The organism is bacterium (assembly GCA_004299235.1).
Classification (GTDB): domain Bacteria; phylum Chloroflexota; class Dormibacteria; order Dormibacterales; family Dormibacteraceae; genus SCQL01.
In genome coordinates this window covers 54065-110499 of sequence record SCQL01000033.1, presented here as the reverse complement: position 1 = coordinate 110499, position 56435 = coordinate 54065, and the positions used below count along the sequence as shown (strand labels likewise).

Annotated in this window: 58 protein-coding genes (3 of these 58 only partly in view); 38 read left to right on the top strand and 20 right to left on the bottom strand. The window is 69.5% G+C overall.

Translation table 11 applies throughout. The features are described 5' to 3' along the window. Positions 1-300: the final stretch of a hypothetical protein gene (locus EPN29_12985; protein TAN31614.1), read on the top strand. Its footprint begins 1134 nt before the window's first position; 300 of the gene's 1434 nt are visible here — the last part of the coding sequence; the start codon falls outside the window, past its left edge; it ends in the stop codon at positions 298-300. Then, on the top strand, positions 1-1637 hold the 3' portion of the coding sequence (locus EPN29_12980) for an energy-coupling factor ABC transporter ATP-binding protein (protein TAN31565.1). Its footprint begins 40 nt before the window's first position; 1637 of the gene's 1677 nt are visible here — the last part of the coding sequence; its start codon lies off the left edge, out of view; the stop codon is at positions 1635-1637. Before EPN29_12985 ends, EPN29_12980 begins: the two co-directional genes overlap by 340 nt. Beyond that, a complete protein-coding gene (locus EPN29_12975) occupies positions 1634-2395 on the top strand; it encodes an ECF transporter S component (GenBank protein TAN31564.1) in 762 nt (253 codons plus the stop codon). The genes EPN29_12980 and EPN29_12975 overlap by 4 nt, the downstream gene beginning before the upstream one ends. Before the next feature lie 52 nt (positions 2396-2447). On the opposite strand, the gene EPN29_12970 is transcribed toward EPN29_12975, so the two are convergent. Beyond that, complete coding sequence (locus EPN29_12970) at positions 2448-3824, bottom strand: NAD(P)/FAD-dependent oxidoreductase (GenBank protein TAN31563.1); 1377 nt, start codon at positions 3822-3824, stop codon at positions 2448-2450. Next, positions 3799-4821, bottom strand: a complete 1023-nt coding sequence (locus tag EPN29_12965) for an ATP-binding cassette domain-containing protein (GenBank protein TAN31562.1) — start codon at positions 4819-4821, stop codon at positions 3799-3801. The genes EPN29_12970 and EPN29_12965 overlap by 26 nt, the downstream gene beginning before the upstream one ends. On the opposite strand from EPN29_12965, the gene EPN29_12960 reads away from it, so the two are divergent. The 3 genes from EPN29_12960 to EPN29_12950 are packed head-to-tail and all read left to right on the top strand — an operon-like array spanning position 4806 to position 7165. After that, the gene (locus tag EPN29_12960; protein ID TAN31561.1) at positions 4806-5483 is read left to right on the top strand and encodes an ABC transporter permease; all 678 of its coding nucleotides are present in this window, start codon (positions 4806-4808) and stop codon (positions 5481-5483) included. The genes EPN29_12965 and EPN29_12960 overlap by 16 nt on opposite strands. Then, complete coding sequence (locus EPN29_12955; GenBank protein TAN31560.1) at positions 5480-6181, top strand: ABC transporter permease; 702 nt, start codon at positions 5480-5482, stop codon at positions 6179-6181. The genes EPN29_12960 and EPN29_12955 overlap by 4 nt, the downstream gene beginning before the upstream one ends. A gap of 57 nt (positions 6182-6238) precedes the next feature. Continuing rightward, positions 6239-7165 (top strand): ABC transporter substrate-binding protein, encoded by a 927-nt coding sequence (locus EPN29_12950; GenBank protein ID TAN31559.1) that lies wholly within the window; start codon positions 6239-6241, stop codon positions 7163-7165. 63 nt (positions 7166-7228) lie between these two features. Here EPN29_12950 and EPN29_12945 read toward each other — a convergent pair whose 3' ends face one another. Beyond that, positions 7229-8035 (bottom strand): lipoate--protein ligase family protein, encoded by an 807-nt coding sequence (locus EPN29_12945; protein ID TAN31558.1) that lies wholly within the window; start codon positions 8033-8035, stop codon positions 7229-7231. On the opposite strand from EPN29_12945, the gene EPN29_12940 reads away from it, so the two are divergent. Beyond that, positions 7829-9184, top strand: coding sequence for an MFS transporter (locus tag EPN29_12940; GenBank protein TAN31557.1), 1356 nt, complete (start codon positions 7829-7831; stop codon positions 9182-9184). The two genes, EPN29_12945 and EPN29_12940, sit on opposite strands and share 207 nt — an antisense overlap. 48 nt (positions 9185-9232) lie before the next feature. Here the strand turns inward: EPN29_12940 and EPN29_12935 are convergent, their stop codons facing one another. Continuing rightward, a complete protein-coding gene (locus EPN29_12935) occupies positions 9233-9745 on the bottom strand; it encodes a GNAT family N-acetyltransferase (protein TAN31556.1) in 513 nt (170 codons plus the stop codon). A gap of 233 nt (positions 9746-9978) precedes the next feature. Between EPN29_12935 and EPN29_12930 the strand changes: the two genes are divergently transcribed. Next, positions 9979-10902 (top strand): inosose dehydratase, encoded by a 924-nt coding sequence (locus tag EPN29_12930; GenBank protein TAN31555.1) that lies wholly within the window; start codon positions 9979-9981, stop codon positions 10900-10902. Between the two features lie 4 nt (positions 10903-10906). Here EPN29_12930 and EPN29_12925 read toward each other — a convergent pair whose 3' ends face one another. Both EPN29_12925 and EPN29_12920 read right to left on the bottom strand, forming a co-directional pair. After that, positions 10907-12433, bottom strand: coding sequence for a hypothetical protein (locus EPN29_12925; protein ID TAN31554.1), 1527 nt, complete (start codon positions 12431-12433; stop codon positions 10907-10909). 39 nt (positions 12434-12472) lie between these two features. Beyond that, on the bottom strand, positions 12473-13930 hold the full coding sequence (locus tag EPN29_12920) for a hypothetical protein (GenBank protein TAN31553.1): 1458 nt from the start codon (positions 13928-13930) through the stop codon (positions 12473-12475). 66 nt (positions 13931-13996) lie between these two features. On the opposite strand from EPN29_12920, the gene EPN29_12915 reads away from it, so the two are divergent. Continuing rightward, positions 13997-14422, top strand: a complete 426-nt coding sequence (locus tag EPN29_12915) for a hypothetical protein (GenBank protein ID TAN31552.1) — start codon at positions 13997-13999, stop codon at positions 14420-14422. Here EPN29_12915 and EPN29_12910 read toward each other — a convergent pair. The 4 genes from EPN29_12910 to EPN29_12895 form a co-directional block, all read right to left on the bottom strand. Then, positions 14419-14844, bottom strand: a complete 426-nt coding sequence (locus EPN29_12910) for an HIT family protein (GenBank protein TAN31551.1) — start codon at positions 14842-14844, stop codon at positions 14419-14421. The two genes, EPN29_12915 and EPN29_12910, sit on opposite strands and share 4 nt — an antisense overlap. Before the next feature lie 15 nt (positions 14845-14859). Further along, positions 14860-17352: a hypothetical protein gene (locus EPN29_12905; protein TAN31550.1), complete on the bottom strand. Its 2493-nt coding sequence runs from the start codon at positions 17350-17352 to the stop codon at positions 14860-14862. A gap of 194 nt (positions 17353-17546) precedes the next feature. Then, positions 17547-18818 (bottom strand): MFS transporter, encoded by a 1272-nt coding sequence (locus tag EPN29_12900; GenBank protein ID TAN31549.1) that lies wholly within the window; start codon positions 18816-18818, stop codon positions 17547-17549. Then, entirely contained in the window at positions 18764-19396 is a 633-nt protein-coding gene (locus tag EPN29_12895; protein TAN31548.1) for a CPBP family intramembrane metalloprotease, read from the bottom strand. The genes EPN29_12900 and EPN29_12895 overlap by 55 nt, the downstream gene beginning before the upstream one ends. Between EPN29_12895 and EPN29_12890 the strand changes: the two genes are divergently transcribed. Next, positions 19377-19997: a hypothetical protein gene (locus tag EPN29_12890; protein ID TAN31547.1), complete on the top strand. Its 621-nt coding sequence runs from the start codon at positions 19377-19379 to the stop codon at positions 19995-19997. The two genes, EPN29_12895 and EPN29_12890, sit on opposite strands and share 20 nt — an antisense overlap. Positions 19998-20008: 11 nt before the next feature. On the opposite strand, the gene EPN29_12885 is transcribed toward EPN29_12890, so the two are convergent. Continuing rightward, positions 20009-21496, bottom strand: coding sequence for a hypothetical protein (locus EPN29_12885; GenBank protein ID TAN31546.1), 1488 nt, complete (start codon positions 21494-21496; stop codon positions 20009-20011). Between the two features lie 109 nt (positions 21497-21605). Between EPN29_12885 and EPN29_12880 the strand changes: the two genes are divergently transcribed. The 6 genes from EPN29_12880 (at position 21606) to EPN29_12855 (ending at position 31008) form a co-directional block, all read left to right on the top strand. Continuing rightward, the gene (locus EPN29_12880; protein TAN31545.1) at positions 21606-22730 is read left to right on the top strand and encodes a DUF2029 domain-containing protein; all 1125 of its coding nucleotides are present in this window, start codon (positions 21606-21608) and stop codon (positions 22728-22730) included. A gap of 30 nt (positions 22731-22760) precedes the next feature. Next, entirely contained in the window at positions 22761-25967 is a 3207-nt protein-coding gene (locus tag EPN29_12875; protein ID TAN31544.1) for an ATP-dependent helicase, read from the top strand. Beyond that, positions 25964-29107, top strand: coding sequence for an ATP-dependent helicase (locus EPN29_12870; GenBank protein ID TAN31543.1), 3144 nt, complete (start codon positions 25964-25966; stop codon positions 29105-29107). Before EPN29_12875 ends, EPN29_12870 begins: the two co-directional genes overlap by 4 nt. Beyond that, the gene (locus EPN29_12865) at positions 29104-29427 is read left to right on the top strand and encodes a hypothetical protein (GenBank protein TAN31542.1); all 324 of its coding nucleotides are present in this window, start codon (positions 29104-29106) and stop codon (positions 29425-29427) included. Before EPN29_12870 ends, EPN29_12865 begins: the two co-directional genes overlap by 4 nt. A gap of 56 nt (positions 29428-29483) precedes the next feature. Then, positions 29484-29930, top strand: a complete 447-nt coding sequence (locus tag EPN29_12860; protein ID TAN31541.1) for a hypothetical protein — start codon at positions 29484-29486, stop codon at positions 29928-29930. Between the two features lie 115 nt (positions 29931-30045). Beyond that, complete coding sequence (locus EPN29_12855) at positions 30046-31008, top strand: carbohydrate kinase family protein (GenBank protein TAN31540.1); 963 nt, start codon at positions 30046-30048, stop codon at positions 31006-31008. Here the strand turns inward: EPN29_12855 and EPN29_12850 are convergent. Both EPN29_12850 and EPN29_12845 read right to left on the bottom strand, forming a co-directional pair. Further along, positions 31001-31804 carry an ABC transporter permease gene (locus tag EPN29_12850; GenBank protein ID TAN31539.1) on the bottom strand — a complete coding sequence of 268 codons (804 nt, stop codon included), beginning with the start codon at positions 31802-31804 and terminating at the stop codon, positions 31001-31003. The two genes, EPN29_12855 and EPN29_12850, sit on opposite strands and share 8 nt — an antisense overlap. Further along, on the bottom strand, positions 31801-32697 hold the full coding sequence (locus EPN29_12845; protein ID TAN31538.1) for an ABC transporter ATP-binding protein: 897 nt from the start codon (positions 32695-32697) through the stop codon (positions 31801-31803). Before EPN29_12845 ends, EPN29_12850 begins: the two co-directional genes overlap by 4 nt. Before the next feature lie 32 nt (positions 32698-32729). Here EPN29_12845 and EPN29_12840 point away from each other — a divergent pair, with 32 nt between their 5' ends. Then, positions 32730-33155 carry an HIT family protein gene (locus EPN29_12840; protein TAN31537.1) on the top strand — a complete coding sequence of 142 codons (426 nt, stop codon included), beginning with the start codon at positions 32730-32732 and terminating at the stop codon, positions 33153-33155. Positions 33156-33163: 8 nt separating this feature from the next. Here EPN29_12840 and EPN29_12835 read toward each other — a convergent pair whose 3' ends face one another. Then, complete coding sequence (locus tag EPN29_12835; GenBank protein ID TAN31536.1) at positions 33164-33700, bottom strand: hypothetical protein; 537 nt, start codon at positions 33698-33700, stop codon at positions 33164-33166. Between the two features lie 31 nt (positions 33701-33731). On the opposite strand from EPN29_12835, the gene EPN29_12830 reads away from it, so the two are divergent. From EPN29_12830 to EPN29_12760, 15 genes are all read left to right on the top strand, one after another. Continuing rightward, entirely contained in the window at positions 33732-34469 is a 738-nt protein-coding gene (locus tag EPN29_12830; GenBank protein TAN31535.1) for a dienelactone hydrolase family protein, read from the top strand. Positions 34470-34567: 98 nt separating this feature from the next. Next, positions 34568-35839 carry a hypothetical protein gene (locus EPN29_12825; protein ID TAN31534.1) on the top strand — a complete coding sequence of 424 codons (1272 nt, stop codon included), beginning with the start codon at positions 34568-34570 and terminating at the stop codon, positions 35837-35839. 92 nt (positions 35840-35931) lie between these two features. Beyond that, positions 35932-37191 carry a beta-ketoacyl-[acyl-carrier-protein] synthase II gene (fabF, locus tag EPN29_12820; GenBank protein TAN31533.1) on the top strand — a complete coding sequence of 420 codons (1260 nt, stop codon included), beginning with the start codon at positions 35932-35934 and terminating at the stop codon, positions 37189-37191. Between the two features lie 15 nt (positions 37192-37206). Further along, positions 37207-37464, top strand: a complete 258-nt coding sequence (locus EPN29_12815; GenBank protein ID TAN31532.1) for an acyl carrier protein — start codon at positions 37207-37209, stop codon at positions 37462-37464. 6 nt (positions 37465-37470) lie between these two features. Next, entirely contained in the window at positions 37471-38508 is a 1038-nt protein-coding gene (locus EPN29_12810) for a ketoacyl-ACP synthase III (protein TAN31531.1), read from the top strand. After that, positions 38499-39449, top strand: a complete 951-nt coding sequence (locus EPN29_12805) for an ACP S-malonyltransferase (protein ID TAN31530.1) — start codon at positions 38499-38501, stop codon at positions 39447-39449. Before EPN29_12810 ends, EPN29_12805 begins: the two co-directional genes overlap by 10 nt. After that, positions 39446-40180, top strand: coding sequence for an SDR family oxidoreductase (locus EPN29_12800; protein ID TAN31529.1), 735 nt, complete (start codon positions 39446-39448; stop codon positions 40178-40180). The genes EPN29_12805 and EPN29_12800 overlap by 4 nt, the downstream gene beginning before the upstream one ends. Further along, a complete protein-coding gene (locus EPN29_12795) occupies positions 40180-41007 on the top strand; it encodes an acetyl-CoA carboxylase carboxyl transferase subunit beta (GenBank protein TAN31613.1) in 828 nt (275 codons plus the stop codon). Before EPN29_12800 ends, EPN29_12795 begins: the two co-directional genes overlap by 1 nt. Further along, positions 41004-41864, top strand: coding sequence for an acetyl-CoA carboxylase carboxyltransferase subunit alpha (locus tag EPN29_12790; protein ID TAN31528.1), 861 nt, complete (start codon positions 41004-41006; stop codon positions 41862-41864). The genes EPN29_12795 and EPN29_12790 overlap by 4 nt, the downstream gene beginning before the upstream one ends. 24 nt (positions 41865-41888) lie before the next feature. After that, positions 41889-42356, top strand: coding sequence for a D-tyrosyl-tRNA(Tyr) deacylase (locus EPN29_12785; GenBank protein ID TAN31527.1), 468 nt, complete (start codon positions 41889-41891; stop codon positions 42354-42356). Beyond that, complete coding sequence (locus EPN29_12780; protein TAN31526.1) at positions 42349-43281, top strand: DMT family transporter; 933 nt, start codon at positions 42349-42351, stop codon at positions 43279-43281. The genes EPN29_12785 and EPN29_12780 overlap by 8 nt, the downstream gene beginning before the upstream one ends. Beyond that, on the top strand, positions 43278-44240 hold the full coding sequence (locus EPN29_12775; GenBank protein ID TAN31525.1) for a threonine/serine dehydratase: 963 nt from the start codon (positions 43278-43280) through the stop codon (positions 44238-44240). Before EPN29_12780 ends, EPN29_12775 begins: the two co-directional genes overlap by 4 nt. After that, positions 44237-44704: a CBS domain-containing protein gene (locus EPN29_12770; protein ID TAN31524.1), complete on the top strand. Its 468-nt coding sequence runs from the start codon at positions 44237-44239 to the stop codon at positions 44702-44704. Before EPN29_12775 ends, EPN29_12770 begins: the two co-directional genes overlap by 4 nt. 58 nt (positions 44705-44762) lie before the next feature. Continuing rightward, positions 44763-45902: an aminotransferase class I/II-fold pyridoxal phosphate-dependent enzyme gene (locus EPN29_12765; GenBank protein TAN31612.1), complete on the top strand. Its 1140-nt coding sequence runs from the start codon at positions 44763-44765 to the stop codon at positions 45900-45902. A gap of 44 nt (positions 45903-45946) precedes the next feature. Beyond that, positions 45947-46360: a hypothetical protein gene (locus EPN29_12760; protein ID TAN31523.1), complete on the top strand. Its 414-nt coding sequence runs from the start codon at positions 45947-45949 to the stop codon at positions 46358-46360. Positions 46361-46373: 13 nt separating this feature from the next. Here EPN29_12760 and EPN29_12755 read toward each other — a convergent pair whose 3' ends face one another. Continuing rightward, positions 46374-46790, bottom strand: coding sequence for a polymer-forming cytoskeletal protein (locus EPN29_12755; protein ID TAN31522.1), 417 nt, complete (start codon positions 46788-46790; stop codon positions 46374-46376). A gap of 173 nt (positions 46791-46963) precedes the next feature. Here EPN29_12755 and EPN29_12750 point away from each other — a divergent pair, with 173 nt between their 5' ends. Beyond that, the gene (locus EPN29_12750; GenBank protein ID TAN31521.1) at positions 46964-47803 is read left to right on the top strand and encodes a methyltransferase domain-containing protein; all 840 of its coding nucleotides are present in this window, start codon (positions 46964-46966) and stop codon (positions 47801-47803) included. Between the two features lie 3 nt (positions 47804-47806). Here EPN29_12750 and EPN29_12745 read toward each other — a convergent pair whose 3' ends face one another. Genes EPN29_12745 through EPN29_12725 form a run of 5 tightly spaced genes read right to left on the bottom strand, consistent with a single transcriptional unit; the run spans position 47807 to position 53776 of the window. Next, positions 47807-49498 carry an MFS transporter gene (locus EPN29_12745; GenBank protein TAN31520.1) on the bottom strand — a complete coding sequence of 564 codons (1692 nt, stop codon included), beginning with the start codon at positions 49496-49498 and terminating at the stop codon, positions 47807-47809. After that, positions 49360-50052: an LppX_LprAFG lipoprotein gene (locus EPN29_12740; GenBank protein TAN31519.1), complete on the bottom strand. Its 693-nt coding sequence runs from the start codon at positions 50050-50052 to the stop codon at positions 49360-49362. The genes EPN29_12745 and EPN29_12740 overlap by 139 nt, the downstream gene beginning before the upstream one ends. Positions 50053-50083: 31 nt before the next feature. After that, positions 50084-51352 carry an NAD(P)/FAD-dependent oxidoreductase gene (locus EPN29_12735; protein TAN31518.1) on the bottom strand — a complete coding sequence of 423 codons (1269 nt, stop codon included), beginning with the start codon at positions 51350-51352 and terminating at the stop codon, positions 50084-50086. Continuing rightward, on the bottom strand, positions 51349-52353 hold the full coding sequence (locus EPN29_12730; GenBank protein TAN31517.1) for an ATP-dependent DNA ligase: 1005 nt from the start codon (positions 52351-52353) through the stop codon (positions 51349-51351). Before EPN29_12730 ends, EPN29_12735 begins: the two co-directional genes overlap by 4 nt. Further along, on the bottom strand, positions 52346-53776 hold the full coding sequence (locus EPN29_12725; protein ID TAN31516.1) for a DNA ligase: 1431 nt from the start codon (positions 53774-53776) through the stop codon (positions 52346-52348). The genes EPN29_12730 and EPN29_12725 overlap by 8 nt, the downstream gene beginning before the upstream one ends. Positions 53777-53892: 116 nt before the next feature. On the opposite strand from EPN29_12725, the gene EPN29_12720 reads away from it, so the two are divergent. The 5 genes from EPN29_12720 to EPN29_12700 all read left to right on the top strand — a co-directional run. Continuing rightward, positions 53893-54162, top strand: a complete 270-nt coding sequence (locus tag EPN29_12720) for a hypothetical protein (GenBank protein ID TAN31515.1) — start codon at positions 53893-53895, stop codon at positions 54160-54162. A gap of 6 nt (positions 54163-54168) precedes the next feature. Then, positions 54169-55068, top strand: a complete 900-nt coding sequence (locus EPN29_12715; protein TAN31514.1) for a hypothetical protein — start codon at positions 54169-54171, stop codon at positions 55066-55068. Further along, positions 55065-55562 (top strand): M23 family metallopeptidase, encoded by a 498-nt coding sequence (locus EPN29_12710; protein TAN31513.1) that lies wholly within the window; start codon positions 55065-55067, stop codon positions 55560-55562. The genes EPN29_12715 and EPN29_12710 overlap by 4 nt, the downstream gene beginning before the upstream one ends. A 130-nt stretch (positions 55563-55692) precedes the next feature. Further along, entirely contained in the window at positions 55693-56040 is a 348-nt protein-coding gene (ssb, locus tag EPN29_12705; protein ID TAN31512.1) for a single-stranded DNA-binding protein, read from the top strand. A gap of 48 nt (positions 56041-56088) precedes the next feature. After that, on the top strand, positions 56089-56435 hold the 5' portion of the coding sequence (locus tag EPN29_12700) for a hypothetical protein (GenBank protein ID TAN31511.1). Its footprint extends 160 nt past the window's final position; the window shows 347 of its 507 coding nt (coding positions 1-347); its start codon is at positions 56089-56091; the stop codon falls past the right edge of the window.

Here is a 56435-nt window from a genome sequence, read left to right as displayed (position 1 = left end):
GTCCCTGTGGTGCTCACCAGCGTCGAGGGATCGATCCAGCTGGCCGAGTCGATGGAGGCTCGAGGTTTTGGCTCCGGGCCGCGGACCGCGGTCAAATCGACGCGCCTGCGGAGATCCGACTGGGTCCTGGTCGCCGCCTCGGCTTTTGCGCTCGCCATCTTCGTGCTCGCCCGCGCCGCCGGCTGGGCCGCCGACTGGTTTGCATACCCGACGCTCGCATTCCCGGCGATCGACATCCGGCCGCTGGCGGCCTGCCTGCTTCTCTTCACTCCGGTGCTGGTGTGGCGGTCGCGCGCTTAAGCCGCCTGTCGTACTGGTACCCGGCCGCGGCAGGTGCGGCGCTGCGCGAGGTGAGCCTGGCGCTCGAAGGCGGGTTGACGGTGGTGGCCGGGTCATCCGGCGGCGGCAAGTCGACATTGCTCCGCGTTCTCAACGGCCTCGTCCCACACTTCCACGGCGGTCGCATCGCGGGCACAGCCGAGGTCGCGGGCATGAACATCATCGAAACCCCCACCCGCCGGCTGGCGCGCACCGTGGGCTTCGTGTTCCAGGATCCGGAGCTGCAGACCGTGTACGACGCCGTCGACCGTGAGGTCGCGTTCGGGCTCGAAAACATCGGGATGCCGCCCCGCGAGATGGCCGGGCGCGTCGACGAAGCTCTGCATGCGGCGGGTGTGTCGCACCTGGCGGGGCGCAGCGTCAGGACCCTCAGCGGCGGTGAACGCCAGCGCGTGGCCCTGGCCTCGGCCCTGGCCATGAGGCCTCAGCTGGTGGTGCTCGACGAGCCCACTTCTCAGCTGGACCCCGACGGCGCGGCGATGGTGCTCGAGGCCGCCACCAGCCTGGCCGGGCGCGGCTGCGCGGTCGTCATCTCGGAGCACCGGCTCGAGCCGCTGCTGAGGGTTGCGTCCGCGCTCATCCGGGTCGAAGAGGGCCGGGCCGAGCCGGCGGATCCCGCGTCGTGGACCCTGCCTGCCGCGCCGGTCGCGCCTGGACGGCGCACCGGCCGCCGAGCCGAGGCCTGGTCGCTCGCCGGTGTCAGCGCCGGGTTCGCCGGGCATGTGGTCCTGGACGGCGTCAACCTGGCCGGAGCCGCGGGCGAGGTGGTGGCGCTCAGCGGGCCGAACGGCGGCGGCAAGACGACCCTGCTGCGGTTGATCGCCGGCGCTTTGCCGCCGCTGGCCGGACGGGTCGAACGGCGGCCTGGCCGCATCGCCTACCTGCCGCAGAACCCGACCGCGCTGCTCCACCGCCCGACGGTGCGCGCCGAGGTCAGGCTCACGCTCCGACGGGCTGAAGAGTCCGAGGTCCCCGAGGCGGTTCTTCAGGAGCTCGGCCTGCTGGCGGTCGCCGACCGCTACCCTCGCGACCTCTCGTGCGGGGAGCGCCAGCGGGCGGCACTCGCCGCCGTGCTGCCGGGGCGGCCCGACCTGGTCCTGCTGGACGAGCCAACGCGCGGGATGGATGCCGCCGCCCGCGCCGCGCTGGTCCGGCTCGTGGCCCGGCTGCGCGACGCGGGGTCAGCTGTCGTGCTGGCGACTCACGACGCCCATCTGCGGACCGCGCTGGCCGATCGCGTGGTCACCGTCGCCGGCGGCGGGATCACGGAGATGACGCCGGGGGCGGTGAGGGCGTGAGGCGCGAGCTCCCGGTGGGCCTGGTGTCGCTCGTGGGCCTGGCCCTCTTCTGCTGGCCGTTTTTCGGCAGCGGGCTGCCGGCCGGCACGCCGGCCTGGACTCTGAGCCTGGCCTGCGTCGCGGGCCTGTTCCTGGTGGAGGCCGGGACGCGTCAGCTGGATTCGCGCGCCGTGGCCCTGCTGGCCGCGATCGCGGCCATCGACACGGCGCTGCGGCTGGCGGTGATCGAGGGCATCGGCGGCTTCAGCCCGATCTATTTCCTGGTGCTGTGCGCCGGCTTCGTCTTCGGCACCTCGTTCGGCTTCCTGGCCGGAGCGCTGTCGATCCTGGTCTCGGCGCTCGCGGGCGGCGGCATGGGGCCGTGGGTGCCGTACCAGGTGTTCGCGGTCGGCTGGGTCGGGGTTGCGGCCGGGCTGGGCGGACGCTGGGCGCGCCCTCACCACCGCACGCCGGGCTGGCGTGAGGTCGTCGTCCTGGCGGCGGTCGGCGCGATCATGGGCTGGGTCGTCGGGGCTCTGCTCGACATCACCGACTGGATCCCGGTCTACCGCGGCAATCCAAGCCTGGGCTGGCTGCCGGGGATGGCGCCGGCGACGGCGTGGCTTCACTTCGGCCGCTTCTACGTGCTCACGTCCCTCGCGTACGACACGTTTCGCGCCGCCGGCAACGTGGCCATGGTGCTGGCGCTGGGAGCGCCGGTGCTGGCCGCCCTGATGCGCCTGCGGGCCCGCCTGACCTTCGAGGTCGTGCCCTCCTGAAGCTCAGAGGGTTGCGCGGCGGGGTTTGAAAGGCCGGCCGGAAGGCCGCCGATCAGCGTGTCGCGGATGCGGCGAGTTCGGCGAGGCTCGCTCCGAGGACCCGGTTGAAGGCGGGAAACGGGTGGATGACGTCGGCCAGCGCCGCCAGCGGCGTGCCCTGCTTGATCGCGAGCACCAGCTCGCCCACGATCTCTCCCGCCCGCGGCGTGACCAGGGTGGCGCCGACGAGCACCCCGCGCTTGCGGTCGGCCACCAGCTTCAGGCTGCCCCCGTGGAAGTCGTGGATGTAGCCTCGCGCCGTCTCGGCCGGATCGGTCGTGGCCGTCAGGACGTCGATGCCCCGCTCGCGAGCCGCCGTCTCCGACAGGCCGACCGACGCCACCTCGGGATCGGTGTAGGTCACGCGCGGCACGGCTTTGTGGTCGGCCTTCGCGTTCTCGCCGCGCAACCGGCGCGCCACGATCTGGCCGTGGTAGTACGCGAGGTGGGTGAAGCCGCCGAGGCCGGTGATGTCGCCGGCGCCGAACACACCCGCGTGAGCCTCCAGCGTGGCCGGGTCCACCTTCAGCCAGCCGCGATCGGTGCGCGGGAGGCCGGCGCCATGCCACGCCTCGAAGTTGGCACGGCGACCGGTGGCCACCAGCAGCCGTTGGGCGGAGACGATCGCGCCTGAATTCAGGTGGACCACCACCCCCGAATCGCTCTTTTCGACCCCCACGCAGGCATCGCCGACGGTCAGCGCCATGCCGTCCGCCTCCAGGTGAGGACGCAGAGCCGCTCCGGCTTCCGGCTCTTCGAGGCCCAGGAACGCCGGCGCGGCCTCGATGACGGTGACCTTGGAACCGAAGCGCGCGAACGCCTGGCCGAGCTCGATGCCGACGGCGCCACCGCCGAGGACCGCGAGCGAGCTCGGCAGCTCGCGTGGGACAGCTGCCTGGCGGCTGGTCCAGTAATCGACCGTGTCCAGGCCGTGAATCGGGGGGATCGATGCGGTGCCGCCGTTGGCGATCACGATCGCGCGGCGCGCGACGATCTGATCGCCGCCGACCTCGACCGTGCGCAGGTCCACGAGCTTGCCTTCGCCACGAAAAAGCCTGGCTCCTGTTGCTTCCAGGGCGGCGGCAGGACGGGTGTCGTCGAGGTCGCGAGCCATCCAGGACACGCGCTTGGCGATCTTGGGGAAGTCGAGGTCCCATTCCACGCGCGAAGCGGCGAGGTTGCGAGCGCGACCCGCCTCGGTGAGCGTTTCGCCAGAGCGCAGCAGCGTCTTGGAAGGCACGCAGCCCCAGTAGGGGCACTCGCCTCCGACCAGTTCGCGCTCGATGACCGCGAGCGTGAGGCCGCTGCCCTGAAGCCCGCCCGCGATCGCCTCGCCGGCGACCCCACCGCCCAGGCACACGACGTCAAACTCCTGTGGCAACCGATTCACCTTCCTCTGCGCTCGCGCGCCGCAACGAGGCCAACAGCGATGTGGCCGTGAAGGTCCCCACGTAGCGTTCGCCGTCGAAAACGGCCGCGTGCTCGGTCGGGCTCGTCAGGGCTGCGGCGAACGCCTCGGTGAGGGTGCTGGTCAGCGGCACGCGCGGCTCGCCGTCCACCGGGCCGGCCGCCGGGTGGCCCAGCGTCTGCGGGTCGATCAGCACCACCGACATCCGGCGTACCAGCAGTTCACGACCGAGGAACTCGGCGACGTACTCGCTCGCCGGCCGGGTCAGCACCGCTTCAGGCGTGTCGTACTGGGCGATCTGAGCCTGCATCCTGAGCAGGCAGATGCGATCTCCCAGCAGCATCGCCTCGTCGATGTCGTGCGTGACGAACACCACCGTCTTGCGCATCGAGCGCTGGATGCTGATGAACTCGTGCTGCAGGCGCTCGCGCGTGATGCGGTCCACGGCGCCGAAGGGCTCGTCCATGAGCAGGATCGGCGGGTCCGCGCCCAATGCCCGGGCGAAACCCACGCGCTGCCGTTGGCCTCCTGACAGCTGATGCGGATATCGGTCACGGTACACGGCCGGGTCGAGCCCGACCAGCTGGAGGAGCTCCTCGATGCGGGCCTTGATCCGCGGCTTGTCCCACTCCCACAGACGCGGCACGGTGCCGACGTTGTCGCCCACCGTCATATGCGGGAAGAGCCCGGTGTGCTGGATGACGTAGCCCATCTTGAGGCGCAGCTGGGCCGGGTCCACCCCCTGGACGTCCTCCCCGTCGATCAGGATCCGGCCTCGGTCGGGATCGATGAGCCGGTTGATCATCCGCAGCGTCGTCGTCTTGCCGCAGCCCGAGGGGCCGATCAGGACGCACGTCTGGCCGCCGGGGATGTCCAGGGTCAGGTCACGTACCGCGTTGGAGCCCCCGGCGAACCCCTTGCTCACGTTCTCCAGGCGGATCACGGCTCGTTTACCGTAATCGAATGCCGATGGGGCCATTCCTGGAGGTCGTCGACCCCTGGATCAACTGGGACTGGCTCGGGACGCACGTCCCGCTGTTCCTGGATGCGCTCCAGCAGCACATCGCTCTCACGCTGGTCGCGGTCGCCGGCGGGCTTGCGATCTCGCTTCCGCTCGGTATCGCCGCCCACCGATGGCGTGCGCTGAGAAACCCGGTGCTGACCGTGTTCGGCATCTTTTACACGATTCCCTCGATCGCGCTGTTCGCCCTGCTCGTCCCCTACACCGGGCTCACCGCGGTCACCGCCGAGATCGGCCTGGTCGGCTACACCGTGCTGATCCTGGTGCGCAACGTGGTCGTCGGCCTGGAGGCCGTCCCGCCGGAGGTCCTCGACGCGGCCGACGGTATGGGCTACCGCCCGCTGGCGCGGCTGATCCGGATCGAGCTGCCTCTCGCGCTGCCCGCGGTCATGGCCGGAATCCGGATCGCCACCGTGACCACGATCGGGCTGGTGACGATCACCGCCGTGATCGGGCTTGGCGGCCTCGGACAGCTCATCCTCCGAGGCCTGATCGAAAACTTCCACACCCCGCTCGTGGTGGCCACGGTGCTCTCGATCGTCCTGGCGCTGGTGGCCGACCTCACGCTGGCCGGCGCCCAGCGGCTGGTCGTGCCTTGGTCGCGCGGAGTCGAGCGATGACAGTGCTGGAGGCGGTCGCCCGGTGGCTCGCCGATCCCGCCCACTGGGCCGGCTCCGACGGCATCCCGCGCCGGCTGAGCGAGCACGTGCAGCTATCGGCCGAGTCGGTGGTCATCGGCGCCTTGATCGCCCTGCCGATCGGCGTCGCCCTCGGCCATTACGGCCGGTTCGGCAACCTGGCGATGAACGTCTCCAACGTCGGCCGGGCGGTGCCCTCCTTCGGCGTGCTTGTGATCGCCTTCCAGGCTTTCGGGTTGGGCGATCTGCCGATCGTCCTGGCGCTCACCGCGCTCGCTGTTCCGCCGATGCTCACCAACAGCTACGTCGCCCTGCGCGAGGTGGATCCCGACATCAAGGAGGCGGCGCGTGCGATGGGTTACCGCGAGCTCGCCCAGGTCATGCGGGTGGAGTTACCGCTGGCGATCCCTCTGATCATGGCCGGGATTCGAACTTCAGCCGTCCAGGTGGTGGCCACGGCCACGCTGGCGGCGATCATCGCCGGCGGCGGCTTCGGGCGCTACATCATCGACGGGCTCGCCCAGCAGGACTACACCAAGCTGTTCGCCGGTGCGGTCTTGGTGGGCCTGCTGGCTCTCGGCACCGAGGGCTCGCTGTCGGCGTTGGAGCGCCTCTTGGTGCCAAGGGGCATTCGACTCCTCAAGGCACCCGAGCGTGCCACCACGTTCAAAACGGCCTAACTTGGAAGCATCGGGCCGCGGCGGCGGTTGGATCGACGAGCCGCTGTGTGCAAGGAGATGAATTTGATGAACCGGAAACCAGGTCTTGGGCGGTTGCTCGCCGCCGCCGCTCTGATCGTGACCGCGGCCGCCGCCTGTGGCGGCAGCAGCGCCCCGAGCAACATTGCCAAAGGGACGGTCAACGTCGCCGGCTTCAACTTCCCGGAGAGCAGCGTCCTGGCCGAGCTCTACGGTCAGGCGCTGGCGCATGACGGCTATACGGTCAACTACAAGCTCCTGTTGGGCACGCGTGAGGTCCTCGCCCCGGCGCTCAAGAACGGCCAGGTGGACCTGTACGCGGGCTATGTCGCCAGCGACCTCGAGTTCTACGACAACAAGGCCGGTGAGGCCACCGGCGATGCGACGGCGTCTACGGCCAAGCTCAACTCGCACCTCCAGTCTCTCGGCCTGGTCGCCCTCCAACCGTCGGGCGCCGTCGACCAGGACGCGTTTGCGGTGACCAAGGACACCGCCACCAAGTACCAGCTGACCAAGCTGTCCGACCTCGCCCCCGTCGGGAGCCAGCTGGTCCTCGGCGCCGGGCCTGAGTGCCCGACCCGGCCCTACTGCCTGCTCGGCCTGCAGAGCACCTATGGCATCCACTTCAAGGACTTCAAGGCTCTGGACACCGACGGCCCGGCGACGCGTGCGGCGTTCAAGAACGGCAGCATCCAGGTCGGCCTGGTCTTCAGCAGCGACGCGGACCTGACGTCCCTCGGCCTTGTCGTGCTCGCGGACGACAAGCATCTCGAGGCCGCCGACAACGTCATCCCCATCGTTCGCCAGAGCGTGGCCACCGACGAGGTGAAGAAGGTGCTCAACAACATCAGCGCCAAGCTGACGACCACGGACCTGGTGGCCATGAACGCGAAGGTCGAGCTCGAGCACCAGGACGCGGACGCCGTCGCCAAGGCCTACCTCCAGCAGCACAACTACTTCAGCTGAGCTCGGAGCGGAGGGAGCGAGAGGCCGCCTCTCCTCGGGGGGAGGCGCCCTAGTTGAGGCTCGCTAGGGCAGGCGGTTCACCCAGTCCGGCGTCGAGTACTTCGACGCCACCAGCCGGTCGGCCGCCGCCAGCTCCTCGGCCGATGCCTCGGCCTCGTGCGTATGGAACTCGCCGGCGAATCGCCGCTGGAGCCTTGCCCCCACCTGGGAGCATGACAGCGACGTGAACCAGGACAGCGGTGACACCGGCTTTTCGGCGCTTCGAATGCCGCGCTCCGCCATGCGTTCGCGACCGATCCTGATCAGCCGCGGCACGAGCTCGACCTCCATCGAGTGGGCGATGGTCGTGTGGTGGAGGATGAAGCCACGCCGGCGCGCCTGCGCCGCGCCCGCGATCTTCCCGCGCGGCGAGATGATGTCGTTGATCTCGCGATAGCTCGCGGGCACGCCGAGCTCGACGAAGCAGCGCACGGCCCAGTCGTCGAGCAGCGCGTAGGACTGGCGAAACGAGATGCCGGCCGCCACCGATTCCGGCAGGTAGAGCGAGTAGGTGATGGTCCGGCCCGGCTCGCAGAGCATCGTGCCGCCGCCGCTCATGCGCCGCGTGACCACGAATCCCAGGGCGCGGGCGGCGACCGCATCCACCTCGTTGATCACCGACTGATGCGAGCCGATGACCAGCGCAGGTTCGATCCACTCCCAAAGGCGCAGCGCCGGGCGCCGCTCACCGGCGATCACGCGCTCGAGCAGCACCTCGTCGAGGGCCATGTGCATGTGCGCGGGATGGGGCGACGAAGGGATCAGATCCCACTCCAGCTCGTGCATGCAGTCCACAGCCACGCCTCTGCCAGTATGTCGGCTGACGTGCATCGACGAACCCTGTGGACGCTTTACACCTGCAACCTGCTGACCGCGGTCGGCGTGTGGTTCTTCTTGCCCCTGCTACCGATTTTTCTCGGCCGCAGGGGGGGTTCGGCCGCGCTCGTCGGCGCGGTGTTCGCCGCCGGTCTTCTTGCCAACGCGGCGATGCGCTACCCGGCGGGCTGGGCGGCCGACCGCTTCGGCACGCGTCCGGTGATGGTGGTGTCGCTGGCCGCGTACGCGCTCCTCTTCCTCGCCTACCTGCTGCCGCTGCCCGTGCCGGCCTTCGTCGTCCTCCGCTTTCTCCACGGTGGGGCGGGCGGCGCGTTCTGGCCCGCCGCCAACGGTCTGCTGGCCGAGGTCACTCAGCCCGGCGAGCGGGGCCGCGCCTATGGCGTCATGCAGTCGACCAACACCGCGGGCATGCTCGTCGGGCCGGCAATCGGAGGGTTCATCGCCCTGTTCGACCTCGGAGTCGTGTTCGTGGTGGCCGCGCTCGCATGCGCTCTGGCGGCAGCCGCCATCGCGACCCTGCCCAACGCCCACGTGGCGTCCAGGCCGGAAGCGCCGCTACCGGCCAGGCGCATCGTCCGGTCGTTGCTCCCTCTGCTGCTTCTGGGCGCCGGGACGTCGTACATGATCGGGACGTTCGACACGATCTGGCCGCTTTACATGACCCACCGCGGCGGCACGACGCTCGCCGTGGGCATATCGTTCGCGGCTTTCGCGCTGCCCGCCACGCTCGTCAGCGCGCAGGCCGGAGCGCTCGGCGATCGGTTCGGAGCCCGCCGGCTGGTCGTCGTCGCCCTGATCGGGACGGCCTTCTTCGCGGCCCTCTACCCGTTCGTGACGTCCGTGCCGTGGCTGATCGGCCTGGGTGTGATCGAGGGCATGTTCACCATCTCGGGCGGGCCCAGCCTCATCGCCGAAGTCAGCCGGTCCGCCGAACCGGGCCACCAGGGCCGCACCCAGGGCGTCTACCAGACTGTGCAGACGGCCGTCCAGATCGCCGGCGCGCTCGCCGGCGGAGCGTTGTTCGCGGCCCACCCCACCTTGGCGTTCATCGCCGTCTCCGCCGTCTGCCTGGTGGCGGTGGGCATCACGCTGATGCCTCGAGCGGCGCCCACTCATCCCGCGACCGAGGCGGCCCGACCCTAGCCGCAGGCGGTCGAAGCGGCCGCCAAGCCGGTGCGGATCGTGCGTTGTCTAGTAGCGGACGTACTCCAGGCGCCGCCAGCCGTACGACACCTCCTCCACGGTCGCCGGGCCGATCGTGATCGGCTGCGAGCGCACGTATTCGCCGCCCAATCGTTCGTAGAAGAGCCTGGCCGGCCGGTTGTCGCGCAGCACCCAGACGATCATGTCCTCGAACCCCATCTCGCGCAGGCCTCCGACGACCGCACGCACGAGCTCCCGGCCGTGGCCGCGCCGCTGCGCCATGTCGAGGACGTAGATCGCATACAGTTCACCGCCAAAGCCGCTCTCGCCCGCCCGCTCGCGGCCGCCGGACGCGAACCCGACCACTCCGCCGTCTTCTTCCACCACGTACACGCGGTTCGAGCCTTCGCCGATGACGCGCCTCCACCTGTCGGCGTAGCCCGACTCGCTGAGCGAGGCGAGGAAGTCGTCGGGCAGCTGGCCGTCATACGTCGTGCGCCAGGTGGCGACGTGAACCCGCGCGATCGCGGCCGCGTCGGCGAGCGTGGCCGGTCGAGTCATCTGACTCCACAATCTATTCCTGGCAGCCTGAAAACCGCGGCGTCCCGATCGGCACCGATGGCACCGCTGGAATCGGAAGCCTTCTCAGGCCTTGACGTAGGCGATCACCGCTCGAGCCTCCGCGACCACCTGACCCCCCTCCCGCTCCCTGTGGAGCCCGGGGAGGGCTCGGACACGGTCGGGCTCACGTCTGGATTCAGGCACCGGCGGAGCAGAAGGTTAATCTCTGAGCGTTGATCGCTCAACGAATTCGTCCCCTTTCCGGCCTGAAGAGGTCCGGCGGACGCCCCGGTCATCGGCTCGCCCTGTCGCCCGCGTGCTGGGGCGTGAGCGAAGTGGCCGGCTGGGGTCACCAGCTCGATGCCGAGCGCGTGCTGTCCGAGGTGGCGGCGGTCGGCGACGGTGCGGTGACGGCCGGCCCGCCGGGGTTCCTCCCCGACAGGAGTGATCAGGCGAGGCCGCTGCTGAAGCGCCACCGCCTCCGCATGGTCGCCGGGCAGGTGCACGCGATCCTGCATCACCACGACATCCGCGGCCCGGAGCTGGCGCACATCGACGGCCACGCCCGCTGGCTCGCCGCGCTGGGAGCCGACACGCTGATCCTGTCGGCGATCCCGCACCGGAGTGTGGAAATCGAGCGTGGGGTCGTGCTGTCGAACGCCGAATGGGCCCATCTGCTGCATCTGATCGGGTCGGTGCAGCACGTGTGCGCCCGCCACCGGCTGCAGCTTGCCGTCCAGCCGAGGTTCGGAAGCATCATCCAGGGGCCGTCTGACATCGAGCGCCTGCTGGTCGGATCCGAGGCCGGGCTTTGCCTCGACGTCGGTCATCTGATCATGGCCGGCGCCGATCCGCTGGAGGTGCTGGAGCTGGCGGGCGGCCGCATCCGGCACGTCCACCTCAACGACATCGACCGTGACCTGGCGGCGCAGGTTCGCGACCACGGCCACGACTACGGCGAGGCGGTCGGCCAGTACCTTTACAGGCCGCTCGGCGAGGGCGATGCCGGCGTGGGCCGCATCGTCGAAGCGCTGCGCGGTCACGGGTACAAGGGCTGGTACACCCTGGAGCAGGAAACCAGGCTGGACTCCGCCGACGACCGCCCCCTCGGCCGCATCAGCCGCTCGCTGGAGTACCTGCTGCCGCTCCTGTCCTAGCGCGTCAGATCCGGCGCCCCGTCCCCGCCCAGTAGGGCTCACGCAGCCTCCGCTTGAGCAGCTTGCCCGCCGCATCGCGCGGCAGCGCGTCGACGAAATCAATCGATCGCGGCTTTTTGTAGCCCGCCAGCCGCTGGCCGCAGAAAACGATCAGGTCGGCTTCGGAGGCCGATGCACCGGCCCGGAGCTGCACCACCGCCTTCACGGACTCGCCCCACCGCTTGTCCGGGACGCCGATGACAGCGGCGTCCATCACCGCGGGATGCGCGTGCAAGACCGCCTCCACCTCCGCCGGGTAGATGTTGACGCCACCCGAGATGACCATGTCCACGCGCCGGTCGCAGATGAAGTAGTAGCCCTCGCCGTCCCTGTAGGCGACGTCGCCGACGGAGAAAAACCCGTCGTGTAGGCTCTGCTCCGTCGCCTCGGGCCGGTGGTAGTACTCCGCCAGCCACGTGTTGCGAACCATGAACTCGCCGGGCTCGCCGTCAGGGACCTCCCTGCCGTCGTCGCCCACCAGGCGGATCTCCTGGCCGGGCACGGCGGTGCCGCACGAACCGGGCTTGCGCAGCTGGTCCTCGGGCCGCAGCACGGTGTTGATGCCCGTCTCGGTGGCGCCGTAGAACTCCCACAACACTTGGCCGAACGTGGCTTCGGCGTGGGCTTTGAGCGCATGCGGGCACGGGGCCGCGCCCAGGAGCAGGGCGCGCAGCGAGGAGACGTTTCGCGGCCGTCTCTCCTGCGCCTCGATGAGGCGTTGCAGGAGCGTGGGCGCCATGAACGTGGTCGTCACGCGATGGCGTTCGATCAGGTCGAGAGCCTCCTCCGCGTCGAATCTCGGCTGCACCACGACCGTCGCGCCGAGCACCTGATGGAGGGCCGAGAAGAGAGAGACGGCGCTGTGATAGCCAGGGCCGCACATCAGGTGGACGTCCGATTGGCTCAGCGCGAAGATCGAGATGACCTGCAGCACGTTCTCGACGTTCACCCCATTTGGACGCCACGCTCCCTTGGGGTGACCGGTGGTGCCGGACGTGTAGATCATCGAGGCGCCGAGCCCGCCGGCCACCGCAGCCTCGGGCGCCTGGTCCGAGGCGCCTTCCGTCAGGGCGCGATACGAGAGCCAGCCCGCGGGCGCCTGCTCCCCGGCGGCGACGAAGCGGAGATCACCATCGATCTCGGCTCGGGCTGAATCGACCACTTCCACGTGGTCGGGCCCGGCGGCCACCACCCTGGCCCCCGAGTCGTTGATCAGGTAGGCGACCTCAGAGCCGCGCAGCCGGTAGTTCACGGGCACGAAGATCAGGTCCACGCGACGCAGGCCGTGGCCGATCTCGAAGTTCTCGATCGAGTTGAAGGTCATGACGGCGACCCGGTCCTGGGCCCTGCACCCCAGGCCCCGGAATGCGTGGGCCGCCTGGTTGGCGCGCCTGTCCAGGGTCGCGAAGTCGATGGACCTTCCGCCGCAGATGATCGCGGCCTTGGTCGGTATGGTCTGGGCGTGGCTCCCGAGGAAGTCGAAGTCGGCCACGCCGCCAATCCTAAGCGCCGCCCTCGCCGCCGTACGCCCTCAGGGCGAAGGCGTCGGCTTCGCCTCCGAACATGGCGTGCCGGCTGCCAACCCGAAGGTCGAGGGCATCGGGGGCACGCTGCCCGTGATCACCACCCGGTACCGGAAGCACGCGCCGAGCAGCTCCCAGCTGGTCGACGGCGCCCAGTGATGAAAGACCACCCCCGCCGCCAGCGGCGGGTACTGCTGCAGCACCGCCGGGGTGGCATCGGCGATGGATGAGATCGGCGACGGCTGGGTCGAATCCCACTGCCACAGGTACACCTTGGTCAGCGGTCGAGCCTCCGGTGTATCGGCCGCGGCCGGGAGCTTGGTCGCCTCGAGCAGCGCGTCGACCAACGCCTGCGGGCCGGGGCCGGCCTTGACCAGCGCAAACGTCCTGGTGGGCATCGGGCCCGACCAGTCGACTCCCATCACGGCGCCTCCGGTCAGATAGCGGTTGGCGGGCGGCGTGCCGTCCGATGCCGAAGCGCTGTACACCTCGAGCTCGCCATTGACCGCCACCGCCAGGAGCTTGGCGTCGGGGCTCCACGCGAGCCCATCCACGTGCGGCAGCTTGGAGTTGATGTGCCGTGGCGCGGTAGCCGGATGCGGCGGCGGCGACGAGGGCGAGCCGCTCGGCGCCCCCGTGCCTGCGGCCGAGCTGGGCGGCGCCGGCGGCAGCCCCGAGTTGATCGGCTCGATCACGGCGCCGTGATCGGGCAGCGACACCGCCGCCATCGTGCCGTCGGCCGAGATGGCGATCGGGCCGTCGTCCGGTCCCAGGGGCAGAGGGAATGGATTCAGGACTCCGGCATCCGCGTTGAGCCAGTACCACGCGCCGGTGCCGAATGCGCGGACGGCGATTAGACCGGAATCGCCGGGAGCCGCCCCCTGGGTGAAGAACGCCGCCTGGGCCGGCGGTCTGGACAGCACCTTCAGCGCCCCGACCGGCTGCGTGAGGTCGAGCGCGTCGACCTCATAGCTGGCACAGCAGCCGAGGGTCAGCGCCAGGTAGTGCGCGTTGGCGACCAGCCCGAGCGGACCCTCGCTCTGGGCGTCCGGCGAGGCGGCCAGGGGCTCGACGACGCCGGTGAACGGGTCGACCCGGAACAGCCAGTCGTACGGGACCACGCCCGCGGTGGTGCGGCGCTCCGCCGGCCGGTCGTCGTGAATGGTGAAGTACAGGACGGGGTAGGGCACGCCGGGCGCGGGAGCCCACACCGGTCCCGCCACCCGGAAAGCGCCGCCGGCGGGCAGGGGAGCGACGATGGCGGCCTTACCGGTGGCCGGGTCCAGGACGCCGATCCCCTGGCCGGCCACGTACGCGATCAGACCCTTCGACAGGCCGCCGGATATGGGGGTCGGTGAGTGGACGGCGGTCTGCGTTCCACCGCCGCAGGCAGCCGCCAGGAGCACAGCCGCGGCCAGCCCGCCCAGGCTTCTGGCCGCACGCTTTGGAGTCTCAGACTTGGGCAAGTACCCTGCCGATGTTATCGCCACCGGTGTTACCCGGACCCGGCCGGGCCCGTTGCGTATTCGGAGATGAGAAGCCTGCTGGCGGCGCCGCTCGCCGCGCTCGTCCTGGCCGCCTGTGGCGGCGCGGCCACCGGTTCGGGCGCCGGTCCGAGCCCCACCCCGAGCGTGGCTCCGGGGCCTGGGTTCGACCTGGCGGTCACCGAAAGAGATCCATCGGCGACCATGCGGGTCGGCCAGAAGATCGAGGTCGTGTTGCATGCGTACAGCGGGATGACGGACTGGAGCCATGTCGCCTCCAGCGACACGTCGATCCTGGAACCCACGGTGAACCCCGCCGCCACCGCCGTCCGCGGCGTCACCCTCGCCGGCTTCAAAGCCGTGGCGCCGGGCCAGGCCGAGATCACCGCCGGCGCGGGTCCGCGCTGCTCTCCCGCTCAGGCCTGTCCGATGTACGTGCTGCAGGTCGCGATCAAGGTCACGGTCACGGCCTAAGAATGCGCGCCGCGAATCGCGGCGGCGATCGTCTCCAGCGCGGGGCGGCCGGGCGGGCTGCTGTAGGAGTCGGGGAAGGTGAGGCCGAAGCCGTCGTTCGGATAGCGTGGGATGACGTGGACGTGAAAATGAGGCACGTCCTGGAAGGCGACCTCCCCATCGGCGACGAAGAGGTTGACGCCGCTGGCGCCGAGCGTGTTTCGCACCACCGACGCCAGATGACGAGCGACCCAAAAGGCCCGCATCGCCACCGTCTCGTCGAGGTCGGACATCAGCACCGCGTGTTCACGCGGCACGACCAGCATGTGGCCCTGCGTGATCGGCTGGATGTCCATGAACGCGACGACGGTGTCGTCCTCATGGGTGAAGCTGGCCGGCAACCCCCGCCTCAGGATCTCGCAGAAGACGCACTCGTCGGTCAATTGGCAGCGCGAAGCTTAAAGGGAAGAGCCGCTGCCCGACTCCGGCTCCGCCGGCGGCTCCAGGGGGGCCGCGGTCGCGGAGGTGGTGAGGTGGTGCTCGACCGGCTCGAGAGCCGCTGAGCGCTCCTCACTGCCGTTGACGCCGGCGGCGGTGACCGAATCCACCGGCTCCGAACCATCGGGTGCGGTGACCGCCTCGCCGTTCACCGGTCCGTCGGCCGGGGTCCGCTGCCCGCGGCGGCGGCGCCGGGTGCGCCTGTCTCCGCGGTGGGGTCGCGAGAGTCGCTGGACCTGCGAGCGGATGCCGACGCGCTGGCAGGCGGTGACGACCGCGCCCACGCCGGCCACCAGCCCCTCCTTCTTGGCGTGCTCGAAGAGCGGACCGAACAACTCGGGCGCGCCCCCGATCACGGTCTTGGAGTCGCCGACGATGACGAGCAGCTTCTTGGCTCGGGAGATGGCCACGTTGACGCGGTTGGGGTCGTTGAGGAAGCCGATCGCGGCGCGGTCGTTCGAGCGGACCAGCGAAAGGATCACGCCGTCCGACTCGCGGCCCTCGAACGCGTCCACCGACTCGATGTCGTCCGGCGGCACGATGCCCTTGAGCGCCGATTGGAGGCGGTTGACCTGCGAGTTGTACATGGCGATGACCGCGAGCTTGGCCTTGCGAACCCGGCGCCGGATGATCGAGGTGATGTCCTTGCAGAGCGCGACCTCGAACTCATTGGCGACGGATCGCTGCGCGTCGCGGTATTCGTCCTGGGCGCCGGTGTCGACCCAGACGAGCTCGCGATCGAACGGCCACGGCAGCGGCATGCGCGGATGCGGCGCTTCGTGGATGAGCTTGCCGCCGTAGAACAGGTCCGAGACGGCCCGGCCGATCGGCTCGCGCATCCGGTACTGGCGCGGCAGCATGATCCTCGATCCCGCCGGGACCTTGTCCCAGATCCAGCCGTAGAAGCTGGCGTCGCGCACGACCTCGTCGAGCGGCTGCTCGATCTTGAACGTGGAGGCCGCCTCCTCCATCACGGGCGGCAGCTGGTTGAGGTCGCCGATCATCACCCACCGCTTGGCGAGCGGCATCAGAGCTAGGGCCTCGTTGGCGCGCACCTTGTTGGCCTCGTCGAGGATGAGCCAGTCGAACACCTTGAACCGAAGCCGCGAGTCGATGGCGAGGCGGTTGCACGTGCCCGCGACCAGGTTGTAGGGCTCGAGGTCGTCGCCTTCGACGAGAGTCGGGCGCAGGCGGCGCGGCACCTTGCCCGGCTCGGCGATGCGGGCCTGGCGGACGTGGGAGAAGCCGAGCAATCGCTCCTGCCCGGTGTCGACCGCGTCGTTGGAATGCGATGACAGGAGGATCGACGACCCCGGGTTCTTCCCGAGGATGCGCCGGATCGACTCGACGATGGCGGTGGTCTTCCCGGTGCCGGGCGGTCCCTGGATGAGGTAGAGCTGGCCGGGGCGCATGCCCATGACGCGGGCCACGGCCTCCGCCTGCTCCTCGTTCGGGTCGGGCAGGTGATGCGCTTTCTTGCCGTCGAGCGGCACCTGCGGCGGGCTGCCCAGCCAGCCGGTGTCGGCGAGCTCGGCGGCGAGGGCTCCGGAGCGCGGGCTTCCGATCTGCAGCTGGCGGATGACGGAGCGCTGGGCCTCGAACATCTCGACGCTCGCCGTCGGCAGCACGATGCCCTCGTCGGGCAGCGGGTCGTAGCGGCGGAAGCTGACCCAGAGGTTGGAGCCCTGGATGCGGTCGAGGGACATCCCGCGGTATTCGGGGAAGCCGGCCGAGCGCACTGTCAGCGAGTCGATGCCGCGGTATATGCGGCCGTCGGCGTCATCGACGAGGTGGAGCATCGCGCGCACGTACTCGCCGCCGCGCATGTCCTCACCGCACTCGGGGCAGTGGATGCCGTTGGAGGTGGGGACCTCGGTCTCGCACTTGGGGCACTCCATCCACTGCTCGGTGGCCTCATAGCGCCGGACCGCGGCCTCGGCGAGCTTTTCGCGGTAGTCGCGCAGGTGCTCGATGAACCGCATCGTCGAGTCCAGGATCGGAAGCGTCTTCGCCTGGTCGCGAAGGATGATGGCGGTGAAGCCTTCGAGGTCGCCGTCCCACTCCTGGACCACGTGCAGCTCCTGGTATCGGAGCCGCAGGCGGTTCCTCTCCATCTCGAAGTCCCCGTCCAGGTCCTGCCAGTCGGTGATCTCGAGCGCCAACCCCATGGGGGTCCTTCCCAGCCTGCCGGTGAGCAGGGTCTGCCGGACCTGGCCGACGAACTCCAGGGGCTTGTCAGGCTTGACGAGGGTGTAGGTGCCGTCGATGATCCGCTGCTCCTCCAGCACCTGGCGCAGCAGCTCGGCGCCGCCGGCAGCCTCCAGCGCGGAGACCTTGGCCGCCGCCGGCGTGCCGGGGCGAACGCGGATGCCGAGGCGGCCGGTCTGGATCTCCTCGCCCGGGATGTCGGGATTCCAGAGCGGGAGGACGTCTCCAGGGTTGGGCGTGCTCATCTCAGGCGAGCCTCGAGAATGGCCGGGTACGGGCGAACCGTGAAATGGGGATCAAGTCACTTAAGAAGGGGTCCCAGGCGGGACCGAGCACCCCAATGGGCAGGGCTTACGTTAACACAGGCGGCGGGGTTGCAAGATTGCATAGGCCGTTCATCACCGATCTCGATCGGGGGCGGCAAGGCCAAACGTTCCTCTCAGTCGGGAAGCGGGGCCTGCTTCGTCTCCGGCAGCCAGAAGAGCAGAAAGGCGCCGGCGAGCGCCGGCACGCCGACGATCTCGATCGCCCGTCCAAGACCGGCGGACTGCGAGATGAGACCGACCGCCTGGAGGCCGGCGATGCTTCCCACCGCCGCCGCCACCGCCCCCACGGCCTCGGCGGTGGCTCGCGCCCGGGTTGGGAACAGCTCCGCCGACCAGGCGCCGAACACCGGCGCGGCCGCGCTGGCGAACGCGCTCCACAGCACGTTGCCGGCGAAAAAGCCGGCTGCCGAGGTGGCGAAGCTCAAGCTGGCGGAGATCGCGGTGGCGGCGGTCAGCGCGATCGCCGGAGCGCGCCGGCCGTAGCGGTCGCTCAGGAATCCGCCGGCCAGGAATGCGGTCGCGCCCACCCCGCCGGAGACGGCGATCAGCACGCTGACGGCGAGCGGCGACAGCCTCAGCGCCCGGCTCGCGTACACGGTGAAGAGGAGCCCCGCCGGCTCCAGCAGCACGGCCAGCAGGGCGGTCGTCGCGGCGATGACCGCCACCCGCCGGAGCCATGGCGCCGTCATGAGCAGGCGCAGCGCGGATCCGCTCAGGCGCACCCCCTGCCAGGTCCGTCCCTCGGGCAGGCGGAACCAGATCGCCGGCGCCGCCGGCAGCCCGATCCCGCCCGCCAGGAAAAGCCACCGCCAGTGCGGCGCCACCATGGGGTAGCCGGCCACCGTGATCGCGGTGCCGGCGCCGGCGAGCAGAGCCAGCACGCTCACCGCCTGGCCGCGTCGCGCCGGCGGCGCCTCTTCGACGATGAGCGCCGTCGCCACGCCGCCGACCAGCGCCTCGAAGCACACCGCCACCAGGCGGAGCAGGGCGAGCGCCGTCAGCGAGGGCGCGAACGCGCTGGCGAAATTCGCCAGCGAGAAGCCGGCCACCCCGATGGCGATCAGGCGGCGCCGCCCGAAATGGTCCGCCAGCGTCGCCAGCGGGAGCGCCCCGAGCGCCCCCAGGGCCAGCACCGAGCCCAGGTTCGAAAGCGCCGGGGTCTGCGCGTTGAAGTCGGAGGCGACAGCGGGCAGCGCGAGCACGAGCACCGAGCCGTCAAACGCGGCGAGGACGACGGCGAGCCCGGCCCAGACAAGGGTCCGCTGCTGCCGTGGGTCGAGATCGATCACGCGCATGTATATTCGGCGGGCGCGATCCGGCGGCGCCAGGCCTAGAGGAGCCGCAGCTTCTTCAGCAGGTACGGGCCAGGGCCGAGGAAGCCGCATGTGGCGGCGATGTGCGCGATAGAGACGCCGAGGACCGACGGCGGCCCGGGCAGAATCCAAAAGGCGATGCCCAGCGGCACGCCCACGAGGGCGGTCGCGAACGTGTCGGCCCACGCCCACCGGCCGAGACGGTGATAGAGGACGTAAACGGTGGTGGCGATCACGAATCCCAGCGGCGGCCCCCACAGGCTGCCGAGGCCGCCCTGCAGCAGTCCGCGGAAGAAGGCTTCCTCGATGGGCCCGTTGAAGAGATAGAAGCCGGCCTGGAACCAGGCGTCACCGGCGTCGGCCGGAACGCTCAGCGCCCCCCTTCGGCGGGTCAAATACAACTGCACCGCGACCGCGATCGCGAACATCAGCGGCGCCGCGACGGCGGCAAACAGCGCTTGAACATCAGGCCGGCCCAGCCCCAACCCAAGCCATGCGGGCCCGTGGAACAGCTGATCGGCGAGGGCGCATGCGGCGGCAAGGGGCAGGAGACGGACCAGGAGGTCGGGGCGCATCCAGGCCCAGCTGTCGGGAATACGAGTCGACACCAGGCGGGTTGCAGTCTTTGGCGTGGGGGATCGGAAGGTCATGGAGTTCGAGGTCTTCTACGACTACCTGTGCCCATTCGTGTATCGGGCATCAGTCCTGCTCCAGAACGTTCGTGATTCAAAGCAGCGCGAGCTCAAGGTCGGGTGGCGTTACTTCTCGCTGACCCAGGTGGCCTCCAAGGATGACGGGTGGACCGTTTGGGATGCGCCGGCCGCCGACAGGGTCAGGGGCCGGCTGGCGTTCAAAGCGGCGGCGGCGGCTCGCCGTCAGGGACGCTTCGATGACTTGCATATGCCGCTCCTCCACGCGCGCCACCGCGATCGCCTGGACATCAACCGGGTCGACGTGGTCGAGCGCGTCGCCGTCGAATCCGGCTTGGACCTCGATCGCTTCCGCCAGGACATCGCCGACCCCGATATCCTCCGCCCCCTGGCGCGCGACCACCGGCACGCCGTGGCGGAGCATGGCGTTTTCGGGACGCCGACATTCGTCTTTGCCGGCGGCGCCGCGGCCTACGTGCGTCTGGCGGACGCGCCGGAGGGCGCCGATGCGCTGCGGATCTTCGACGGGCTCGTCGCCGTGGCGATGGGCGAGCCTCGGATCCTCGAGATCAAGCGGCCGGTGAAGCCCTCGCCGGACTGAGCCGCGTCCCCTCAAGTGGTGCCGATGGGCGCGTAGACGACGACGCCGTCGATGGTCGCCACCGCGTGATACCGGCTCGCCACGAGGCCCGCCAGCACCGGGTAATCGCGCATCGGATAGGTCGCGAAATCGCTCCAGCCGGCGGCGGCGGTGTCGACGATGAGGGATGGCGGATGGGCACGGAGATCGGACTCGAGCAGCGGCCAGACATCCGGCGTCGTGTCCCAGTTGCTGGGCGGCAGCCCGGAACCGCGCGCGAATCCACGCAGGAAGCCGGGAAAGCGGCCGGACATCAAGCGGTCTGATTCGATGTAAAGAGCCGGCCAGTCGCCCCAGACGAAGACGCGGTCATCCGGCCGCGTGTGGTCGTGGATGTACGCGGCGACCAGCTGGTGCCGCGGGACGGGCGGGCCGAAGTCATAGGTCAAAGGATCGGCGCTGAGGTCGAACGCCCACCATGCGATCGCGGGGATCGCGATGCCGGCGGCGGCTGCGATCGCCACCCACCTGCGCGCGGACACCTGGTCGAGGGCCATCGCCGCGACCAGTGCGAGCGGCCCCATCGCCTGGATGAAGTAATGCCATGAGAGGTGGCCGCCGGCGAGCGATCCCAGCATGCCGGCGGAGAGCCAGAGCAGGACCAGCCGCTCACCCGGCTGCAGGCGGGGCCAGCGCCACGCGAACCCGATCGCCGCCACCCAGGGCACGGCCAGGTCGACGAAAAAGGGCACGATGCTGTCCTGGGCCCGCGGCCAGACCACGCCGGGCGTCCAGTTCGTCGACGCGTATCCGTAGAGGCTGCCGACCGTCCAGCGCCAGAAGCCGGGAAGCGAACCCGTCAGCCCCACCAGCAGCGCGCCCGCCACCATGCCGGCAAGGATGCCGCCGGCAAACCTCCCTGATGCACGCCACCGCCGCCCAGGCGGCTCGAGCCACACGATGGCGACGAGGACCAGCGGCAGGTTGACCGCCGCCACCTGCCGGAACGCCCCCGCCGCCACGAGCAGCACGCCCGACCAGAGCCACTGGCGGCGCAGCATCAGGAGGACGGAGGCCGTGAGCGGCAGCATCATGAACAGCTCAGTGTTCGAGGCGAGCAGGCGCGGGTTGCCGGCGGCCGTGATGACGCCGTAGAGGAGAGCCGCCAGCAGACCGGCGCGGACGCTCGCGAGGTCGCGGCCGGCGATGAAGAGCAGCACGCACGTGGCGGCGACGACGGCGAGCCCGACGGCGTGAATCGCCGTCATCTGATAGGCGCCGGCCAGGTGAAAGGTCGCCGCGTAGACCCAGAAGATCCCGGGCGGCTTGTTGTCCACTCCGCCTTGCGCATAGAGCTGGGCGCCGGTGTTCATCAGGGCCGCGATCGAGCCGTAGATCGCCTCATCGCCGTCGAGCAGCCGGTGCAAGAAGGACGGCAGGTGCGCGACGATGACCGTGACCGCGACCACCGCCCCCCAGAACAGGGGCTGAGCGCGGCGTGCCGTCGCGAGCCCTGCCATGCGTTTCGACTATAAGGTTGAACGCGGCCCCTCCTCGGTCGCCTCCCTGCCCCAGGAGGCGAAACCGGCACATGAGAGGCCCGCGCCCGGACTGCGGTAACGTCGAACGGTGACCACCACCCGCCGCCTCTGGCTGGTGCTCGGTTTCGGCGTGGTGCTGATCGCCCTCGCGGTCGATCTCTCGCACCGCGCCGAGGCCACCGGCATCGACTTCCACACCTACGAGGCGGCCGCCCGAGTCGGCCTGCAGCAGGGCTGGTCGCACATCTACGACCAGCCGCTGGTCGCGGCCGAGCAAAAGCTCCTGGTGCCGAGCCAGAGGTCGCAACCGTTCCTCAGCACTCCACCTGTCGCCTGGCTGGCCGCGGCGCTGGCGCCGCTGCCCTACGTGCCGGCCTACGCCGTCTGGGCGGTCCTCGCCTTGTTGGCGTTTGCCGCCGCGCTGGCCTGGTCGGGCGCGAGCCATGGCGTGATCAGGTGGATCGCGGTCGCGGCGGCGATCGCGCCCTGGTGGGTGCTGCACGCGGTCGTCCTGGGGCAGGTCGTGCCCCTGGTCGCCGCCTGCGTGGTGGTGGCATGGCGGCTCCTGCGCGAGGATCGCAACGTGGCCGCCGGGCTGGTCCTCTCGTCGCTGCTGCTGAAGCCCAACACGGCGATCCTGGTCCCCATCGCCCTGCTTGTGGCCGGCCGGCATCGGAGCTTCATGACCTGGGCCGTCGCGGCCGCTGCGCTGGTCGGCGTCAGCCTGTTGATGCTCGGGCCGCATGGTGCCTCGGCGTACCTGAGCCAGCTGGCCGGACCGCTTCCGAGGGGCGCGCAGTCGCTCACGCTCGAAGGCGCTCTCGGCATCGGCGGAGTCGCCGCGGCGGCGGTCCGCCTGGCCATCGTCGGCGCCGCTCTGGCGGCGGCCTTCAGGCTTCGAGAATCGCCCGGTCTGGTCATCGCCGTGGCCGCGGTCGCGTCGCTGCTGGTCGCGCCGTACCTCCACGCCTCCGATCTCTGCCTGCTGGCCGCCGCCGGGTGGATGGTTTGGGAGGACCGGCCGGCGGCTGCGTGGCGTGCGGCGCTGGCGGTGGGATGGATCATCGCCAGCCCATTCGTGTTCTTGAGCGGGGTGGGTCCCAGCCTGAACCGCTGGCCGCTGCTGGAGCTGGTCCTGCTCGCGGCGCTGGTGGTGGCGGCGTGGCGGCCCTTGACAGGCGCGGCTGACTTGCGAACACGGGCGCCTGCATAATCAGGTCGCCCGCGCCAATCGGAGGAGTCTTTGCCACTCGACATCCATGCAATCGACGGACCACTGCGCGTGCTCGCCGGGCCGGGCACCGGCAAGACCCATACCCTCGTCGACCTTTACGAGCAGGCGGTGCGTGGAGGCACGGCCGGGCGCGGCGAGATCCTGGTCCTCACGTTCTCGACCGGGGCCGCCGCCGAGATCGCGCGCCGGATCGATCAGAGGCTCGAGGACGACTACGGCGAGGCGTGGATATCGACCTTCCACAGTTTTTGCGCGCGCCTGCTGCGCGAACACTCGCCCGATCGCGAGCGGCTGCTGCTCAACGGGTTCCAGGAGTGGATGGTCATGCGGCGGGTGCTCGCCGAGCTGGACCCTGCCGTGCTGGGGTCGCTGGAGGGGGTCCGCCGATCCGACGCCTTCGCGCGGGACGTCCTGACCTTCGTCGCTCTGATGAAACAGAACCTGGTCCTGCCCTCACCGCTTCTGCTCGCCGCCGAAGCGAGCGCAACCGAGCGCCTGCGCGTGCTGGCGGCCGCGTATCAGGCGCACCAGGACCGCATGCGGCGAGCGGGGATGCTCGACTTCCGCGACCTGATCATCCGCGCCATCGAGCTCCTGCAGTCCAACCTTGAGCTGCGCCAGCGGATGCGTGACCGGTTCCGGCTCGTGCTGGTCGACGAGTTCCAGGACGTCGACCCGGCGCAGTTCGAGCTGCTGCAGCTGATCGCGCCACCGCAGGCTCATCCCCGCCTGGTCGTGGTGGGCGACCCCGACCAGTCGATCTATGGGTTCCGTGGCACCGTGCCGCGCCTGCTCAGCCATGACTTCACCGCGGTGTACGGCGGCGCCACGGAGCGGCTCGAGGAGTGCCGCCGCTGCTCCCAGGAGGCGCTCGACGCCGGCGAGCATCTGCTTGCCGCCACGCAACCGGGCCGTCCTCTGCGCGCGCTGCGGACCACGGTCGAATCGCGGCCGCCCACGGTGGTCGTCACACGCGAGAGCGACCCCGTCGACGAGGCGTTCTTCTGCGCTCGCGAGATCAAGCGCCTCCTCGCCGAATCGCCCGGGCTCCGGCCCCGCGACTTCGCCATCCTGCTGCGCAGCACGACGACGCTGGGTGGGCCTTTCGAGGAGGCGCTGCGCGCCCTCGGCCTTCCCTATGAGGTGCGGGGGTCCGGCGCCACCGCCCGCAATGAGGTCGTCCGCTTCCTCGTCGGCTACCTCGAATCGCTGCGCCGGCCCGATGATCCCGACGCGTTCGAAGGCGCCATGGCCTCGAGCCTGGGCGGCGTCGGGGCCAGGACGCTGAGCCGTCTGCGCGCGCACGCCCACGAAAGGGGCAGGCCTCTCCCCCGCGTGATGCGGCGCCTCATGTACGTGCTCGCCGGTCGCGACCCCCAGCGTTATCCACTCCCGTGGGGTGGCGAAGCGCCGGCCGAGGAGAGCCCCGCGCCCGATTACATGGAGTTCCTCACCGCAGAGGAGCTGGGCAGCCTGCACGCCGCCATGGTCGCCCGCCACCGGCTGGTCGGTCGGGCGTCGACGAGCTCCTTGGCCGCCCTCGCCTACTCGGTTCTCATCGAGGATGGCGCCATGCGCCGCCTGCTCGACCTCGAGCTCCCGGCGGAGCAGCGCGAAGAGGCGATCGCCGACCTGCGGGCCGCGATCGAAGGCCTGGAGGCGATCGAGGTGGTGCACGAGCGGCTGCACGGCTCGCGGCCGAAGCTGGCCGACATCACCGGTTCTCTCGAAGCGCTGCTGGCGGGCGCGGCCGACGACAGCGAGGCGGCCCCGGGCCGCCGCGATGCGGTCCAGGTGATGACCGTCCACCAGGCGAAGGGCCTCGAGTTCGAGGTCGTTTTCTGCGCCGGTTTCGCGCACGGGCTGTTTCCCCTCGATGCGCGGCCGCATCCGCTGCTGGAGACCGAGGACCGGGCGTGGCTCGAGCGATTCAAGGTGGGCTTCATGCCCTCGTGGCCGTCCGATCCCGACGGCCACCTGGCGGAGGAGGCGCGACTGGCCTTCGTCGCCATGACGCGGGCCAAGCGCCGCCTGTACATGACCTTCGCCGACGCGTACCTCCGCCAGGCGGGCCCGTCCGTCTTTCTGGGCATGGCGTCGCCGGCAGCCGAATCGCGCCAGCTCACGCGCGCGTCCGCACGTTTGCAGCCGGCCGACGTGCTGCTGGCGCGCGAGGCGGAGGTGCTGATCGCCTCCCAGCCGGGCACGCTCAGCGACGGCGCCGTAGCACGCGCGGCACGGCTCGGCCTCGAGGTGGCCTTCCTGGCGGATCCCGAGTCGGGCGAGCCGTTCGAGCCCTACGGAGCAGACCGCAATCCGGCGTCCGTCCACATCGACCATTTCAGCCCGACGACGCTCAACGACTACCTGAAGTGCCCGCGGCTCTACTGGTACAACCACCATCCCGGGCTCATCGACGAGCCGCGCTCGGTGGCGATGGAACGGGGCGGCTTCCTGCACGAGGTGCTCGAGGATTTCCACGCCCACGAGCCGGAGTGGCGGCCGCTCGAGTCCGAGCAGCAGAAGGCGTGGCTCGAGACCGCGCTGCAGGGACATCTCGACGGCTACCTCTCTCGCATGGAAGGCGTCCTCGACCGCAGGCGCGAAGAGCGGCAGGTGCGATCGCTGCTCGGCAACTACATCAGGTTCGTCACCGGCAGGCAGGTCATCCGCAGGCTCGGCACGCTCGCGATCGAGCGCCGGTTTCACCTCGAGCTCGACGGCGTCGAGATCGTGGGCAAGATCGACCGGGTCAACGACGTCGGCGACGGCGAGGTCGAGGTGGTCGACTACAAGACCGGCTCCGGCAAGCCGATGAGGTACGCGTACGAGGCGTACTTCGGCCCCGAGCTCTACGACGTGCAGCTGGCGCTCTACTACATCGCCTGCCGCCACGGGTTCGATGACGAAGGCAAACCGCTCGGATTCCAGCCGCGGTTCCTTTCGCTCTGGTACCCGAAGGACTGGGTCTGGGGCGGCATGCGCCAGGACATCTTCAGCGTCGGCCGCCCGGCGGGCCTCAAGGAGTACCGCGAGAGACCGCTCACCACCGAAGACCTCGAACGCAGCCGGTCGGTCGTCGTCCAGGCGATCGCTCGTATCCAACAGGGACATTTCGAACCCGCGCCGCGCGATCTGCCCGGTACCTGCGTGACGCGTTTCGGCGGCTGTCCTCACGCCGCGGTCTGCCCCTACGGAGGGGCACCGCCGGAATGAGCGCCTCGCGGGCGGCGGGCCGTCCCTCGTTGAGCCCGGAGCAGGCCGCAGCCGCGCACGCGGGGCCCGAAGGCGCGTTTCTCATCGCGGCCGGACCGGGCACTGGCAAGACGTTCACCGCGACCGAGCGCTTCTGCTGGCTCGTCGACCAGGGCGTGCCGCCGGATCGCATCCTCACGGTCACCTTCAACGACCGCGCGGCGGACGAGCTCAGGCAGCGGATCACCAAAGAGCTTGCGAACCGCCGCCCGGACTCGCGCGCGGCGGCTCCAGAGGTTCTCGACGGCGCGTGGATCGGGACCTTCCATGGCATCTGCGCGCGGCTGCTCGATGAGTTCGCCTACCTCGTCGGCGCGCCGCGTGAGCTGCAGGTGCTGGACGAAACCGGACAGCGATTGTTCGAGCAGGACCTGGTCTCCAGGTTGCGCAGCGGCGCTGCCGCTCCGCTGGACCCGGACTCGTTCAGCGCTCTGGCCGTGGAGGACCTGGACGACCTGCTGCGGTCGGGCCTTCGCTTCCTGCTCAAGCTCAAGGGCCGCGGCATCAACCCCGACCACTTCCACTCCCGCGCGCTGGCGCTGCACGGCCGGCACTGGGGGGCTCGCCCCGCCGGCAGCCAGGCCGCCAACGGGCGCGCGGGCCCTGACCCCGCGCGCGCCGAGCTCGAGGCTATCGAGGTCCTCCACCTGGTCTACCGCACCTACGAGGATGCGTTGCGTGCCGGCGGCCTGCGCGACTTCGACGACCTGATCCTCGAGGTGATCGACGCGCTCGAGCGCGTGCCAGAGTTCCGGCGCCGCTGCCGCGAGCGGTTCCGTTACCTGCTCGTGGATGAGTTCCAGGACACCAACCGCATCCAGCTCGATTTCATCCGCCTGATGGCCGCCGACCACTTCGCCAACGTCGCCGTCGTCGGGGATGCGAAGCAATCCATCTACGGCTGGCGCGACGCCGAGATCGAGAACATCCGCAGCCGGTTCCCCGGCCGCCCTCTACCCCTCACCCACAACCGCCGTTCGTACCAGGGCATCCTCGACTGCGCCACGGATTTCATCCGGCGCGACCGTGACTTCGCCGCCGAGCCGGACCTGGTCGCGACCCGCGGGTCCGCGGCGCAGCCGGTCACCGTGGTGATGGCGCCGGACTCGAGAACCGAAGCCCGCACCGTGGCCGAGACGATCCGGCGGCTGCACGTGGGCGGCCGCCCTTTCTCAGACATCGCGATCCTGGCGCATTCGATTCGCATGCTCCCGCGCGAGTTCGAAGACGAGCTTCGGCGCCAGGGCATCCCCTACATCACCAGCGGTGGCTCAGGCTTCTTCGACCGCCAGGAGATAAAGGACGTGCTGGCGCTGCTCCGTCTCACCGAGAACCCGATGGATGACGGGGCCCTCGTCCGCATCCTCCAGGGTCCGATCGTCCGCCTGCCCGACCGCGGCATGTACCGGCTCGCCGCCCGGCGGTTCGGCCGTAACGGCATGCGGCTGCGCGACTGCTTCGACGAGTCGGGCGGCGAGGGCTTTCCCGAGATGGACGTGAAGGTCTCCACCGAGGCCGTGCGCCTGGTCGAGCTCACCGATCGCCTCGGCCGGCTGCGCGACGCCCTCACAGTGGCGGACATCCTCAACCGGCTGTTGGAGGAGAGCGGGTATCTGCGCTGGGCGGAGCTGCGGGCGCATCGGGACGGCAGCCCGCGGGCTCTGCTCAACCTGCGGAAGGTCTTCCAGCTCGCGGGGCGATTCGAGCGCGACCTCGCTCTCGCGGGCATCGGCGATTTCGTGCGGCATCTCGACCAGGTGATCGACGCCGAGCTCCCGGTGGGAGAGGCGGCGGAGGAATCGGCCACCACCGACGCCGTGTCGCTGCTCACCATCCATGCGGCCAAGGGCCTGGAGTTCCCAGCCGTCTTCCTGGTCAACCTGCGACCGCCGCGGCCGCGGGACACCGAGCGCCTGTTCTTCGATCCGGACGGCCTCGGGTTCGTGATGAAAACCTGGCGTGGAGAGAAGCATCCCCGGTACGTCGAAACCTCCCCGGGCGCGCCCGCCGTGGCACTCGCGCTGGGCGAGCGGCGGCGCATCGTGTATGTCGGATTGACCCGCTCCAGGGACGCGCTCTACGTCACCGCCACGCGGGATGAGCCGTCGGCGCACGAGGTCGGCGCCGCCGGGCGCAACGGCGCCAACGGCGTCGATCACGATCACTTCGCCGAGATCCTCAGCTGGGCGCTGGCGCACCCCGAATCCGCGGCCGTGGTCGAAGCGGAGCAGCTGGAGCTGCCGGTGGGCCGCCTCCCTAACGGCCAGGCGGCCGGCGGTTCGGCGGTGGTGGAGGAGGTCCTGGATCGACTCGAACGGATACGTCCACAAGAGGCGGAGGTCGCGGCCGCGCCGCGGCCGAGCGTCGAGCTCAGCTTCTCGCAGCTGCACGATTTCGAGGTCTGCCCGGTGCGGTATCGCTTCAGCCAGGTCTGGCGGGTGCCGGCGCCGCCAGACGATCTGCTGCCGCGATTCGCGCAGGCTGCCGGTTCCACCGAGCTTGGCGCCGCGGTGCATCAGGCGCTCGCGGCCTGGCACGCATGGGGCGGCGACCTGCTCGAGCTCTACTCAGGACCGGAGACCGGGCGCGAGATGCTCATCCGCTACCTGACTCATCCGCTGGCGACGGCCAGGACGCTCGGCGTCGAGGTCGGGTTCAACATGCAGCTGGGAGGGACGCGCGTCCGAGGCCTGGTCGACCGGATCTGTGAGCTCGACGGGCGAATCGTGCTCGTGGACTACAAGACCAACGCCACTCTCGATGCCCCGCTGCTGGAGGCCTACTCACTTCAGCTGCGGCTCTACGGCCTGGCGGCAGGTCGAGGCTTGCTGGCCGGGCGCGCGTCGGGCGCGCACGCCGACTCCGGGGTGCGCGCCCAGGGCGCGGACGAGCCCAGGCTGCTCCTGTTCGACATGCGCCGGGGGCGATCGATCGATGTGACGCCGGACGACGCCGGCGTGCAGGCACGAGTCGCGGCGGCGGCGGATCGGATCGCCGCCGGTGATTTCAGGCTCGGACCCGAGCACGCACAGCGACCGTGTTCGCTATGCGCCTACCGGCCGATCTGCGCCGACGCGCGACCCGCGGCCTCCAAGGGGTGAGCGGCGACCCGCCGCTGCGCGAGCGCTATTTCGAGCGCCGTCAGATCCGAGCCGCGATCGCGTTCGCCGAGGCCGGGGGCATCGCCGTCCATCGCAACTTCGACCACTACCACGGCTCGACGATCCGGGGCCTGAGGCGCGAGCGGCCGTTCCTCCACGTCATCGGCCTGCGCCCTCTGCTCGAGGAGTGGGGGCGGCGGCAGGGCTTGCGGCCGGAGTGGATCCAGCCCGAGAAGCGGCGAAAGGTCGCCCACTATGACGTGTTCGGCCCCCCCGCCCAGGCCCTGATCGAGCGCCTGCAACCGGTTGACACCGCTTGACGCATTGCGTTATGCTGCAACGCGTCAACCAAGGAGCACCAGGAGGCTCGATACAGATGAGCACGGACAACAAGCAAATCGCGGACACGGCACAGGACGCCGCCCCCACGGTCGCCGAGGCCTCGGTCCCGATCGGATCGGCGCGCCAACGGGGGAAGGGGTTGGGGCGTAAGGGTGCGCCCACCGCGGGCCCGGTCAACCGCCGCGTCAATGCGCGGCTGAACGCGATCCTCCCCGAGAGACAGACTCTGTGGGGCGTCGAGCTGAACGGCAAGCTGCCCGAGAAGGTGGCCATTCGGGGTCTGCACCTGGTCAAGCTCCAGGCGCGCCGGCAGGATGTCGTGGGCGACGTCGCCAAGCGCACCCTGCGAATCTTCAACGGCTCGTTGAAGACGATCGCCCGGACCGCGACCCGCCTCGAGCAGGCGAGCGAGCTCGCTCCGCGCCGCGAGGCCGCGGCCCGGCGCCCGCGTCGCCGCGCCGTCAAGCGCCGCTCCGCCTGAGCCGGCGGCGCACTCCCGACCCGGCCCGCACCGGCCCCACGGGGTGGGTGGTCGGGAGGGCGGGAACGCGCCCGCCGAGCCTCGAGGCCCCGCCTTCGGGTAGCCTTGCCGGCGGATGACTGTCGTCTGCACCGGATCGATCGCCTACGACTACATCCTCAGCTTCAAAGGCCGGTTCAAAGACCACATCCTCCCGGACAAGGCCCACATCCTCAACCTGAGCTTCCTGGTCGATGACCTGCAAAAGCGGCGCGGTGGGGTGGCCGGCAACTATGCGCACAACCTGGCGCTGCTCGGCTGCCCGGCGGCGGTGCTCGCGACCGCGGGGACCGACGCGACCGAATACCGCGATTGGCTCGTGGCCCGCGGCGTCGATTGCAGCGGGCTGCGCCTGCTCGAGGGCGAGATGAGCGCGACCGGTTTCACGACCACGGACATGGACGGCAACCAGCTCACCGGCTACTACGGAGGCGCGATGTGGCGCGCGGCCACGCTCGGCCTCGACGACGCGCCCGCGGGCGCGGAGGCGGTGATCATCGGGCCCAACGACCCCAGCGCCATGAAGCGGCTCGTCAACGAATGTCGCGAGAGGAAGCTGCGCTTCGTCTTCGACCCCGCGCATCAGCTGCCGATGATGTCCCCCGACGACGTCACGGACAGCACGCGGGGGGCATGGATCGTGATCGGCAACGACTACGAGCTGGAGCTCATCCAGCAGCGCACGAACCGGGACGTGGCCGGGCTGCTCGAGCTGGCCGAGATCGTGGTCACCACGCTCGGACGCCACGGTTCGCGCATCGCCACCCGTGATCAAACGGTCGACATCCCGCCCGCGCCGGCGGTGCTGGAGGCCGACCCGACCGGCGCCGGTGACGCCTACCGGGCCGGACTGGTCGCGGGCCTACTGCGCGGCCTCGACCTGGAGGCGGCGGGTCGCGTCGCCTCGCTGGCATCGACATATGTGGTCGAGCACGTGGGCACGATCGAGCACGTCTACACGCCCGCCGAGTTCTCGCGTCGCTACCAGGAGGCTTTTGGCGCCGAGATGCCGGCGGGGTTCTGGCCTGCGGTCAGTTGAATTTCCTGCCCTGGTCCCGCCGGTAAGCGCGGAGCGCGAGAAGGAAGAAGGCCGCCGTATAAGCCGCCATGTAGATCCAGTCCGAAGTCAGCGACCCGCCCTCCGCCGGCGCCCCCACCGCGTCCCACACCAGCTGCGCCCCGCGATAAAGCGGCAGGTAAGGCGCGAGGTGCTGGAGGAATCCCGGCAGCAGGCGGAGCGGAAAGAACAGGCCGGAGGCGAAGGCCGTGGGCAGGTAGATAAGGTTGGTCACCGCGGGCGCTGAGTTGGGACCGGCGAAGTAGCCGAGGGCGAACCCGAGGCCGACGAACGGAATCGAACAGAGCATGGCTCGCCAGGCCAACGTGAGCCACTGGGAGGCGTCGAGGTTGGCGCCTCCGGTGAGATACGCGAAGAGGCAGAGCACGGTCAGCGACATGAAGGCCACCACCAGCGCGGCGAGCGTCTTGGCGGTGAAGAACACCATCGCGGGCAGCGGCGTCGCCTGCATGAGCAGGTCCTGCTTCTGGCCGCGCTCGTTGGCGACCGAGATGCCGAACCCGAGCACCATGACGTTGGCGACGCCGTAGAGCGCCATCGAGGCGACGAAGTACTCGCCGAAGGTGACGTGCGATCCAGCCGTCAGCGGCTCCTTGGCCTGCCCGAGTCCGATGAACGCGTAAAACATCGTCGGCAGGACGATGCTGGTGGCGCTGAAGGCTGGGACTCGGATCAGCTTCATGAACTCAGCCCAGGACTGCTTCAGCAGCATCGGCATGATCGGCGCGGTGGACGCGGGCACCGTCGCCTCGCTCATCTCGAAGCCTGGTGGCTGGTCATCGCCACGAACGCCTCCTCGAGGTCCGCCCCCGTGACCTCGAGGTTGTGAGGCTCGATCCCCCTTTCGAACAGGCTGCGCAGCACCCTCTCCGGCTCGTTGGTCAGGAGGCGGGCGCTCATGCTGTCGACCTGTTTGGCGTTCAGCGGCAGGCCTTCGAGGTCGCCGTCGGTGAGCGTGCGCGTGGTGGTGAAGCTCACGCGCTTGCCGGCGACCCTGGCTTTGATCTCGGCCGGCGTCGAGTCGGCGATGACCCGGCCGCGGTCGATGACGACGACCCTGCGCGCCAGCTGGTCGGCCTCCTCGAGATAGTGGGTGGTCAGCACGACCGTGCGCCCTTGGCCGGAGAACTGGCCGATCTCTTCGAGGAAGCGCCGCCGGCCCTCGACGTCCATGCCGACCGTGGGTTCGTCCAGGAACAGCACGTCCGGGTTGCCGCAGACCGCCAGCGCGAGGTACAGGCGCTGACGCTGTCCACCTGACAGGTCCTTGACCAGGCTCTTGGACTTCTCCTCGAGGCCGGCCATGGCGATCGCCTGCGACGCGGGCAGGGGCGACGGGTAGTACGAGCCGAACAGGTCGACGATCTCGTGGACCCGCAGCATGCCGGGGACGCCTGATTCCTGGAGCATGACCCCGATCCGGCTCCGCGCCTTGAGGTCTCTGGGATCCAATCCGAACAGCCGCGCCCTGCCCGCAGTCGGCTTGCGCATGCCGAGCATGAGGCCGATCGAGGTGGTCTTGCCCGCCCCGTTGGGGCCGAGCATGGCGATCACCTCACCCGGCTCGATGGTCAGGCTGACGTCCTGGAGTGCTTGCACCTGGCCGTATCGCTTGGAGACGGCGGCGAGCTCGACGGCAGGGGGCGTCACGGGTCCAAGGCTAGCGGCTTAGGCTTGGCGCGGTGGCGAGCATCTTCAGCCGGATCATCGACGGCCAGCTGCCGGCTCGATTCGTGTGGCAAGACGACGTCTGCGTCGGATTCCTGTCCAACCGGCCCCTTCGGCCAGGTCACGCACTTGTCGTCCCGCGCCTCGAGGTCGACCACTGGCTGGACCTGGATCCGAGCCTGCTGGCGCATCTGACCCAGACCGCGCAGGCGATTGGCAAGGCGCAGATGGCGGGGTTCAAGCCCGTACGAATCGGGCTGATGCTGGCCGGTCTCGAGGTGGCTCACTGCCACTTCCACGTCGTGCCCATCCGCGGCCTACACGACCTCGATTTCGGCAACCAGGACCCCAATCCCGAGGCGGCGATGATGGACGAGGCGGCGGCGACCATCAGGGCGGAGCTTCGGCGCCTCGGCTTCGATCAGGCCGTCAGCGCCTGAGGTATGCGTTAACCCAGTGACCGCTCCAGCTGCTCGACGTGCTCCTCGAGGTGGTTGATCAAAGGGAAGCGCGCGAGATAGTCCGCGCTGACGGCGCCGCCGGTTTCGGTTCTCACTTCGCGCTTCAGGGCGGTCGCCTCGACAGTGCGCAGGAGCTTCACCGTGCGGGCGTGGTCCGCGAGCGCCATGCGGAGGAGCTCATGTGTTTCGATCCGCGCCATCTGCTCGCCTGCCACGTCACGCAGGTTGGTGTTGGCGAGCAGGTTGATCTCCGTCAGCTGGCCGCTGGCGATCCTATGGACGAGAACGCCGTAGAACTTGGAAAGCACGGCGATGTGGGCCAGGACCTCGTGATCGCTCCAGCCGTCGCCGGAAGCGTCCCCGCCGCCCTCACCAGGACCGGTCCTGATCCGCGGCCCGAGCCGCGCCAGGCGGGCCGAGGCCCGCTCCAGCCGGCCGGCGAGGACCATGCGCTCGTGATCGAGCAGCCCGTTCAGGAAGCCCTGAAGGTCGGCCTGGGTGAACGCGGTGCTTTCGATCTTCATCGGCGCATCAAATCTAGTGGAGAATCAGCTCATGTGCTACTCAGACGGCGCTCGTCCGCCCCTGCCTCCGATCGGCGGCGCGGCCGCCGACCAGGGTGATTTCGTCCTCACCGCCGCCGACAACAACCGCTTCGCCGCGCACTTCGCCCGCGCCGCCAAGCCGGCGGGAGCCGGCATCGTCGTGCTGCCCGACGTCCGTGGCCTTCACCCCTTTTACAAGGAGCTGGCACAGCGGTTTGCCGAGGCCGGCAGCGACGCAGTCGCGATCGATTACTTCGGCCGCACCGCCGGCATCGGTGATCGCGGCGCGGGGTTCGAGTACATGCCCCATGTCGAGAAGACGACCCAGGAGGACGTTCGCGCCGATGTCGCGGCGGCGGTCGCCCACCTCAGGTCGAAGGACGGCGGCGCCGTGAGGTCGGTGTTCACCGTCGGCTTCTGCTGGGGAGGCTCCAATTCGTGGAACCAGTCGGCGGGCGGCCACGGACTCAACGGCTGCATCGGCTTCTACGGCCGGCCGGAACGGACCGAGGCGTTCATCTCCAAGCTGCAAAGCCCTTTGCTGCTGTTGGTCGCGGGCGCGGACTCCACGCCCCAGGAGGCCTTCCACGTCTTCGACCGGCGGCTCACAGAAGCCAAGGTGCCACACGAGATGCGCATCTACCCGGGCGCGCCGCACAGCTTCTTCGATCGCAGCTTCGCGCAGTGGACGGACGCGTGCAACGACGCCTGGCGCCGCATGCTCGCCTTCATCAAGCGGTATGGCTGAACCCGCAGGCCGTTCCCTCTAACCACCCGCCCGGAGGCCTGGACGGCGGACTTTAGACCCGGAGTCCTAAACGGGGGCGGCTGGGTATAGTCAGCGGCATGGTGAAGGTGGCCGCCAGGTCCAAGCCCGCCCCGACCCTGCCGGCATCGTTGATGGCCGAGCTGGAGCACCGCCGGGCGGGCATGGCCCGCCATATGGCGCGGGCGGTGGTCAGCCTGGTGCGCTGGGACGACTCGACCGGCGTCCCGCCACAGCGCTCGGCCATCGCGCGGGCGTGTGAGGCCGGCCTGGACCTCTTCCTGGCCACCGCGCGCGACGCTCGCCCCGCCACCAACGAAGAGCTCCGTCGCGTGGCCCAGCTCGGCATCCTCCAGGCGCGCAGCAGCCAGTCGGTCGAGCCGATCCTCGCCGCCTATCGCATCGCGGCGCGCGTCGCCTGGGACGAGATCCTGCGAGCGTGGCGCGGGCACCCTGAATCGACGCCCGAGGCGATCATGCTCACCGCCAACTACGTCTTCGCCGCCCTCGACCAGGTGGCGGCGGAGGTGACCAAGACCTACCTGCACGCGCGCGAGCAGCACATGCAGCGCGGCACGCGAGCGCAGGCGCGCCTCTTCCACGCCCTGATCAGCGACAACTTCGACTCCGAGCTCGAGCTGCAGAAGCAGGCCCTGGCGCTCAACATGCCGATCGCCGCATCCGGCTACGTCGCGGCGGTGTGCAAGCTCATCGTCGGCAACCGTGAGGGTGAGCGTGGCGGCCAGGCTCTGGCCGAGGTGGCCGCGTCGCTCGAAGCCCCCCGCGGAGCGATCCACCACGCGACCGACCCGAGCACGCTGGTCGTCCTGTGGCCGGCCGAGTCGGCGGCGGATGTCGAGCTCGCGCGCCAGTTCGTGCTGCAGATGCAGCAGGAGGCGGTCAGGCGCTCCGGCACGGCACGAGCCCGCGTTCGTGCCGGCATCGGCGGCTACCACCCGGGGCTGCGCGGCATCTCCCGCTCCTACCTGGAAGCCCAGCAGGCGATCGAGGTCGGACGCAAGCTGCGACCGGAGACCGTCGTCCACCAGCATGACGAGGTCATCCCGCACCTGGTCCTGACCCAGAACCCGAGGCTGGCCGAACGCTTCGTCGTCCACAGCCTCGGCCGGCTCATGGAGCCCAAGGTTCGCAACCGCGAGCAGCTGCTCGAGACGCTGGAGACATACCTGGCACGAGGGTCGGTCAAGGACGCCGCGGCAGCCCTGAACCTGCACCGGCACACGGTGCTCTACCGCCTGGACAAGCTGCGTGAGCTGCTCGGCGGTGACCTGGACTCGCCAGGGACCCGCCTTCAGCTGCAGCTGGCGCTGGACCTGCGCAAGCTGCTCTGAGCGGGCAGCTTGGACGTCATGTCCAAAATCGGCCCGTCCTTTTCCCACACCGTGCGGGTGTGAATAGGCCTTGACGTCCGTATCCTTGAGACATGACATCTAACTCAAACGGTCGTCGCGTGGCTGTGACCGGCATGGGCTTCATCACCCCGATCGGCAATGACGTCGAGACCGTGTGGTCGAACATGGTCGAGGGCTCCTCCGGCGTCGGCCGGATCACCTACTTCGACACCACCAACTTCGACACCAAGATCGCGGCCGAGGTCAAGGGCTTCAACCCCGAGGAGTACATGGATCGCAAGACCGCCCGGCACATCGGACGGTACTGCCAGTTCGCGCTGGCCGCCTCCAAACAGGCACTGGCCCAGGCGGGTCTGGAACCCGGGGAGATGGATCCCGACGCCGTGGGGGTCATCGTCAGCTCGGGCATCGGCGGCATGGAGGAGATCGAGAAGAGCCACACCGCGCTCATAGAGCGGGGCCCCAAGCGCATCAGCCCGTTCACCGTCCCGATGATGATCGCCGACATGGCGGCCGGCATCGTCGCCATCCACACGCACGCCGGCGGGCCGAACTACGCCATCGTCAGCGCCTGCGCGTCGGGCTCGCATGGCATCGGCGAAGCCTCGGAGATCATCAAGCGCGGAGACGCCGTCGCCATGCTCGCGGGCGGCTCGGAGGCGACGATCACGCCGCTGACGATGGGCGCCTTCTGCCAGATCAAGGCCACCAGCGAACGCAACGACGAGCCGGAAAGGGCCTGCCGCCCGTTCGATCTCGGGCGCGACGGCTTCGTCATGGGCGAGGGCTCGGTGATGCTGGTGCTGGAGGACATGGAGCACGCCCGCAAGCGCGGCGCCAAGGTCCTGGCCGAGATCGCCGGCTACGGCGCCAGCGCGGACATGTATCACTTCACCGCCCCGCAGCCGGAAGGCCAGGGAGCGATTCGCGCCATGCGCCGCGCGCTGGCGAAAAGCGGGGTCGACCTGGCCGACGTGGGCTACGTCAACGCCCACGGCACCTCGACCAAGCTGGGCGACGTCGCCGAGACGAAGGCCATCAAAGCCGTCTTCGGCGACCACGCGCAAAAGCTCGCGGTCAGCTCCACCAAGTCGGTGCACGGTCATCTCCTGGGTGCCGCCGGCGCCATCGAGGCGGCCGCTTGCGTCCTGGCCCTCGACCGCGGCCTGCTGCCGCCGACCATCAACCTGGACGACCCCGACCCGGAGTGCGATCTCGATTACGTCCCGAACAAGGCCCGCAAGGCCGACGTCAAGGTGGCTCTGTCGAACTCCTTCGGGTTCGGCGGCCATAACGCCAGTCTCGTCATCAAAGGCTCACCGGCCAATTAGGAGGAAGGATCGCGCATGGCAACCCCGCTCGATTTCAAGGAACTTCAGGAGCTCGCCGCCGAGATCCTCGGCATTGAGCCGGACCAGGTGCAGCTGGAGAAGAGCTTCGCGCGCGACCTCGCGGCCGACTCGCTCGACCTCGTCGAGCTGATCGCCGCCGTCGAGGACAAGTACGACGTGGAGCTGCCGGACGAGGAGCTCGAGAAGATGAAGTTGATCGGCGACCTCTGGAAGTTCCTGGAGCAGAAGACCGCCGAGCGGCTGGAGGCCTGATGTGACATGGCTATAACCACCGCCTACCGCACCCGTTCGGACGCCATTCCGCTTCGGTCGTTCAAGGCCAAGGGCCGGCCCAGCGCCATCGCCGGGGTGGGCGTGTACGCGCCCGAGAAGGTGATCACGAACTTCGACCTCGAGAAGGTGATGGACACCTCGGACAAATGGATCACCGAGCGGACCGGGATCCACAAGCGTCACGTCGCCGAGCCCGGGACCACGACCTTCGAGCTCGCCACCAAAGCCTCGCGCGGAGCCCTCGCCGCCGCAGGCATCTCGGCCAAAGACCTCGACATGATCCTGGTCGGCACCTCATCGCCCGACGGACCGTTTCCGTCCATCGCGTGCCGCATCCAGAACGAGCTCGACGCGCCGGGCGCGGTCGCCTGGGACCAGCTCGCGGCCTGCACCAGCTTCATGTACGGGCTGGCTACCGCGGACTCCTTCATCGCCACGGAGCGAGCCGACACGGTGCTGGTCGTCGGCGCCGAGGTGCTGTCGCGGATGCTGAACTATTCCAACCGCGGCACGGCCGTCATCTTCGGCGACGGCGCCGGCGCAGCGGTCGTGACCGCCGCTCCCCAAGGCGCGGGTTTCCTTGCCTGGTGCCTCGGCTCGGACGGCCGCGGCTACGCGCAGGTGACCTGCGGCAACATCGAGAAGGGCGCTTACGCGGCCAAGGACGCCGACCCGTACATCGACATGGTGGGTCCTGACGTGTTCAAGTTCGCCGTCGACATCTTCATCCGGCAGGCCACCGAGGTCTGCGCCCAGGCTGGGATCGCTCTTGACGACATCGACCTCTGGGTGCCCCACCAGGCCAACTTCCGCATCATCGACGCCGCCGCCCGTCGCATCGGGCTCCCGCTCGACCGCGTCGCCATCAACATCGACGAGTACGGCAACACGTCGAGCGCGTCGATCCCGCTGGCGTTGGAGGAGGCGGTCCGCAAAGGTCGCGTCAAGAGCGGCGACCACGTGCTCCTGGCCGGCTTCGGCTCCGGCCTGACCTGGGGGGCGACATTGATGACGTGGGCGTAAAGCTCACCGGCCCGATCGCGCTTCTCTTCCCCGGCCAGGGCGTCCAGAAGCCGGGCATGGGGCGCAATCTGCACGACCGCTACCCGGCCGCGCGCCGAGCTTTCGAGCGCGCCGAGGAGGTCCTGCAGATGCCGGTTCGCCGGCTTTGCTTCGAGGGCCCGGTCGAGGAGCTGAACCGCACCGACGTCATCCAGCCCTGCGTGATGACGGTGTGCTGGGCGGCCTATGAAGTGTGGCGCGAGAGCTACGGTTTCGAGAACGTGAGCGTCACCGCCGGTCACAGCCTCGGTGAGATCGCATCGCTCGCGGCGGCCGGCTCGATCCCGTGGGAGACGGCGCTGCTGCTGGTCAAGGAGCGCGGCCGCATTATGGCGCAGGCGGCGGGCGAGCAGGCGGGCGGCATGATCGCGATCGTCGGCCTCGAAGAGGCCGAGGTGGAGCGCATCCGCCACCAGGCTTCCGCTCACGGCAAGCTGTGGATCGCCAATCGCAACGCCGACGTGCAGTTCGTCCTCTCCGGCGAGGCGGCGGCGGTGCAGGAGGCGGAGCGGCTGGCGCTCGCGGCGGGCGCGCGGCGGGCGCTGATCCTCACCATCCCGCTCGCGGCGCACACGCCGCTGATGGAAGCGGCGGCCGCCGCCTTCCGCAAGGCCGTGGACTTGTTGCCCCTCAATGCGCCCTCGATCCCGATCCTGGCGAACGCGTCGGGCGAGGCGCTGCGGACGGTCGCGAGCCTGCAGGAGGAGCTGCGGCTGCAGATGCTGCGCCAGGTCGATTGGGCGCGGACGATGGTCTCGATGCGCGCCATGGAAGTGAGGACGGTGGTCGAGCTGGGCCCGGGCCGGGTGCTCGCGAGCCTCGCGGCCAAGCACATCCCTGGCGTCGTCACCTGGAACGCCGAGGAGCTCTTCATCGACTTCTCGGACATCGCCCCCGCATGAGCTCGGAGGAGCTCAAAGGCAAGACCGCACTCGTCACGGGCGGCGGCAAGGGCATCGGGCGGGCGATCAGCCAGGCGCTCGCGGGCATGGGCGCGAAGGTGGTCGTGAACTACCGGTCGGACAGGGCCGCCGCCGAAGAGACGGCCGCCTCGCTGCCAGGCGCGACCGCGCACCGGGCGGACGTCGGCGATCCGGCGCAGGTCGAGGCGATGGTCAAGGCGATCGGCCGGGTGGACGTGCTCGTCAACAACGCCGGCGCGGTGCGCGACAAGCTGCTCATCCAGATGTCCCCGGCGGATTGGGAAGAGCTGATCCGGACCGACCTGATGTCGGCCTTCGCGACCACCAGGGCCGCCATCATGTCCGGCATGATGCGCGCGCGCTGGGGCCGCATCGTCAACATCTCGTCGATCGTCGGGTTGACCGGCAACGCTGGACAGTCCAACTACGCCGCGGCCAAGGCCGGCCTGATCGGGTTCACCAAGTCGGTGGCGCGCGAATACGGGTCGCGCAACATCACCTGCAACGCCGTGGCGCCGGGCTACGTGCGCACCGAGCTCACGTCGGGCTCCCTGACGGACGAGATGGTGGGTGAGCTGGTCAAGCTCACGCCCGTCAAGCGTGAGGGCACGGCTGAGGACATCGCCGCCACCGTGGCCTTTCTGTGCTCCGAGCGGGCGGGTTTCATCACCGGACAGGTGATCGCGGTGGACGGTGGTCTATCGCTGTGATGGAGCTGGTGAATGCGCGCGGCGACGTCCGGATCGCGGGCGACGAGCTGCCGCCGATCCCGCTGCCCACCAACTGCCCCGGGTGCGGCGTCGGGCTCGATCAAGAACAGCTGCGCAAGCTCAACTACGTTTGCGATTGCGGGCACCATTTCCGTCTCGGCGCCGATGCCTGGATCGCGCTCATCGCGGATCGCGGATCGTGGCAGGAGCGATGGGGCGACGTTCGCTCGCACGACCTTCTCAACTGGAAGGTGCCGAAGGCGTACCAGGAAACCGTCGACCAGCTGCGCGACCAGGGCTTGAACGAGGCTCTGCGCACCGGCACCTGCACGTTGAACGGCCGCCCCGTCTGGCTGGCCGCCTTCGACTTCCGGTTCATCGGCGGCACCCTCTCGATCGTCGCCGGTGAGCGGCTGGCGCGCGGCATGGAGCAGTCCGCGGCGGCCGGAGTTCCATATCTGCTGATCGCCGCCTCAGGCGGCGCCCGCATGCAGGAGGGCGTGCTCGCCCTCATGCAGATGGCCAAGATCAACGCGGCGGTCGGGCGCCTCCATTCCGCGGGGGTGCCCTATTTCTCCGTCCTGACCGACCCCACGTTCGGGGGCACGGCCGCTTCGCTCGCGCTGCTCGCCGACATCAACATCGCCGAACCGGGTGCGGCCATCGGCTTCACCGGTCCTCGCGTCATCAAGCAGGCCACGTATGCCGACCTGCCGCCCGGCTTCCAGAGCGCGGAATTTCAGCTGGCGCGCGGACAGGTGGACATGGTCCTGGCGCGAACCGAGCTCCGGCCCCTGCTGGCTCACCTGCTCGAGATGTATGCATGACGCGCCGGGGTCGCAAGCCCGAGGACAGCAATTTGACCGTGTGGCAGGTGGTCGAGCTCGCCCGGCACGCCGACCGGCCGTACTCGCTCGACTACATCCGCCGCCTGGCGCCCGACTTCATCGAGCTCCAGGGCGACCGCCAGGAGGCCGATGACCCCGCCCTGGTCGGCGGTGTCGGCACTTGGCGCGACCGCACGACCATGTTCCTCGGCCACCAGAAAGGCCGCAGCCTGAAGGAGCGGGTGGCCCGGAACTGGGGGATGATGCACCCCGAGGGCTATCGCAAGGCGATCCGCCTCGCGCACCACGCCGCCAAGTTCGGTTTTCCGATCGTCTCTCTCATCGACACCCCCGGCGCGTACCCCGGCGCCGGCGCCGAGGAGCGGGGCATCGCCGCCGCGATCGGCCGGGCGATCATGGAATGGTTCCGGATCCCGGTGCCCATCATCGCCGCGGTGATCGGCGAGGGCGGCAGCGGCGGCGCGCTCGGCATGGGCGTCGCCGACCGCGTGATCATGCTCGAGAACTCGATCTACTCGGTCGCCTCTCCCGAGGCCGCGGCGTCGATCGTGTGGCGGGACAACTCACGCAAGGTGGAGGCGGCGGAGCAGCTTCAGCTCACCTCGCGCGATCTTCTGGCGATGGGCGTGGTCGAGGAGGTCGTGGCCGAGCCTGAGGGCAGCGCCAGCGTCGATTACGACGCCGCGGCGCGGGCCCTGGACGAGGCGCTGTACCGCCACCTCCAACCACTGCTGTCCCAACCGAGCGCGCAGCTCCTTCAGCACCGCTACGAGCGCTTCCGCTACATCGATTCGCTGTTGCACGCCGAGCCGGACTTCGGCCCGAAGATCGACTGAGGCGCGGTTGAGGGGCCCGAATTCGTGAGGGTCGTCGCGCAGCGGGTGAGCTCCGGCGCGGTGAGCTGGGAGGAGGCGGGGACGGAGCGCCGTGCAACCATCGGACCCGGTTACGTGTTGTTGGTCGGTGCGGCATCCGATGACGACGAGACGAATGTTCGGCGGCTCGCGGACAAAGTCGTGGACCTGCGCGTGTTCGCGGACGAGGCCGGGAGGATGAATCTCAGCCTGGTCGACGTGCACGGCGCGGCGTTGATCGTGTCGCAATTCACCCTGTTCGCCGACATGAGCCGCGGCCGGCGGCCGAGCCTGCTCAAGGCCGGCGATCCCCAACGGGCCGAGGAGCTCTACGAGGTCTTCGTCCGGCAATTTCGCGAGCGGGGAATAGAGACGCGGACCGGCAGCTTTGGAGCTGTCATGAGGGTCGCCATCGACAACGACGGCCCCGTCACGCTCGTGCTCTCTTCAGACGAGTGGGTGACTCGTGTCTGAACGCCGGCTCGCCTGGCTGCCGTACCTGGCCCTGGCGGCGCTGGCGCTGATCTGGGGAGTCTCGTTCCTCTTCATCAAGGTCGCGATCCACGACATGGGGCCGACGATGCTGGTGCTCATCCGCTCGGCCGCGGGCACCGTCGCGCTGGCTGTGATCATGCGCGCCATGGGCCGCCGCCTCGTGCCCCCCCAGTGGAGGCGACGCCTCGTCCCGTACGCAGTGGTGGCGATTGTCGGCACGCTGCTGCCGTGGGCGGCGATCGCGTGGGGCGAAGAGCACATCTCCAGCGGCCTGGCCAGCATCCTGAACGCGACCACCCCGCTGTGGGCGGCGGTCCTCGTCTACTGGGTCATCCCCACCGAGCGCCCCAGCCCGCTCAACTACGCGGGGGTCCTCTTGGGATTCGGGGGCGTGGCCGTCCTGGTCTGGCCGAAGCTGGCGGCGGCCGGGCTGACGGGTGATGCGCTCGCCGCGACCGCGGTGGTCCTGGCCTCCTTCTGCTATGCCGTCGCCGCGCTGTACCAACGGGTGGCCATGCGCGGCATGGACCCTTACGAGGCGAGCCTTGGACAGCTGGCGTTGACCGTCGTGTTCACGATCCCGTTTGCCGCGCCGGCGCTTCCGAGCATCCACCTGGCGGTGCTCTCGATGGCCGCGGTGATCGCGCTGGGTGTCGCCGGCTCGGCGGTCGCCTACGTCCTCTACTACTACATCCTCAACTCGCTCGGTCCGGTGCGGGCCACCGGTGTGACGCTGCTCGTACCGGTGACGGCGGTGCTGTGGGGAGCGCTCCTGCTGAACGAGGCGGTGACCCTGCCGATCGTGGCGGGAATGGTCGTCATCCTGGCCGGCATCGTGCTCGCCAACCTGCGGCCGGCGCGACGCCGGCAGCCCGCGATCGAACCCGACTCGGCCGCCGCTTGAGCCCGTTCCTCGAACCGCACGTCGCGGCGGTCCGCCAGGCGGCGGGACGCATCCGCGGCCACGTTCGGCGGACCCCGACCTTGTCCACCGACCTCGACTTCGACCTTCGCCTGAAGCCCGAGTGCTTCCAGGTCACCGGCTCGTTCAAGGCGCGCGGCGCTTTCAACGCCGTTCTCTCATTGCTGGGGCGCGACTCCAAGCCGGTCGGTGTGATCACGGTCAGCTCCGGCAACCACGCGCAGGCGGTGGCGCTGGCGGCCGCGACGGCCGGCCTGCCGGCTCTGATCCTGATCCCCGAGGACGCCAACCCGGCCAAGGTCGCCGCCACCCGGGCGCTCGGCGCCGAGGTGATCCAGAAGGGCGTTACGTTCGCCAACCGTGAGCAGAGGCTGCGCGAGGAGATGCGTGATCGGGGCTTCACGCTGGTGCATCCGTTCAACGACTGGGACGTCATCCACGGCCAGGGCACGGCGGCGCTGGAGCTGCTCGAAGACGAGCCCGGCCTCGAGGTCATCGTCGCGCCGGTGGGCGGCGGGGGCCTGCTTTCGGGCACCGCGATCTCCGCCAAGGCTCACCAGCCCTCGATCCGGGTGATCGGAGTCGAGCCGGCCGAAGCCGACGATGCCTACCAGAGCTGGCGGACGGGCAGCATCCAGAGCCTCCCCAACGCTCCGAGCACGCTCGCGGACGGGGTCCGGACGATCGCCATCGGCTCACACCCCTTCGAGGTCATGTTCGCCAACCGGCTGGTGGACGAGATCGTCACGGTGTCCGAAGCCGAGATCGCAACCGCGGTCCGGGCCGCCTGGTCGCGGCTCCACCTGGCGCTCGAGCCCACTGGGGCGCTGCCGCTGGCCGCCTGGCTGGCCGGCCGGCTGCCGAAAGCCAAAACCGGCCTGATCCTCAGCGGCGGCAACGCCGATTTCGACACGGTGGCTAAACTGCTCGCCACCCCATGATCCCGGTCAAAGAGGTGATGACCCGTGACGTGATCACCTTTCGCGAGGACACGCCGCTGGAGGAGATCGCGATGACGCTTTCCTCCAAGCGCATCACGGGCGCGCCGGTGATCGGTGCTGAGGGGCACGTCGTGGGCATCGTCTCGGAAACCGACGTCTTCTCCAAGAAGGGCAAGGTCGCGCGCGACATCATGAGCCAGCGCGTCATCTCGGTCACCGAAGAGACCGGGATCGATGAGGCGGCCCGGCTGTTGATCGGGGAGCGCATCCGCCGCGTGCCCGTGATCAGGGGCGGCAAGATGGTCGGACTGCTGAGCCGCTCCGACGTGCTCGACTTCTTCGCCAAGACACGGTGGACGTGCAGTGTGTGCGGCTGGTGGGAGCGAAGCCTGGAGCGGCCGGCCCGCTGCTACTCGTGCTCGAGCACCGCGATCCAGCTGGAGCGCGCCGATCCTGGGCACTGACGCCGCTCGCCGTCTGTCGTTGAAGGCCCAGAGCTTCACCGAGTCGGTCATCCGCGAGATGACACGCCTCAACCTCGAGCTGAACGGACCGGAGCGGGCCGTCAACTTCGCCCAGGGATTCCCCGATTTCCCAACCGACTCCCGCATCCTCGAAGCCGCCGCCAGGGCGCTGCGAGACGGCTACAACCAGTACGCGACCACGTGGGGAGCGCCGCAGCTGCGAGCGGCGGTGGCGCGCAAGCAATCAGCGGCATGGGGTCGTGGCGTTGACGCCGAGACCGAGGTCACCATCTCCTGTGGCGCGACCGAGGCGATGATCGCGGCCATGCTGGCGGCGGTCGACCCGGGCGACGAGGTCATCATTTTCGAGCCCTTTTACGAGAACTACGGGCCGGATTGCATCATCAGCGGCGCGGTTCCCCGCTTCGTGAGCCTGTGCGCGCCCGACTGGTCATTCGATCCCGACGAGCTACGAAGGGCCTTCAACCGCAAGACCCGCGCCATCGTCGTCAACACCCCGCAGAACCCGACCGGGAAGGTCTACTCGCGACAGGAGCTCGAGCTGATCGCGGGGCTCTGCGTCGAACACGACGCGATCGCGATCACCGACGAGATCTACGAGCACCTCGTCTACCGCGGCCGGCACATCAGCCTGGCGACGCTGCCCGGCATGGCCGAGCGCACGATCACGATCAGCGGCGCCAGCAAGACCTTCTCGGTGACGGGCTGGCGCATCGGCTGGCTGGTCGCGCCGCCGCCGCTGACCGCCGGCATCCGCAAGGTCCACGACTTCCTCACCGTCGGCGCCGCGCATCCGCTGCAGATCGCGATCGCCGCCGCCCTCGAGCTGCCCCCGTCCTTTTATACAGAGCTGCTCGGCGATTACCGCGAACGCCGGGACGTGATCGCGTCCGGGCTCCAGGATTGCGGTTTCGACGCGCCGGCGCCTGACGGCGCGTATTACGTGATGGCGGGCATCCGGTCCGCCGGCGGCCGGGCGCGGGCGGGGGGCTCTTCCCTGGATGACACGGCGATGGCCAGGCATCTCATCGAGAAAGCCGCGGTGGCGACCGTGCCCGCCTCCAGCTTCTACCACGACCCGAACCTCGGTCGCGGCCACCTGCGCTTCAGCTTTCCCAAGCGGATCGAGACCATCGAGCGCGGCCTCCGGGCTCTGCGCGCGATGCAGGCGGATTAACCGGCAGGGTTCCATTCCCTCCCGGTCCCGCCTAGGTTGGCGGCATGCGCAACCTGTGGCGAAAACCTTTGACGTGGATGGTCCTCGGCGAGTGCGCCGTGGTGGCGGCGCTGATCCTGGCGGCCTGGAATGTGATCGCGGCGGCGACCCAGCCGGTGGCCGCGGCCCTCGCAGCTCAGAACCCCTCCCGCGACTCCGTCGCCGGCGCCTCGGCGGAAGGCGGGTCGACGCCGGCGCCCGGCCTTTCGACTCACCGCCCGCCGGCTCGTTCGCCGCTGCCCGGACTGAACCTCGACCGCGCCTTCTGGCGGATTCGATTGGGTCAGCTCAACCGCGACCAGGTCGATTTCGAGCAGCTCGAATGGGGCATCGTCCATAGCGCCATGGACGCGGCGCGGCGCTACCTGGAAACCGTCGTGCTGCCCTCGGTCGAGCGAGCCGAACGTGGCGGAGGGTAGCCGCCCTTCCCGCTCAGGCCTTCTCCTGCGTCATCGTGACGTTGCCGTTGAGGGTGGCCCCGTCCTCGACCGTGAGGCGGCTCACCTTGACGTCACCGTTCAGGTGGCCGGAACCGCCCAGGGTCAGGCGGCGTTTGGCCGTGACGTTGCCGGTGACCTGGCCCCTCACGCTGACGTTTGAGCCCTCGATCGACGCCTGGATGGCCGCCGTCGAGTCCACGGTCACATCGCCGCTGGCTTTGAGCTCGCCCTCGACATTGCCCTGGATCTTGAGGTCGCCCTGGATCTCCAGACGTCCGTGCAGGCTGTCGCGGGGACCGAGGTTGACGACGTTGGTGCCGCCGTCCTGAGCCGCCCCGGACGAATGGGTCGCGGACTTTTCAGCTTGGGCCATGTGGGAATCCTCCACTGCGGTGATCGAGCCTTCCATACTCTGTACTCAACTCTGACGGCGGAGCGGACTTGCGCTCCAGGTGCGGCACCAGAGCCTTGAATCGAGCGAGCTAGCATCGTAACAGGGTGTCCTCGGACATGGCAGTCGGTTGAGGATCGGGGTCGGAGGGCCCCCGGAATCTAGGTTTTTGGAGAGCGACCACGGCCCTGATGGACCCGGATGCATCGGACGAGATGATCGACCACCTGGTCGATTTCTTTGATCGGATCGCTCCGGTCTATGACCGCTGGGCCGGGGGCCAGCACGCTCGAGTCGCGGCCAGGTTGACAGAACTTGCCGCGCCGGCGCGCGGAGAGCACGTCCTCGACGTCGGCTCAGGGACGGGGCTCGTCGCCCACCTGGTGGCGCCCCAGGTCAGTCCCGGGACGGTGATCGGCATCGACCTCTCCGACCGGATGCTGTCGATCGCTCGCTCGAAGGCGGGCCAGAACCTGCAGTTCCTGGGCATGGCTGCCGAGCGCCTCGTGTTCAAGCCCCAGACATTCGACCTCGTGACCATGGGGGAGGCCCTCGCCTACCTGGCCGATCCCACCGACGCGCTGGCCGAGGCGCACCGGGTCCTGCGGCCGGGCGGCCGGCTCGCGGTCTCGAATCAGCGTCGCAGCCTGAGCACCCGGGCGCAGGACCTCTTCTTCCAGGGCCTGGCGCCCCTGGCCAGGCGTCACTACCTGAGACTGCCGCGATACAGCTCCGAGCGCGCGCGCCTGGGCGAGCCGGACACGCTGCCGCAGCTCCTGGAAGCCGCCGGGTTCGAGGTGACCAGAGTCACGGAGATGGTCACCGGCGGCCGGACGCGCGACGCACGCGAGTGGACCGATCTGATGGCCGGTGCGGGACCGCTGCCGTACACCCTGATCCATGCCCTCGGCCCGCGCTACCGGAGCGAGCTGGAGGCGGAGGTGGAATCCGCGATGGCGAGCCTGGGTGACCCGGACGACGCCTTCCGCTATCACCACTCATATCTGCTGGCCGTGGCGCGCAAGCGCTGAGCGTCAGCCGGAAGCGGTGCGGCGGCGCCCCATGGAGGCGACGGCCGTCAGGGCGGCCAGCGCGCACAACCCGGCCGCGATGCTGAAGATCTCGCGGTATTCCTGGAGAAAAGCGGCCGCGACCAGCCTGGAGAGGTGGTCGACCCGGGCGCGCAGGTCGGGGTCGGTGAGGACCGGCGTGCCGAAGATCTGATGGAAGCGGTAGAGACCGAACGCCGTCAGGGCCGAGAGCCCGACGAGCATTCCCATCGTGCGCGCCAGCACCACCAGGCTCGTCGCCACCCCGTGACTCCGCACCCTGGTGACCTCCAGCACGGCGGCGGTCAGGGGCGCGATGACCATTCCGAAGCCCAGCCCGCAGGCTCCCAGGGCGATGTCGACCTGGCGCACCCCTCCCAGGTGCAGCGTCAGCTCGTTCGCGTGCCAGCCGGACATCTGGAGGAAGGCGGCAGCCGAAAGGAGCATGCCGGACACCGCCGTGATGCGGGCGCCGCCCCGTACCGCGAGCAGACCGCCGATCACCGCTCCCAGCGGGATTCCGACCAGGAACTGAGTGAGCAGCAGCCCGGAGCCGAGCTGGTCCAGGCTGAAAACCAGGCGGCCCAGAACGGGTACGTCAACCAGCGCCACCATCAGCGCGGCGCCGATCAGGAGGTTGGCGACACTCGCGCCGATGAAGCGACGGCTGCGCATCAGCTCGCGAGGGATGAGCGGCTCGAGCCGCCGGATCTGGCGCCGGCCGTAAAGCCCGAGCACGACCAGGCTCAGGCCGCCGGCGGGGAAGAACAGGCCGCTGGTGGCGCGGTGATCGGGGTCGTCGGGATACAGCGCGACGACCAGCAGGCCGAGCCCGAGCCCGAGCAGCGCCGCGCTCACCCAGTCCACCGAGGACTCCCGGCGGTCGGTTGGTTCGGCCGGCCGGCGGCTCGCGAGCACCACAGCGGCGGCGCAGATGGCGGCCAGCGGCAGGTTGAGCCAGAAGACGAAGCGCCAGCCACCGAGAGCCGCGGCCGCCGCGGCGAGCGTCGCCCCGTACAGCGGGCCGAACACGCTCCCCGCCTCTTGCAGCGCCGCCACCGAGCCGAGGGCGACGGTTCGTGCGCCATCGCGATACAGGTCGGCGGCCAGCGCCAGCGACAGCGGCACGAGCCCGCCGCCCCCGAGCCCCTGCAAGAGGCGGCCGGCGACGAGCCAGGGCAGGCCGGCAAACCCCCAGATGCCGGACATCGCGGTCACCGCCGAGCCCGCCGCGAACGCCGCCATGCACAGTGCGTAGACCGGGGCGCGCCCGTGCGCGTCCGAGTAGGCGCCCAGGAGCGGCATGGCGACCACGTAACCGCCGAGAAACCCCGTCACGACGGGCGTCGCCTGCTCGAAGCGGTCGATGGTCAAGCCGACGTCGGTGATCATCGCCGGCAGGAGGGTCACGACCACGTAGGCGTCGAGGGCGCCGACGCAAAGCCCGGCGCCGGCGAGGCCCAGCAAGAGGGGTCTCGGCGCGCCGCGGCCGCCGTTGGCCAAGGCGTGCCGCGCGAGCCGCGTGAATCCGCCGGTCACTAGGGCGAGGGTGAGGTAATGCTCACGGCCGCGTTGAACCCGCTCAGGTCGACCTCCACCGAGCTGGCGGCGCCGTGGTCGCCGAATGGCCCGCTGAGGATGGCCCTGCGGATGAGATGGTCCGAGCCGCCCACCCAGATGACGGCGTCCACGTCTCCCGATGACGTCAGCTGCGGCAGCATGCCGTGCACCTGGTCCGGGCTGTAGGTGGCCTCGACCTTGTGCGAGTCCACCCCGTCCGCCTTGTCGACCGCGATGTATTTGGGGTGGCGGCCGGCGGGGATGACGGCGGGGAGCCCGGTCGCCGAATCGAACAGCTTCGCCACGTCCGGGATCGCGTTGGCGCCGGCTCCGGTCACCTCCTGGAACGTGGAAAAAGGCAGCTTGAGGTAAGAGTGCCCGCCCGAGATGACCACCTCGATGCCGATCGAAAGGTCCTGCTGCCTGACGGTGTAGACCGTGTCGCTATCGCCCGGCAGGCGCACCGACGCCTTGGCATGCACGAGCGTGAAGCCCTGGAACGAGATCGCGCTCCTGGTGAACAGCAGGTCCGCCTTCACCGTCTTCAGCTCGGCCATCGCCCCCGCCCCCTGGCGAAGCGCCGTGGCCGGATCCACGGGCTGCAGCCCGCCGCCACATGAAGCGAGCATCAGGAGCGTCACGCCCGCCAGCAGGGACGTGCGCCCGTTCATGGAACCGCCACGCGCAACAGTATCCCCTGGGTCAGTGCCCTTCGCGATCGAGCCGGTCGCTGCCGGCGCGCACGATGAGCCGGATCGGCCGGTCGTAGAAGAGGTAGTCCCACGCCCAGTTGACCAGGACCAGGATGCGGCTGCGGAAGCTGATCACGTTGACCAGATGCACCGCCAGCCACATCAGCCAGCCGAAGAACCCGGACAGGTGAACCGGCCCGAACTCGGCGACGGCGGAGTTGCGCCCGATGGTCGCCATGATCCCGGGATCCCGGTAGACGAACGCCCTCACTCCACCATTGCGCGCCAGGTCCCAGATCGTGGCCGCCACCTGCCGCCCCTCCTGCATCGCCACCGGGATGAGCATCGGCAGCGGCTCGCCACGGTCGGTCGCCGCGGCCAGGTCGCCGATCGCGAACACCAGCGGGTGCCCTGGCACCTGCAGGCTGGGGTCGACTTTGATCCGGGCCTGGCGGCCGACCTCCACCCCGATCGCCCGGCCGACGGCGGACGCCCTGACCCCGGCCGTCCAAACGACGGTGCCGGCGGCGATCTCCCGTCCGCCGGCCAGGCGGATGGTGTTCGCGGTCACCGCCTCGACCTTGGCCCCGAACATCACTTCGACGGCCTTTTTCTCCAGGGATTGGCGCGCGGCCTCGCGCAGCTTGGGCACGAAGCCCGCCAGCAGGGAGCCGGCCGCCTCGAGCAGGAGGACGCGGACCTCGCCGAGGTCGAGGTCGCGGTAGTCCTTGCGGAGCACCAGGCGGATGAGCTCGGAGAGCGCGCCCGCCAGCTCGACGCCGGTCGGGCCGCCGCCGATGACGGCAAATGTGAGCAGCGCGTGGCGCTGCTCCCGATCGGTCGCCCAGCGTGAGGCTTCGAGCTGACCCAGGATGCGATTGCGCAGCGCCAGCCCTTCGTCCAGCCGTTTGAGCCCGAACGCGTGGCGCGCCAGCGACTCGTTGCCGAAGTAATCGCTCTGGCTGCCGGTGGCCAGGACCAGATAGTCGTAGGGAATCGGTCCGTGGTCGGTCAGCAATCGACGCTGTTGCAGGTCGGCTCCGCTCACCTCCGCCTGCCTGAACTCGACGTTCGACAGCGGGCGGATCAGCTCGCGGACCGGCCGCGCGATCTCGCCTGGGTCGAGAAGCGCCGAGGCGACCTGGTACAGGAGCGGAGTGAAGAGGTGGTAGTTGTTGCGATCCACGAGCAGAACATCCACCGGGGCTCTCTTCAGGGCGCGCGCGCACGTGAGGCCTCCAAACCCGGCGCCGGCGATGACGACCCGCGGCCGGGTCACCCGTCAGCCGGATTGGGGAATCGCCCGGTGCCCCGACGGCGGTTCGCCATCTTCTCCAGCGCGGTCGCTCCGCCCATGGCTTCGACCAGCGACTTCGGCAGCTTCTGCTTCTTGCTGAGCACCGGCTCGAAGAGATCGCCATGCCTGGCGACGCGTGCGAGCACCTGCTCGGAGTCGAAAACCAGAAGGCTCGGGTCGCCGGCCCTGGCGCACTCCTCCACCTCCGCCCACGTCACGGGCGTTGAAACGGTGGGCCTCGCCCGCGCGCGCAGGGAGTAGACGTTGACGGTCGTCTTGTACTGGTCGTTCTGGCTCCAATCGATGAGCACGCGGCCCGTGCGCAGCTCCTTCAGCTGCTTGTGCACGACCTTGTCGGGATGCCGCTCCTCGAAGTGCTGGGCGAGGCCCTTCGAGACGACCTTGGTCTCGACGTACGAGACCTTGGTGTTGAGCGGCACATAGAGCTGCAGGCCCTTCGAGCCCGAGGTCTTGGCGCAGCACTCGAGGCCGTGCTCGGCGAAGAGGTCGCGCACCATAAACCCGACACGGCAGCACTCGACGATGGTCGCGGGCGGCCCGGGGTCGAGGTCGAAGACGAGAGTCCGTGGCTGGGGCAGGTCGTCGGCGCGGGAGAGCGAGGTGTGGAACTCCAGCGTCGCCAGGTTGCCCAGCCAGACGAGCGTGGGCAGGTCCTGCGCCAGGCAGTAGTACATGTCGCGGTTGTTGCCGCCGCTCCACACGGTTGCGGTCTGCACCCACGGCGGCCGGTGCTTGGGGCAGTTCTTCTCGTAGAAGAACTCCGCGTCGACCCCGTTGGGATACCGCTTGAGGGTCAGCGGGTGGTCGCGCGTGTGAGGCAGGATGACCGGAGCCATGCGCGTGTAGTAGTCGATCACCTGGGCCTTGGTGAACCCGACCTCCGGGTACAGGACCTTCTCCAGGTTGGTGAGCTTGAGCGTGCGGCCGTCGATCTGGACTTCGACAGAGGTCTCCTTAGCCACCTTCGCGTACGACCTCGCGTGCGGGCTTGTCGGTGCGCAGGCCTTTGAACGACGGCGCTCGCAGCTGGCCGGACCGCGTCCACTCCACGAACTCGAACTCGGCCACGAGCCTGGGCTTGACGAAATTGGCGGCCCGGGGCGGTGAACCGACCTCGAACGGGCTGGAGTCCTGGGCCAGCGGCTGCAAAAGGTCGTGCAACCTGTCCAGCATCGCATCCGTGAACCCGGTGCCCACCTTGCCGGCATAGACCAGCTTGCCGTGGTCGTAATGGCCGACGAGCAGAGCGCCCGGGTGTCCGCGGCGCTTGCCCTCGCCTTCCAGCCAGCCTCCGATCACCAGCTCCTGACGGCCGCGGTTCTTGATCTTCAGCCAGGCGCCGCCTCGCCGCCCGGGCTCGTAGCGCGAGTCGAGCCGCTTCGCCATCACGCCTTCGAGCCCCGCCTTGGCGCTGGCATCGAGCATCGCCCGGCCGCCGCCCCTTTCGAACGGTGGCGTCTGCCAAGATGCACCGCTCAGCTCGAGCCGCGCGAGCAGGCGGCGGCGCTCGTCGTAGGGCGTCGCCAGCAGGGAATGGCCGTCCCGCCACAGCAGGTCGAAGATCATGTACGTCACCGGCACGAGCTTCATCTTGCGGCGGACCTCCGGCTCCGAGCTGAGGCCCATGCGCTGCTGGATCTCCTCGAAGCTCGGCCGTCCCCTTTCGTCGAGGGCGACGACCTCGCCGTCGAGGATCACCTCACGCGATCCGAGCGCACGGCCCATGGGGTGCACCTCCGGATAGCGGGCCGTGACGTCCTCGCCGCTGCGGCTGATGAGCCTCACGCGCCCGCCTTCGACGTGCGCCAGCGCGCGAATGCCGTCCCACTTGAACTCGAACCCCCAGCCCGCGTCCGGCGAGGGTAGGGCCGAGCTGAGCTTGGCCATCATGGGTTCGATGCGCTCGGGCATCGGCTGGCGGTCGGGATCCTGGGGCGGGTCCATCCGGTGGATCATCCAGTTGTCGCCGCCGGTCTGGAAGAGCACGTAGCGTCCGTTCAGCCGCTCGCCGCGCAGGGTGACCATCACCTCGCGATCCGACCACTTCTCGGTGTCGTAGGTGCCGTGGTCCCAGATCGAGACCTGGCCCGCCCCGTAGTTGCCGGCCGGGATCTGACCGGCGAAGTCGATGTAGTCGAGGGGATGATCCTCGACGTGAACCGCCAGATGATTCTTCTTCGGATCGGGCGGGATGCCCTTCGGCACCGCCCATGAGACGAGCACGCCGTCGCGTTCCAGGCGGAAGTCCCAGTGCAGGCGCCGAGCGTGGTGCTCCTGGACGACGAACCGCGGCGCCCTGGCGCCTTGGCGCGGCACCCTGGCGCCGGGTTCGGGCGTGCGTTGGAAATCTCTCTTGGCTTCGTACTCGGCGAGCTTCCGAGCCACGAAGGTAGGTTAGGCCACGGCTGCCCTTGGCTCCACGACCTGGACGGCTTAACAGGCGGGGTTCCCGTGGGACCGGGCCGAACGTAGCCTGCGAAGAAACGCGCAGGAGGCCTGACATGGAATTCTTGGCAGCCGCGGATCCGGATATCTCGAAGCTCAAGGATCTGATCAACACCTGGATCAACATCGGCCAGGCGCTGGTCGGATCGATCGGGATCCTGGCCTTCATATTCGCCTTCATCTGGAAGATCACCGCGGCGGAGTCGAAGTCGGCGCTGGCCGCCAAGCAGTGGATTCAGCGCATCGTCGTGGGGACGATCGGCGTCGAGGTCGCCGGCTCGCTGGTCAACATCCTGACCAACTCGGTGCCAGCATCGAGCCGCTGACCGCCGATGGACCAGATCTACAGCTACCTGAAGCTGATCTACGAGACGGTCGGCCGGATCGACGGCGCCCTGTGGCCCCTCGGGCACCCCAACCTGGTGGTGGCGTGGCTGGTCGACAACAGCCTCGGTCTCCTGTTGAAGGTCTGGTTCGGGTTCATCCTCAGCATCACCGACTTCGAAACCGGCGGCGATTTCGTCACCAACCTGACGATCCAGCGTTTCGAGCCCGCGGTCCAGGCGGTGGCGGACTCAGCCCTCGTCCTGGTCGCGGTCTGGGCCTCGTATCGAATCATGTGGGGCCACGGGCTTCGCACCCAGTACACGGCCCGCATCCTGCTGCCGCGCCTGTTCATGGGCGTGGTGCTGATCAACTTCGCCCTGCCGCTGTTCCAGGCCACGGTTCAGATCAGCAACACCCTCAGCGCCGCCGTTTACAGCTTCGGCACGATCCCGAACTGGAACGACTGGTGGAACAACTACGGGCTCGACCAGACCGCCGGGGCCTGGCAGATCGTCACCACCGGCGCGCTGGCGGCCGGTTACGACGTGCTCGCGATCACGTACCTGGTCCGCTACGCGATCCTCATCGTGCTCGCCATCACGGCGCCGCTTGCGGGTCTGCTTTTCACGCTGCCTGAGACCCATCACATGTCGAAGCTTTGGAGCTCGCTCCTGATCACCAACCTGCTGATGCAGCCGGCGCAGCTCTTCGTCCTGGCGATCGGCTTCGGGTTGGAGAACGGCGGCCACTCGCCGGTCCATCACCTGTTCGCGCTGGCCTCGCTGCTGATCGTCTTCAAGGTGCCCGGTGCGATGGGAGGCGCCGAGAAGGCGGCTCACCGGCTGGAGTCGGCGCTAACGCACGCGTTTCACGGCTTCGAGCACCTGGTCGCGCACGCGGCGTGATCGCCCTGCTGCGTGCGGCCGGGCTCGGCGCCGGCGCTCTCCTGGTCTGGATGGTGATCGCCTCGCAAGTTCCGAGCCACGTGAGGCTGCCCATGGGTGCGGTCGTCCCGGGCGCGCGCGTCAGCCAGCCGTTCGGGTGCACGAGCCTCGAGCTGGAGCCATTCGACCCGTTCTGCCCCGGCCGGCACGTGCACACCGGCGTCGACCTGGCCGCTCCGATCGGCTCCGCCGTCCACTCCGCCACGGCGGGGACGGCGCACGTCGGATTCGATCCTGAAGGCGCGGGGCGCTACGTCCTGGTCACGGCCGCCGCGCACGTGCGCGTCTTCTACGGCCACCTGTCGGTCATCGGCGTCGCCGAGGGTCAGGCGGTCAGCGCCGGCCAGGTGATCGGCGAGGTCGGCGCTACCGGCAGGGCGACCGGTGCCCACGTCCACTTCGAGGTCCAGGTCGACGGGCGCTCGGTCGACCCGGAGGCGTGGCTGGCGTCTTGACCCTTAACCACCTGGGTTTGCAGGCCTGCCGTGCGCATTTACGCTGCGGGCAGGTTTGAAGTGCGCCCCGCGCGCTCCCGGCATTCGAGGTGCGCCCCGCGCGCGCCCGGCATTCACGGAGGTGTTTCGAATGGTCAACAAGGTGATTCTCGTCGGCCACCTGGCGGCGGACCCGGACGTCAAGGCGACGCCGAAAGGCGTGCACGTCGCCAACCTGCGGCTGGCGACCAACACGTACACGGGCAAGGACGAGGACGGCAATCCGAAAGAGGCGACCGAATTCCATCACCTCGTGCTCTTCGGCAGGCAGGCGGAGGTTGCCGGCCAGTACCTGCGCAAGGGCCGGTTGGTCTACGCGGACGGCCGGCTGCAGACGAGTTCGTGGCAGGACACCGCCGGCCAGAAGCGCTCGCGCACCGAGGTGATCGTGGAGGAGCTGAAGCTGCTCGGTCCGAAGCCGCAGGAGGCCGCCGCCTAGAGGGCGCCGCAAGTCCGCCGGCGGGCGGGCGCAGTAATCTTGTAATTGATGGCCGAGGACATTCGCGCCTGGTTTGCCTCCAGGCTCCCCAAGACCTGGTTTTACGGCCCGCCGGAGGTCACCTCCGATGGAGAGGAGATCCTGGTCGTCGGGATCCTGCCTGACGTCGAGCTCGCCAGCGGCACCTCGGCCGAGGGCCGCGCCGCGGCTCGGGAGGCTCGCATCGACCGCTTCCGGGAGGAGACTCGAGACGAGCGGGTGAGGATCGCCCGAGAGGCCGAGCGTCACTTCCGCCGCAAGGTCGCCTGGGGTGCCAGCTGTGGCGCGGAGACGAAGGTCTTCACCACTCTCAGCGCCCCGGTCATGACCCGCCTGCGCATGTCCGAGCGCTCCAT

Excerpts from the sequence above, each read along its gene's own strand:
- EPN29_12960 (TAN31561.1), top strand. The coding sequence starts at position 4,806 with ATGCCGATGGGGCCATTCCTGGAGGTCGTCGACCCCTGGATCAACTGG.
- EPN29_12965 (TAN31562.1), bottom strand. The coding sequence starts at position 4,821 with ATGGCCCCATCGGCATTCGATTACGGTAAACGAGCCGTGATCCGCCTG.
- EPN29_12955 (TAN31560.1), top strand. The coding sequence starts at position 5,480 with ATGACAGTGCTGGAGGCGGTCGCCCGGTGGCTCGCCGATCCCGCCCAC.
- EPN29_12950 (TAN31559.1), top strand. The coding sequence starts at position 6,239 with ATGAATTTGATGAACCGGAAACCAGGTCTTGGGCGGTTGCTCGCCGCC.
- EPN29_12940 (TAN31557.1), top strand. The coding sequence starts at position 7,829 with ATGCGAGCCGATGACCAGCGCAGGTTCGATCCACTCCCAAAGGCGCAG.
- EPN29_12945 (TAN31558.1), bottom strand. The coding sequence starts at position 8,035 with ATGCACGTCAGCCGACATACTGGCAGAGGCGTGGCTGTGGACTGCATG.
- EPN29_12935 (TAN31556.1), bottom strand. The coding sequence starts at position 9,745 with ATGACTCGACCGGCCACGCTCGCCGACGCGGCCGCGATCGCGCGGGTT.
- EPN29_12915 (TAN31552.1), top strand. The coding sequence starts at position 13,997 with ATGAGAAGCCTGCTGGCGGCGCCGCTCGCCGCGCTCGTCCTGGCCGCC.
- EPN29_12905 (TAN31550.1), bottom strand. The coding sequence starts at position 17,352 with ATGAGCACGCCCAACCCTGGAGACGTCCTCCCGCTCTGGAATCCCGAC.
- EPN29_12900 (TAN31549.1), bottom strand. The coding sequence starts at position 18,818 with ATGCGGCTTCCTCGGCCCTGGCCCGTACCTGCTGAAGAAGCTGCGGCT.
- EPN29_12895 (TAN31548.1), bottom strand. The coding sequence starts at position 19,396 with ATGACCTTCCGATCCCCCACGCCAAAGACTGCAACCCGCCTGGTGTCG.
- EPN29_12885 (TAN31546.1), bottom strand. The coding sequence starts at position 21,496 with ATGGCAGGGCTCGCGACGGCACGCCGCGCTCAGCCCCTGTTCTGGGGG.
- EPN29_12870 (TAN31543.1), top strand. The coding sequence starts at position 25,964 with ATGAGCGCCTCGCGGGCGGCGGGCCGTCCCTCGTTGAGCCCGGAGCAG.
- EPN29_12860 (TAN31541.1), top strand. The coding sequence starts at position 29,484 with ATGAGCACGGACAACAAGCAAATCGCGGACACGGCACAGGACGCCGCC.
- EPN29_12855 (TAN31540.1), top strand. The coding sequence starts at position 30,046 with ATGACTGTCGTCTGCACCGGATCGATCGCCTACGACTACATCCTCAGC.
- EPN29_12850 (TAN31539.1), bottom strand. The coding sequence starts at position 31,804 with ATGAGCGAGGCGACGGTGCCCGCGTCCACCGCGCCGATCATGCCGATG.
- EPN29_12835 (TAN31536.1), bottom strand. The coding sequence starts at position 33,700 with ATGAAGATCGAAAGCACCGCGTTCACCCAGGCCGACCTTCAGGGCTTC.
- EPN29_12830 (TAN31535.1), top strand. The coding sequence starts at position 33,732 with ATGTGCTACTCAGACGGCGCTCGTCCGCCCCTGCCTCCGATCGGCGGC.
- EPN29_12825 (TAN31534.1), top strand. The coding sequence starts at position 34,568 with ATGGTGAAGGTGGCCGCCAGGTCCAAGCCCGCCCCGACCCTGCCGGCA.
- fabF (TAN31533.1), top strand. The coding sequence starts at position 35,932 with ATGACATCTAACTCAAACGGTCGTCGCGTGGCTGTGACCGGCATGGGC.
- EPN29_12815 (TAN31532.1), top strand. The coding sequence starts at position 37,207 with ATGGCAACCCCGCTCGATTTCAAGGAACTTCAGGAGCTCGCCGCCGAG.
- EPN29_12810 (TAN31531.1), top strand. The coding sequence starts at position 37,471 with ATGGCTATAACCACCGCCTACCGCACCCGTTCGGACGCCATTCCGCTT.
- EPN29_12800 (TAN31529.1), top strand. The coding sequence starts at position 39,446 with ATGAGCTCGGAGGAGCTCAAAGGCAAGACCGCACTCGTCACGGGCGGC.
- EPN29_12795 (TAN31613.1), top strand. The coding sequence starts at position 40,180 with ATGGAGCTGGTGAATGCGCGCGGCGACGTCCGGATCGCGGGCGACGAG.
- EPN29_12790 (TAN31528.1), top strand. The coding sequence starts at position 41,004 with ATGACGCGCCGGGGTCGCAAGCCCGAGGACAGCAATTTGACCGTGTGG.
- EPN29_12770 (TAN31524.1), top strand. The coding sequence starts at position 44,237 with ATGATCCCGGTCAAAGAGGTGATGACCCGTGACGTGATCACCTTTCGC.
- EPN29_12765 (TAN31612.1), top strand. The coding sequence starts at position 44,763 with ATGACACGCCTCAACCTCGAGCTGAACGGACCGGAGCGGGCCGTCAAC.
- EPN29_12760 (TAN31523.1), top strand. The coding sequence starts at position 45,947 with ATGCGCAACCTGTGGCGAAAACCTTTGACGTGGATGGTCCTCGGCGAG.
- EPN29_12755 (TAN31522.1), bottom strand. The coding sequence starts at position 46,790 with ATGGAAGGCTCGATCACCGCAGTGGAGGATTCCCACATGGCCCAAGCT.
- EPN29_12750 (TAN31521.1), top strand. The coding sequence starts at position 46,964 with ATGGACCCGGATGCATCGGACGAGATGATCGACCACCTGGTCGATTTC.
- EPN29_12740 (TAN31519.1), bottom strand. The coding sequence starts at position 50,052 with ATGAACGGGCGCACGTCCCTGCTGGCGGGCGTGACGCTCCTGATGCTC.
- EPN29_12720 (TAN31515.1), top strand. The coding sequence starts at position 53,893 with ATGGAATTCTTGGCAGCCGCGGATCCGGATATCTCGAAGCTCAAGGAT.
- EPN29_12715 (TAN31514.1), top strand. The coding sequence starts at position 54,169 with ATGGACCAGATCTACAGCTACCTGAAGCTGATCTACGAGACGGTCGGC.
- ssb (TAN31512.1), top strand. The coding sequence starts at position 55,693 with ATGGTCAACAAGGTGATTCTCGTCGGCCACCTGGCGGCGGACCCGGAC.